This window comes from Achromobacter sp. HZ34 (genome assembly GCF_002209485.1).
Lineage (GTDB): Bacteria > Pseudomonadota > Gammaproteobacteria > Burkholderiales > Burkholderiaceae_B > Bordetella_C.
In genome coordinates this window covers 1-56,063 of sequence record NZ_NJIX01000007.1, presented here as the reverse complement: position 1 = coordinate 56,063, position 56,063 = coordinate 1, and the positions used below count along the sequence as shown (strand labels likewise).

Annotated in this window: 57 protein-coding genes, 1 pseudogene and 1 riboswitch (1 of these 59 running past the window's edge); of the genes and pseudogenes, 29 read left to right on the top strand and 29 right to left on the bottom strand. The window is 66.1% G+C overall.

Annotated elements, in window-relative coordinates; all coding sequences use genetic code 11:
- From CEY05_RS24630 to CEY05_RS24580, 11 genes and pseudogenes are all read right to left on the bottom strand, one after another.
- A protein-coding gene (locus CEY05_RS24630; protein WP_088599915.1) for a chloride channel protein crosses the window boundary here: on the bottom strand, positions 1-482 show its 5' end (the start). 1,300 nt of this gene lie to the left of the window's left edge; the window shows 482 of its 1,782 coding nt (coding positions 1-482); it begins with the start codon at positions 480-482; its stop codon lies beyond the left edge, outside the window.
- A gap of 35 nt (positions 483-517) precedes the next feature.
- Entirely contained in the window at positions 518-979 is a 462-nt protein-coding gene (locus CEY05_RS24625) for a MarR family winged helix-turn-helix transcriptional regulator (RefSeq protein WP_088599914.1), read from the bottom strand.
- Positions 980-1,155: 176 nt separating this feature from the next.
- On the bottom strand, positions 1,156-1,857 hold the full coding sequence (locus CEY05_RS24620; RefSeq protein WP_088599913.1) for an S-layer family protein: 702 nt from the start codon (positions 1,855-1,857) through the stop codon (positions 1,156-1,158).
- 72 nt (positions 1,858-1,929) lie between these two features.
- Positions 1,930-3,087, bottom strand: coding sequence for a thiolase (locus CEY05_RS24615; protein ID WP_088599912.1), 1,158 nt, complete (start codon positions 3,085-3,087; stop codon positions 1,930-1,932).
- Position 3,088: 1 nt separating this feature from the next.
- The gene (locus CEY05_RS24610; RefSeq protein ID WP_088599911.1) at positions 3,089-3,565 is read right to left on the bottom strand and encodes a Zn-ribbon domain-containing OB-fold protein; all 477 of its coding nucleotides are present in this window, start codon (positions 3,563-3,565) and stop codon (positions 3,089-3,091) included.
- The gene (locus tag CEY05_RS24605; protein ID WP_143220633.1) at positions 3,562-4,032 is read right to left on the bottom strand and encodes a MaoC family dehydratase; all 471 of its coding nucleotides are present in this window, start codon (positions 4,030-4,032) and stop codon (positions 3,562-3,564) included. The genes CEY05_RS24610 and CEY05_RS24605 overlap by 4 nt, the downstream gene beginning before the upstream one ends.
- 11 nt (positions 4,033-4,043) lie before the next feature.
- A complete protein-coding gene (locus CEY05_RS24600) occupies positions 4,044-5,015 on the bottom strand; it encodes a nitronate monooxygenase family protein (RefSeq protein ID WP_088599910.1) in 972 nt (323 codons plus the stop codon).
- 131 nt (positions 5,016-5,146) lie between these two features.
- A pseudogene (locus tag CEY05_RS24595) lies at positions 5,147-5,758 on the bottom strand (3-oxoacid CoA-transferase subunit B); the annotation flags it as partial.
- A gap of 110 nt (positions 5,759-5,868) precedes the next feature.
- Positions 5,869-6,537, bottom strand: a complete 669-nt coding sequence (locus tag CEY05_RS24590; RefSeq protein WP_088599909.1) for a 3-oxoacid CoA-transferase subunit A — start codon at positions 6,535-6,537, stop codon at positions 5,869-5,871.
- Between the two features lie 3 nt (positions 6,538-6,540).
- Positions 6,541-7,440, bottom strand: a complete 900-nt coding sequence (locus CEY05_RS24585; protein ID WP_088599908.1) for an SDR family oxidoreductase — start codon at positions 7,438-7,440, stop codon at positions 6,541-6,543.
- Positions 7,441-7,636: 196 nt separating this feature from the next.
- Positions 7,637-8,671, bottom strand: a complete 1,035-nt coding sequence (locus tag CEY05_RS24580) for an enoyl-CoA hydratase-related protein (RefSeq protein ID WP_088599907.1) — start codon at positions 8,669-8,671, stop codon at positions 7,637-7,639.
- A gap of 262 nt (positions 8,672-8,933) precedes the next feature.
- On the opposite strand from CEY05_RS24580, the gene CEY05_RS24575 reads away from it, so the two are divergent.
- Together CEY05_RS24575 and CEY05_RS24570 are read left to right on the top strand one after the other, a co-directional pair.
- The gene (locus CEY05_RS24575) at positions 8,934-9,782 is read left to right on the top strand and encodes an IclR family transcriptional regulator (protein WP_088599906.1); all 849 of its coding nucleotides are present in this window, start codon (positions 8,934-8,936) and stop codon (positions 9,780-9,782) included.
- A 301-nt stretch (positions 9,783-10,083) separates the two neighbouring features.
- Positions 10,084-11,067: a tripartite tricarboxylate transporter substrate binding protein gene (locus CEY05_RS24570; RefSeq protein WP_088599905.1), complete on the top strand. Its 984-nt coding sequence runs from the start codon at positions 10,084-10,086 to the stop codon at positions 11,065-11,067.
- Between the two features lie 217 nt (positions 11,068-11,284).
- Here the strand turns inward: CEY05_RS24570 and CEY05_RS24565 are convergent, their stop codons facing one another.
- On the bottom strand, positions 11,285-11,599 hold the full coding sequence (locus CEY05_RS24565; protein ID WP_198952897.1) for a hypothetical protein: 315 nt from the start codon (positions 11,597-11,599) through the stop codon (positions 11,285-11,287).
- Positions 11,600-11,676: 77 nt separating this feature from the next.
- Here CEY05_RS24565 and CEY05_RS24560 point away from each other — a divergent pair, with 77 nt between their 5' ends.
- The 7 genes from CEY05_RS24560 (at position 11,677) to CEY05_RS24530 (ending at position 17,757) form a co-directional block, all read left to right on the top strand.
- Entirely contained in the window at positions 11,677-12,759 is a 1,083-nt protein-coding gene (locus CEY05_RS24560) for an aldose 1-epimerase (protein WP_088599904.1), read from the top strand.
- A 27-nt stretch (positions 12,760-12,786) separates the two neighbouring features.
- On the top strand, positions 12,787-13,464 hold the full coding sequence (locus tag CEY05_RS24555; RefSeq protein WP_088599903.1) for a DUF2946 family protein: 678 nt from the start codon (positions 12,787-12,789) through the stop codon (positions 13,462-13,464).
- Positions 13,465-13,500: 36 nt separating this feature from the next.
- Complete coding sequence (locus tag CEY05_RS24550; RefSeq protein ID WP_088599902.1) at positions 13,501-14,409, top strand: LysR family transcriptional regulator; 909 nt, start codon at positions 13,501-13,503, stop codon at positions 14,407-14,409.
- A 37-nt stretch (positions 14,410-14,446) separates the two neighbouring features.
- Positions 14,447-15,025 (top strand): NUDIX hydrolase, encoded by a 579-nt coding sequence (locus CEY05_RS24545; RefSeq protein ID WP_088599901.1) that lies wholly within the window; start codon positions 14,447-14,449, stop codon positions 15,023-15,025.
- Positions 15,022-15,786 carry a leucyl/phenylalanyl-tRNA--protein transferase gene (aat, locus tag CEY05_RS24540; RefSeq protein WP_088599900.1) on the top strand — a complete coding sequence of 255 codons (765 nt, stop codon included), beginning with the start codon at positions 15,022-15,024 and terminating at the stop codon, positions 15,784-15,786. The genes CEY05_RS24545 and aat overlap by 4 nt, the downstream gene beginning before the upstream one ends.
- 66 nt (positions 15,787-15,852) lie before the next feature.
- Positions 15,853-16,599 carry an arginyltransferase gene (locus tag CEY05_RS24535; protein ID WP_088599899.1) on the top strand — a complete coding sequence of 249 codons (747 nt, stop codon included), beginning with the start codon at positions 15,853-15,855 and terminating at the stop codon, positions 16,597-16,599.
- Between the two features lie 108 nt (positions 16,600-16,707).
- Positions 16,708-17,757, top strand: a complete 1,050-nt coding sequence (locus tag CEY05_RS24530) for a quinone-dependent dihydroorotate dehydrogenase (protein WP_088599898.1) — start codon at positions 16,708-16,710, stop codon at positions 17,755-17,757.
- A 139-nt stretch (positions 17,758-17,896) separates the two neighbouring features.
- Here CEY05_RS24530 and phaP read toward each other — a convergent pair whose 3' ends face one another.
- On the bottom strand, positions 17,897-18,487 hold the full coding sequence (gene phaP, locus CEY05_RS24525) for a TIGR01841 family phasin (protein ID WP_088599897.1): 591 nt from the start codon (positions 18,485-18,487) through the stop codon (positions 17,897-17,899).
- A 476-nt stretch (positions 18,488-18,963) separates the two neighbouring features.
- Between phaP and CEY05_RS24520 the strand changes: the two genes are divergently transcribed.
- Complete coding sequence (locus tag CEY05_RS24520; RefSeq protein ID WP_088599896.1) at positions 18,964-19,944, top strand: tripartite tricarboxylate transporter substrate-binding protein; 981 nt, start codon at positions 18,964-18,966, stop codon at positions 19,942-19,944.
- Positions 19,945-20,037: 93 nt separating this feature from the next.
- Here the strand turns inward: CEY05_RS24520 and CEY05_RS24515 are convergent, their stop codons facing one another.
- The 3 genes from CEY05_RS24515 to CEY05_RS24505 form a co-directional block, all read right to left on the bottom strand.
- On the bottom strand, positions 20,038-20,895 hold the full coding sequence (locus tag CEY05_RS24515) for an IclR family transcriptional regulator (protein WP_088599895.1): 858 nt from the start codon (positions 20,893-20,895) through the stop codon (positions 20,038-20,040).
- A gap of 108 nt (positions 20,896-21,003) precedes the next feature.
- Entirely contained in the window at positions 21,004-21,810 is an 807-nt protein-coding gene (locus CEY05_RS24510) for a molybdopterin-binding protein (protein WP_088599894.1), read from the bottom strand.
- 62 nt (positions 21,811-21,872) lie between these two features.
- Complete coding sequence (locus tag CEY05_RS24505; RefSeq protein ID WP_088599893.1) at positions 21,873-22,682, bottom strand: EI24 domain-containing protein; 810 nt, start codon at positions 22,680-22,682, stop codon at positions 21,873-21,875.
- Positions 22,683-22,828: 146 nt separating this feature from the next.
- On the opposite strand from CEY05_RS24505, the gene CEY05_RS24500 reads away from it, so the two are divergent.
- Complete coding sequence (locus tag CEY05_RS24500; protein ID WP_088599892.1) at positions 22,829-23,248, top strand: thioredoxin family protein; 420 nt, start codon at positions 22,829-22,831, stop codon at positions 23,246-23,248.
- 22 nt (positions 23,249-23,270) lie between these two features.
- On the opposite strand, the gene CEY05_RS24495 is transcribed toward CEY05_RS24500, so the two are convergent.
- From CEY05_RS24495 to CEY05_RS24485, 3 genes are all read right to left on the bottom strand, one after another.
- The gene (locus CEY05_RS24495) at positions 23,271-24,779 is read right to left on the bottom strand and encodes a DEAD/DEAH box helicase (protein ID WP_088599891.1); all 1,509 of its coding nucleotides are present in this window, start codon (positions 24,777-24,779) and stop codon (positions 23,271-23,273) included.
- Positions 24,780-24,948: 169 nt separating this feature from the next.
- Positions 24,949-25,278: an AzlD domain-containing protein gene (locus tag CEY05_RS24490; RefSeq protein WP_088599930.1), complete on the bottom strand. Its 330-nt coding sequence runs from the start codon at positions 25,276-25,278 to the stop codon at positions 24,949-24,951.
- A 14-nt stretch (positions 25,279-25,292) separates the two neighbouring features.
- Positions 25,293-26,042, bottom strand: coding sequence for an AzlC family ABC transporter permease (locus CEY05_RS24485; RefSeq protein WP_369825989.1), 750 nt, complete (start codon positions 26,040-26,042; stop codon positions 25,293-25,295).
- 144 nt (positions 26,043-26,186) lie between these two features.
- Here CEY05_RS24485 and CEY05_RS24480 point away from each other — a divergent pair, with 144 nt between their 5' ends.
- From CEY05_RS24480 to CEY05_RS24465, 4 genes are all read left to right on the top strand, one after another.
- Positions 26,187-27,107 carry a branched-chain amino acid transaminase gene (locus CEY05_RS24480; protein WP_088599890.1) on the top strand — a complete coding sequence of 307 codons (921 nt, stop codon included), beginning with the start codon at positions 26,187-26,189 and terminating at the stop codon, positions 27,105-27,107.
- 87 nt (positions 27,108-27,194) lie between these two features.
- Positions 27,195-27,410: a zinc-finger domain-containing protein gene (locus tag CEY05_RS24475; protein ID WP_088599889.1), complete on the top strand. Its 216-nt coding sequence runs from the start codon at positions 27,195-27,197 to the stop codon at positions 27,408-27,410.
- Positions 27,411-27,469: 59 nt separating this feature from the next.
- A complete protein-coding gene (locus CEY05_RS24470; protein WP_088599888.1) occupies positions 27,470-27,892 on the top strand; it encodes a nuclear transport factor 2 family protein in 423 nt (140 codons plus the stop codon).
- Between the two features lie 15 nt (positions 27,893-27,907).
- Entirely contained in the window at positions 27,908-29,008 is a 1,101-nt protein-coding gene (locus CEY05_RS24465) for a YheT family hydrolase (protein WP_088599887.1), read from the top strand.
- A gap of 82 nt (positions 29,009-29,090) precedes the next feature.
- Here CEY05_RS24465 and CEY05_RS24460 read toward each other — a convergent pair whose 3' ends face one another.
- Positions 29,091-30,608, bottom strand: coding sequence for a M48 family metalloprotease (locus tag CEY05_RS24460; protein ID WP_369825988.1), 1,518 nt, complete (start codon positions 30,606-30,608; stop codon positions 29,091-29,093).
- Positions 30,609-30,680: 72 nt separating this feature from the next.
- Between CEY05_RS24460 and galU the strand changes: the two genes are divergently transcribed.
- Positions 30,681-31,526, top strand: coding sequence for a UTP--glucose-1-phosphate uridylyltransferase GalU (gene galU / locus CEY05_RS24455; RefSeq protein WP_088599885.1), 846 nt, complete (start codon positions 30,681-30,683; stop codon positions 31,524-31,526).
- Between the two features lie 132 nt (positions 31,527-31,658).
- Here galU and CEY05_RS24450 read toward each other — a convergent pair whose 3' ends face one another.
- The 4 genes from CEY05_RS24450 to CEY05_RS24435 form a co-directional block, all read right to left on the bottom strand.
- Positions 31,659-32,549 carry a cytochrome c oxidase assembly protein gene (locus tag CEY05_RS24450; protein WP_369825987.1) on the bottom strand — a complete coding sequence of 297 codons (891 nt, stop codon included), beginning with the start codon at positions 32,547-32,549 and terminating at the stop codon, positions 31,659-31,661.
- 137 nt (positions 32,550-32,686) lie between these two features.
- Positions 32,687-33,856, bottom strand: coding sequence for a porin (locus CEY05_RS24445; protein ID WP_233161698.1), 1,170 nt, complete (start codon positions 33,854-33,856; stop codon positions 32,687-32,689).
- A gap of 92 nt (positions 33,857-33,948) precedes the next feature.
- Positions 33,949-34,284, bottom strand: coding sequence for a hypothetical protein (locus tag CEY05_RS24440; RefSeq protein WP_088599884.1), 336 nt, complete (start codon positions 34,282-34,284; stop codon positions 33,949-33,951).
- A 640-nt stretch (positions 34,285-34,924) separates the two neighbouring features.
- Complete coding sequence (locus tag CEY05_RS24435; protein WP_088599883.1) at positions 34,925-35,935, bottom strand: sodium:calcium antiporter; 1,011 nt, start codon at positions 35,933-35,935, stop codon at positions 34,925-34,927.
- Positions 35,936-35,943: 8 nt separating this feature from the next.
- Positions 35,944-36,158: riboswitch (yybP-ykoY riboswitch) on the bottom strand.
- A gap of 93 nt (positions 36,159-36,251) precedes the next feature.
- Here CEY05_RS24435 and CEY05_RS24430 point away from each other — a divergent pair.
- Positions 36,252-37,601 (top strand): aminopeptidase P N-terminal domain-containing protein, encoded by a 1,350-nt coding sequence (locus CEY05_RS24430; RefSeq protein WP_088599882.1) that lies wholly within the window; start codon positions 36,252-36,254, stop codon positions 37,599-37,601.
- A gap of 165 nt (positions 37,602-37,766) precedes the next feature.
- Here the strand turns inward: CEY05_RS24430 and CEY05_RS24425 are convergent, their stop codons facing one another.
- Positions 37,767-38,216, bottom strand: coding sequence for a TM2 domain-containing protein (locus tag CEY05_RS24425; protein WP_088599881.1), 450 nt, complete (start codon positions 38,214-38,216; stop codon positions 37,767-37,769).
- Between the two features lie 36 nt (positions 38,217-38,252).
- On the opposite strand from CEY05_RS24425, the gene CEY05_RS24420 reads away from it, so the two are divergent.
- From CEY05_RS24420 to ruvA, 11 genes are all read left to right on the top strand, one after another.
- Positions 38,253-39,623: an FAD-dependent monooxygenase gene (locus CEY05_RS24420; RefSeq protein ID WP_233161697.1), complete on the top strand. Its 1,371-nt coding sequence runs from the start codon at positions 38,253-38,255 to the stop codon at positions 39,621-39,623.
- A 149-nt stretch (positions 39,624-39,772) separates the two neighbouring features.
- Positions 39,773-40,798, top strand: a complete 1,026-nt coding sequence (gene dusB, locus CEY05_RS24415) for a tRNA dihydrouridine synthase DusB (RefSeq protein WP_088599880.1) — start codon at positions 39,773-39,775, stop codon at positions 40,796-40,798.
- A gap of 47 nt (positions 40,799-40,845) precedes the next feature.
- Entirely contained in the window at positions 40,846-41,085 is a 240-nt protein-coding gene (locus CEY05_RS24410; protein ID WP_088599925.1) for a helix-turn-helix domain-containing protein, read from the top strand.
- 62 nt (positions 41,086-41,147) lie between these two features.
- The gene (purH, locus tag CEY05_RS24405; protein ID WP_088599879.1) at positions 41,148-42,737 is read left to right on the top strand and encodes a bifunctional phosphoribosylaminoimidazolecarboxamide formyltransferase/IMP cyclohydrolase; all 1,590 of its coding nucleotides are present in this window, start codon (positions 41,148-41,150) and stop codon (positions 42,735-42,737) included.
- Positions 42,737-43,282 carry a crossover junction endodeoxyribonuclease RuvC gene (ruvC, locus tag CEY05_RS24400; protein ID WP_088599878.1) on the top strand — a complete coding sequence of 182 codons (546 nt, stop codon included), beginning with the start codon at positions 42,737-42,739 and terminating at the stop codon, positions 43,280-43,282. Before purH ends, ruvC begins: the two co-directional genes overlap by 1 nt.
- A 265-nt stretch (positions 43,283-43,547) precedes the next feature.
- Entirely contained in the window at positions 43,548-44,411 is an 864-nt protein-coding gene (locus CEY05_RS24395) for an STAS domain-containing protein (protein ID WP_088599877.1), read from the top strand.
- A gap of 4 nt (positions 44,412-44,415) precedes the next feature.
- Positions 44,416-44,802 carry an STAS domain-containing protein gene (locus CEY05_RS24390; RefSeq protein WP_088599876.1) on the top strand — a complete coding sequence of 129 codons (387 nt, stop codon included), beginning with the start codon at positions 44,416-44,418 and terminating at the stop codon, positions 44,800-44,802.
- Positions 44,802-45,215 carry an anti-sigma regulatory factor gene (locus CEY05_RS24385; RefSeq protein WP_088599875.1) on the top strand — a complete coding sequence of 138 codons (414 nt, stop codon included), beginning with the start codon at positions 44,802-44,804 and terminating at the stop codon, positions 45,213-45,215. The genes CEY05_RS24390 and CEY05_RS24385 overlap by 1 nt, the downstream gene beginning before the upstream one ends.
- Positions 45,200-46,213: a SpoIIE family protein phosphatase gene (locus CEY05_RS24380; protein WP_088599874.1), complete on the top strand. Its 1,014-nt coding sequence runs from the start codon at positions 45,200-45,202 to the stop codon at positions 46,211-46,213. The genes CEY05_RS24385 and CEY05_RS24380 overlap by 16 nt, the downstream gene beginning before the upstream one ends.
- Entirely contained in the window at positions 46,210-47,907 is a 1,698-nt protein-coding gene (locus CEY05_RS24375; RefSeq protein ID WP_088599873.1) for an ATP-binding protein, read from the top strand. The genes CEY05_RS24380 and CEY05_RS24375 overlap by 4 nt, the downstream gene beginning before the upstream one ends.
- A 149-nt stretch (positions 47,908-48,056) precedes the next feature.
- Positions 48,057-48,629 carry a Holliday junction branch migration protein RuvA gene (gene ruvA, locus CEY05_RS24370; RefSeq protein ID WP_088599872.1) on the top strand — a complete coding sequence of 191 codons (573 nt, stop codon included), beginning with the start codon at positions 48,057-48,059 and terminating at the stop codon, positions 48,627-48,629.
- Positions 48,630-48,705: 76 nt separating this feature from the next.
- Here ruvA and CEY05_RS24365 read toward each other — a convergent pair whose 3' ends face one another.
- Complete coding sequence (locus CEY05_RS24365; RefSeq protein WP_088599871.1) at positions 48,706-49,635, bottom strand: complex I NDUFA9 subunit family protein; 930 nt, start codon at positions 49,633-49,635, stop codon at positions 48,706-48,708.
- Positions 49,636-49,745: 110 nt separating this feature from the next.
- Positions 49,746-50,711, bottom strand: coding sequence for a threo-3-hydroxy-L-aspartate ammonia-lyase (locus CEY05_RS24360; protein ID WP_088599870.1), 966 nt, complete (start codon positions 50,709-50,711; stop codon positions 49,746-49,748).
- Between the two features lie 194 nt (positions 50,712-50,905).
- Here CEY05_RS24360 and ruvB point away from each other — a divergent pair, with 194 nt between their 5' ends.
- Complete coding sequence (gene ruvB / locus CEY05_RS24355; RefSeq protein ID WP_088599869.1) at positions 50,906-51,973, top strand: Holliday junction branch migration DNA helicase RuvB; 1,068 nt, start codon at positions 50,906-50,908, stop codon at positions 51,971-51,973.
- A gap of 177 nt (positions 51,974-52,150) precedes the next feature.
- Here ruvB and recQ read toward each other — a convergent pair whose 3' ends face one another.
- On the bottom strand, positions 52,151-53,974 hold the full coding sequence (gene recQ / locus CEY05_RS24350) for a DNA helicase RecQ (RefSeq protein ID WP_088599868.1): 1,824 nt from the start codon (positions 53,972-53,974) through the stop codon (positions 52,151-52,153).
- A 146-nt stretch (positions 53,975-54,120) separates the two neighbouring features.
- The gene (locus tag CEY05_RS24345; protein ID WP_088599867.1) at positions 54,121-55,689 is read right to left on the bottom strand and encodes a fimbrial protein; all 1,569 of its coding nucleotides are present in this window, start codon (positions 55,687-55,689) and stop codon (positions 54,121-54,123) included.
- Positions 55,690-56,063 lie beyond the last annotated feature (374 nt).

The following is a 56,063-nucleotide window of genomic DNA, read 5'->3' as shown; positions in this document are numbered from 1 at the left end:
TTGCGTTCGGCCGCCGTCAACGACACGCACTGGCCGATCAAGGATCCCAATGCGCCACCCGTCATGATGATGGGCCCTTCCGCCCCGAACGGCCCGCCGCTGCCGATGGCCACGCCCGACGACAGGGGCTTGAGCAGCGCCACCTTCAGCGACATGCGGCTCTTGCCGAACAGGATCGCCTCGATTGCTTCGGGGATGCCATGCCCGCGGATCTTCTCGGAACCGAAGCGCGCCATCAGGCCGACGATAAGACCACCCACCACCGGCACGACAACCACCCAAGCGCCCAGGTGATTCAAGGCCGGCGAACGCTCGGCGAAGGAGAAGGTGCCGTAGAAGAAGAGATTGGTGCACAGATGTATCAGGCCCAGCAGGACGAACGCCGCGGCGGTAGCCAGCAGGCCGATCAGTACTGCCAGGCCCATCATCAGGGGAAGCCTGGCGTTGACGGCGAAATCACGCTTATGAGTGTGGTGTTTCATGATGGATCGGGGGTCGCGCATCGAAGATCGCGGGATCAAAGATCGAGTTGCGGTACCGCGAAGGTACCGGTGAGGGATTTGAGTTCGGCGCGATGCAGCGCCGCCAATTGCACGAGCAGGCGCTCGCCCGCTTCGAGCAGATGCACTTCGACCTGGCGCCGGTCATGCTCCGCCGGCCGGCGCTCCACCAGCTTGTGGCCTTCGCAACGGGTCACCAGCGCCACCACGCCGTGATGCTGCGCCTGCAGGCGCTCCGCCAGCTCACCCACCGTCGCCCATTCCCGGCCCGGGAATCCCTTGATGTGCAACAACAGGAGATATTGCAGCGGCGTGATGCCCGCATCCTGCGCCGCACGCTCGGAGAAACGTTCGAAGCGGCGCATCTGGTAGCGAAATTCGGAAAGCTGCTCGAAGTCGGTTTTCCGAAGTTTTGACGATGCTGTCGTTGCGGATGCCGCGGCCGCAGCCGTGGCGGCGGGCTTGGAGGCGCCGGGCATGGTTGGTCCAGTTTCAGGCAAACAATGAATATATCATAACGTGATATATATCCACAAACCGGCGCACTCGCCCCAGCGCCACCCGGCAGCTACACGATGCCGCGGGTGGCGCGAATACCGCCCGCCCTGCGTCAGCAGCCCCCAGCGCCAGCAGCCCCCAGCGCCAGCAGTCCCCTTCAACGCCACTCCTCCCGCCGCAGCACATAGACCTGCGGCACCAGCACCGCACGCACGCTGCCGTCCGGCATGCTGACCGGATACTCGACCAGCCACACCATGTCCCGCTTCATCTTCAGCATCTGTTCCGGCGTCAGGGCGGCGCCCAGCATCAGGCCGTGCGTGAGCGCGAAATCCGTGCCGGCGGTCAGGAGTGCCCGATACTGGGCCTGCAGGCTCAAATGCCCTGCCATCACCGGCTTACCGGTCAAGGCTTGTACCTGGGTCGCCACTACGCGTTGTTCGTAGGCACCATCGCCCAGGCGCCTCATGTTGCCATCGGCGGTGATGAAAGCGGCTTGAACTGGCGCCGCCCCGCCGTGCAACAGGGACAGCAGGTAGTCGCTGCCCAGTGAGTGGCGCACCGCACCCTCGCCCGGCGCGCTGGTGACGACGTAGACCGCTTCCAGCGAAAGATGCACCGCATAGCGCGGATGGGTAGGCGCGACGACGGACAAGGTCGATGTGTACACCGCGGTCCCATCCGGCTGCTCGACACGGTGAACCTTCGCCTGCCTGGGCAAGGGCGGCGGCCGGGCCGTGGCCCCTGCATGCGTGGTCCACGGCGTCCCGTCCAGTGGCAGCGGCTGCGCGGGCCAGATGGCCCAGGCCTGCGCGGTCATGATCGCCGCCCCCACGAATACCCAACACACGTACTTCATGCCCCCACTCCTCAACGCCTGCAGCAAGCGGAATGAGTGGAAATAAGGAACGGGGATGTTCCTTGGCGAGCGTCAGCGGGTCCCTGCCCCGCCCAGGATCACGGTGTACTGCGAAGACAATACCCCGCCGTTGCCATGCGCCAGCGCGATTTCCGCATCCTCCACCTGGCGCGCCCCGCACTCGCCACGCAACTGCCGCACGGCCTCTATGAGCAGGAACAACCCGTACATGCCGGGATGGCAATAGGACAGGCCGCCGCCATTGGTGTTGACGGGCAGTCCGCCACCCGGCGCGATATGGCCGCCGCTGACGAAGGCGCCGCCCTCCCCCTTCGCGCAGAATCCCAGGTCTTCCAGGAACAGTATCGTGTTGATCGTAAAGGCATCGTAAACGCCGACCACATCGACATCGCGCGGACCGATGCCGGCTTGTGCGTAGGCCAGCTCGCCCGCACGGCCTGCGCCGGTGTGCACCAGGTCCGGCATATTGGAAATGGACTGGTGCGTGGTCACATGACCCGCCCCCAGCAAATGCACGGCCGCCTTGCGCAGGTCACGCGCCCGCCGCGCCGAGGTGATCACCAGCGCGCCGCCGCCATCGCTCACCAGGCAGCAGTCGCGGATGGTCAGGGGATAGCTGACCATCCGGGCGTCCAATACCTCCTGCACCGTCAATGGCTGTTTTTCCCAAGCCACGGGGTTGAGCAGGGCCCACTGCCGCGCGGCCACTGCGACTTCCGCCAGTTGCTCGCGCGTGGTGCCGAATTCGTGCATATGGCGCGCGGCCGCCAGCGCATAGGCGGTGGGCGGCATGAAAGGCTTGAAAGGCGCCTCGTAGGGATTGCGCTCACCCGGGCTGGTGTTCTTGCGCCCCAGTGAACGCTGCGTGCTGCCGTAAGCGACCACGGCCACCTGGCACACGCCCGCCTCGACCGCCTGCACCGCGCGCGTCAGATGCCCCATGAAGGACGAGCCGCCCGTGGAGGTCGAATCGATATGGGCTTCGGGAAGATGAAGATATTCCGCCAGCGCCAGCCCGGCCATGCGGCTTTGCGTGGTGGCGCAGAACAAGCCATCGACGTCGCGCAAGGACAGGCCGCAATCGGCCAGCGCGCGCAGCACACCTTGGGCCATCAGGTCGATGGGAGAAAACCCCGGGCCGACTTCGCCCAGGTCCGATTCGGCCACGCCGACAATGGCGGCGCGCTTATCTTGCAGGGATGCCGTCATATCATTCCGCCGGGGTGAATGCAGATGGGGAGGAGGCTGCGGGGGTGGAGACAGCCGGCGTGAAGACAGGATACGGATCATCGTCTTCCGCGTCCGGCGCGTGCACCTGGAAGCGCACCCGCAGGCCGATGGCGACGTCGGCCGCCGGCAAGCCTTCGACGCGGCTCATCAGGCGAAAACCTTCGTCGCAGTCGATCAGCGCGACGTTATAGGGATCGCCTTTGCGTGGATGGACCACCGAGGTGCTGTACACCGTTCCCGCCCCACTGCTGACACGCCACTCCAGGCAGTCTTCGCCGGTATAAGGGCACAGGACACGGGGAAAGAACACGGCCTTGTCCGCCGCGGGGCTGTATTGATAGGCCAGGCGCCCTTCGCGCAAATGCCCGAGGTAAATTGAATAAGGCGATGGGGACCGCGCCGGCGCCTGCGCCAACGGAGTCCGGCTCTGGGACTGGCCCTGCCCTTGATCCGTCATGACTGCCCCTCCTTCCCATACATCACCGAAATCGTCTCGGCCACCATGGCCGGCCTGTCCACGCCCTCGATCTCGATGCGATTGGCGAAGGTCAGGCGCGCGCCGCCCTCGACCGGATCGTAGGCTTGCAAGGTGCGATGCAGGCGGATGCGCGCCCCGCACTGCACCGGCGCGGTGAAGCGCACCTTGTTGGACCCGTAGTTGACACCCTTCGAGCGCCGCCGCACGCGGCAGATCTTCGCGCCCAGGAAGGTGATCAAGGACAGCGTCAACAGGCCATGCGCGATGGTCCTGCCTTGCGGCAGTTCGCGCCTGGCCCGTTCCACGTCGACGTGTATCCAGTTGTCGTCGCCCGAGACCTGGGCGAAGGCGTCGATGCGGGCCTGGTCGATCTCCAGCCACTCACTGGTTCCCAGCAACTGGCCCACATAGCGTTGCAGGTCGTACGGCGTATCCACTTCCAGCATGACGTTCCTCCTTATTGGTCCATCAGGGTCAGCAGCCGCTCGCGCACCAGGCTGTCGGCCTGGGCCACGATGCGCGCCACCAGTTCCGCGCAGGTCGGTACGTCGTCGATCAGCCCCTGCACCATGCCCACCGTCCAGATGCCTTCCTCGACGTCGCCTTCTTCATAAACGCGACGGCCCTTGCCGCCGGCCACCTTGGGCCCGATCTCCGCGATACCCAGGCCGGCCTGCTCCATTTCGACCACGCCGCGCGCCAGCGCGGTACGTGCCACGCGGCTGCTGTTGCGCAGGCTGCGCAGGATCAGGATGGTGTCGGCCTCGGTATTGGCGACGATGGTCTGCTTGATGTTGTCGTGCACCGGCGACTCCCGCGTGCACATGAAGCGGGTGCCCATATTGATGCCCTCGGCGCCCAGCGCCAGCGCGGCCACCAGGCCACGCGCGTCGCCGAAGCCACCGGAGGCGATCACCGGAATGCTGACCTGGGCCACCGTGGCGGGGATCAGGATCAAGCCGGGAATGTCGTCTTCGCCGACGTGGCCCGCGCATTCAAAACCGTCGATGCTGACCGCGTCGACGCCGATCTGCTCGGCCTTGCGGGCGTGGCGCGGCGTGGTGCACTTGTGGATGACCTTGATGCCGGCCGCCTTGAACGCCGGCATGTGCGCTACCGGGTTGTTGCCGGCCGTCTCCACGATCTTGACGCCGCTGTCGATGATCACGTCACGGTAGGCGTCATAGGGCACGGGTTTGAGCGTGGGCAGTATCGTCAGATTGACCGCGAAAGGCCGGTCCGTCATTGACCGTACGCGTTCGATCTCCTTGGCCAGGTCCTCCGGCGTGGGCTGGGTCAGCGCGGTCAGCACGCCCAGCGCGCCGGCGTTGGACACCGCGGCCACCAGTTCCGCGCGCGCGACCCATTGCATGCCGCCTTGTACGATGGGGTGCTCGATGCCGAGCAATCGGGTAATCGCGGTTTTCAACGGCCGCCTCCTTGTTGATGTCGAAAGGCATCCGTGCGGACGGACGCCGAGGGGGAAGTACGCGGCGCCGCGGTCGCCGCGCCCGCTACATCGGCGGGCACGGCCGCCGGCACATAGGGACCGCAATCGGGCGCCAGCGTCAGCCGTGCGCCGGTCATGGCCTGCAAGGCGGCGAAGTCCATGCCTTGCAGCAGGCGGCTGACGACCAGGCCGGCTGGCGTCACGTCGATCACCGCCAGATCGGTATAGTTGCGATCGACGCAGCCGGCCGCCGTCAGGGGATAGGTGCAGCGATCCAGGATGCGCGGCTCGCCGGACTTTTGCACATGCTCCATCAGCACCCACACCTGGGCCGCGCCCGCGGCCAGGTCCATGGCGCCGCCCACGCCGGGAATCTGCCCCTCGGCGTCGGTCGTCCAGTTGGCCAGGTCGCCGTTGGCGCCCACCTGGAAAGCCCCCAGGCAGGCGATGTCGATGTGGCCGCCCCGCACCATCAGGAAGGAATCGCTGTGGCTGAAGACAGATGCGCCCGGCAGCAGGGTGACGAACTGCTTGCCCGCGTTGAGCACGTCCGGATCTTCGTCGCCCGCTTGCGGGGCGGGCCCCAGCCCCAATAAGCCCTGCTCGCTGTGCAACAGGAGTTCACGTCCGGCCGGCACGTAGTCGGCGATCAGCGTCGGCACGCCTATGCCCAGGTTGACGCAGCTGCCTTCGGGGATATCGTGCGCAGCGACACGCGCCATGTCCTGGCGGCTGAGGCCTCTGCGGGTGGCCGCGACGCTGGCGCTGCCGCTAACGTTGGCGCTGGCAATTGTCGTCGCCGCGACGGATGTATTTTTCACGGAATCGGTCTTCATGGTCTCACCTCCACCAGGCGATCGATGAAATTGGCGGGCGTCACGATATGCTCCGGATCGAGCGCGCCCAGTTCGACGACTTCGCTGACCTGGGCAACGGCCAGCCTGGCCGCGCCGGCCATGACGGGATTATTGATGCGGGCGCCGCGGTGATAGACCAGGTTGCCCCAGCGGTCGCCACGCAACGCCTTGATCAAGGCCGCGTCACCGCGCAAGGGCTTTTCGAAGACGTATTCCTGGCCGTCGATGATGCGCGTCTCCTTGCCCTGCGCCAGCCGGGTGCCGGCACCGGTGCGGGTGAAGAAGCCGCCGATGCCGGCCGCGCCGGCGCGGATGCGTTCGGCCAGCGTGCCTTGCGGCACCAGTTCCAGTTCTATCTTGCCGGCTGCGTAGAGCTCGTCGAAGATGGTCTTGCCCTGCAAGCCGCGCGGGAAGGAGCACACCATCTTGCGGATGCGGCCCGCGCGCATCAGGTCGCCGACAATGTCCTGGCCGATGGTGGCGTTGTTGGCGACGATGGTGAGATCGCGCACGCCCAGCGCCAGCACGCCCTCCATCAATTCGGCCGGTCGTCCCGACGTACCGAATCCGCCCACCAGCAGGACGTCGCCGTCCTTGATGCCGGCCACCGCGTCGGCGATGGACTTCATGCGTTTGTCTATCATCGCTCAGTCCAGGTCGTGGCCCTTCATGTCGGCATTGCGGCGCGCGCGCCGTGCCAGGTCCAGCAGCACGGGACCGATGCGTTCAGGGTCGTCCACGGGCTCGGCCTCCGGCCCGCGATGCCATCCCTCCATGGCGGACAGATGCCCGCCGCCCACCTCGAACACCCGTCCGGTCACTTCGGCGCTGGCGGCGCTGGCCAGCCAGACCACCACCGGGGCGATCCAGCGGGGGTGGCGCGCGGCGATTTCTTCCGGCGTGCGTTCGCGCAGGTTTTCCGTCATGCGGGTCTGGGCATGCGGGGAGATGGCATTCACGGTGACGCCATAGCGTTTCAGCTCACGCGCCGCGATGACGGTCAGGGCGGCGATGCCGGCCTTGGCCGCGCCGTAGTTCGTCTGGCCGATATTGCCGTACAGGCCGGACGAAGACGAGGTGTTGATGATGCGCGCGTTCACCCGCTCGCCGGAGAGCTTCTGCAGGCTGCGCCAATGGACGGCGGCATGATGCGCGGTCGCGAACGTGCCCTTCAGATGCACGTTGATGATGGCGTCCCATTCGCTTTCTTCCATGTTGACCAGCATGCGGTCACGCAGGATGCCGGCGTTGTTGACCAGGGCATGCAGGGCACCGTAATGGGCGACCGTGCTCTCTATCATCTGGCGGGCGCCATTCCAGTCGGCCACGTCGTCGCCGTTGGCGATGGCGTCGCCGCCGGCGGCGCGGATTTCGTCGACCACGGCTTGGGCGGCCGACAGATCCTGGCCGATGCCGTCACGCGACACGCCCAGGTCGTTGACCACCACCTTGGCGCCATGCGCCGCCAGCTGCATCGCGTATTCACGGCCGATGCCACGGCCGGCGCCCGTCACGATGACGACCCGGCCTTCACATAGTTTGCTCATTCCATCCTCCAGATAAGTGACTCGTTCGATTTCTTGGCTTTTTGTCCGAGGCCATTTGTGTGTGCCGCCGGTTCGTTGCGTTTTTCGTTGCGTTTTTCGTTGCGCTTTTTCGTTGCGCTTTTTCGTTGCGTTATCTCGTGCCGCCAGCGTCGCCTCGGCGGCCTGACCGCCCTGGGACCGGCCCCGCTCCCGCTTCCTACAGGAAGCGCGGCGGGCGCTTTTCCACGAAGGCGGCGGCGGCCTCGCGGTGATCCGGCATTTCCGTGCAGCGCGCGTGGCGCCAGCATTCGCGGTCCAGCATGTCGGGCAGCGACAGATGCGCGGCGTCGTTCAGATTGGCCTTGATGTGCCCGATGGCGGTACGCGGGCCGGTGGCCAGGCCCCGGGCGATGCCCATGACCTCGGCCTCCAGCGCTTCCGGCTGGAACACCGCGTTCAGCAATCCCAAGCCCAGCGCGGCCTGGGCATCCAGCATGGGCGAGACCAGGTAAAGCTCGCGCGCCTTGGCCATGCCGACCAGGCGCGGCAGGAAATAGTGGCCGCCAAAATCCCCCGACAGCCCGACATTGACGAAACCCGTACGCAAGCGCGCCGTATCGTCGCCATAGCGCAGGTCGCAAGCCAGGGCCAGGCTCAGGCCGGCACCCACCGCCGGCCCGCGCATCATCGCGATGGTCGGCTTCGGCATGGTGTGCAGCAGCTCGCAGATGCCCGTGCGGCGCCGCAGCCCGGCCATTTTCTGCTCGAAGGACAGGGGCGGTGGCTCAGCCGTCCCCGCAGTGCTCCCGACGCCCGGACCAAGACTGTTTTTCGCGGTGCCGCCGACGTTGGCGTTGGCGTTGGCGTTGGCGTTGGCGTTGGCGTTGGCGTTGGCGTTGGTGTTGGTGTTGGTGTTGGTGTTGGCGCTGGCGCTGGTGCTGGCATCGGCGCCAGGCGTGCTGCCGGCGTTCGCCCCTGCCGCCATCCGCGCAACATCTCCGCCCGCGCAAAAGGCCGTGCCGGCGCCGGTGAGGACCACCGCAGCGATGCCATCGTCATCGGCGGCCGCGCGCAACGCTGTCAGCAGCGCGGCATACAGAGCGGGGCTGAGCGCATTGCGGCGCTGCGGGCGATTCAAGGTCAGCACCAGCAGCCGACCCTCCTGCCTTTGCAGCAGATCCTGGCCGCCATCCGTACTATCGCTGTCGGTCGAAAGGGGCACGGCGGTGCTCCGCGTGTCGGTATGGTTCACATCGTCTCCTTGGCCTGACTTTTCTTCGTAACCTGGATAGTCGTTTCGTACCCGACTCGCCGGCCTTTTTTTATCCTAGGGGAAGACGCTGATTGCGTGCGCGGTGGCGCCGCATTTATACGTCCACATATCGAGATACCGGACCATCCAGTACGTCCACCTCCCTGTATTCCGGCTACAAATCACATCGGGGTCGGCCGCTGGCCAGGTCCAACATATAGAAGAAGCGCATCGCCACGCATGCGGCGCGGAGACACAAGACATGAGTCCCAGCATTCCCACTCCCTCGGCCAGCGCGGCCGCCGGCACCCAGACCCTGCATCGGGCGGTATCCCTGTTGCGCCTGATCACCGCCAACAATCGCAGCGGCAGCCGCCTGGTCGACCTCTATCGCCGCACCGGCCTGGAACGCCCCACCGCGCATCGCATACTGCAAGGCATGATCGCCGAGCAGCTGATACGCCAGGACAGCCACAGCAAGCGCTACTACCTGGGATCCCTGCTGTACGAGATGGGACTGGCCGCCGCGCCCAAGCTGGCCTTGCGCGACATCTGCCACCCCTACCTGGAGACCCTGGCGGAGCAGACCGGCGATACCGTTTTCATGACGGTGCGTTCCGGTTTCGACGGCGTCTGCGTGGCGCGTGCGGACGGCGCATTTCCCATCAAGATGTTCGTGCTGGACGTCGGCCGGCATCGGCCGCTGAACGTCGGCGCGGGCGGCCTGGCCGTGCTCAGCGCCCTGCCCGATGACGAGATCCAGCGCATCTGCCGGGTCAATGTCACACGTACCCAGCGCAAGAATCCGCGCTTCACCGACGCCCAGTTGCGCGCCAGCATTGCCGCCACGCGCCGGCGCGGCTATGCCACCAACAAGGTGATGGACAATCCGCCGGTGCATTCCGTCGGCCTGGTGGTCCGCTATCCGGACGGCACGCCGGCAGCGGGCATCAGCGTATCGACCCTGGCCTCGCGCCTGGGCAAGGATCGCCTGGAGATGGTGGTGCGCTGCCTGGGCGACGCGGTGGAATCCATCGAAGCCGATCTGCGCCGGCATATGGCCAACGACGCCACGGCGCCTGCCTGCGCAGTCCAGGCGCAAGCGGCATGAGACCGCACGCCGCCTGAAGTCCAATTTATGGACTTGAATCTGCGACCTTCGCGCGCCGCCGCCGTTCGCGCACGGCCTTAAGTCCTTAGACTTTTTTTCGAGTCCTGCGACCGTCACGCAATGGCCGTCGCGGTACCGAACCTTATATCCAGAAGAACATACCGCCCCAACGCGGTGGAGGACGACAATGACATCCCTGATTTCCCGACGCTGGGCCGACGTGACCCGTTTAGCCCGTTTGGCTCGTTCGGTCCGATTAGCTCCTTCGGTCCGTTTGGCTCCTTCGGTCCGTATTGCCGGCATGGGCCGCACGACCCATGTGGCAGCCCTCGCCACGGGCCTGGCCATGGCGCTCTGCACGGCTGCCGCGCAGGCCGAGTATCCCGACCATCCCATCCAGGCCGTCTCGCCTTACGCCGCCGGCGGCGCCAACGACTTTCTCACCCGGCTGATGGCGCAGCACATGGGCACGGCGCTCAAGACCACCATCGTGGTGGAGAACAAGGCTGGCGCGAACGGCATCGTCGGCGCCGGTTTCGTGGCCAAGGCGGCACCGGACGGCTACACCCTGCTGATGGGCAATAGCGCCACCCACGGCACCAATCCGACGCTGTACAAGCAGATGCCCTACGACCCCGACCGCGATTTCGCACCGGTGGGCATGGTGGCTTCCGTACCCATCGTGCTGGCCGTCAACGCCAAGCTGGGCGTCAACAACATTCCCGAACTGCTGGCCTACGCCAAGGCCCACCCTGGCAAGCTGGCTTTCGGCAGCAGCGGCGTGGGCGGCACCGGCCACCTGTGCGGCGAGGCCTTCAAGGCGGAAACCGGGCTGGACATGGTGCATGTGCCCTATAAAGGCGACGCGCCGGCCGTGGCCGATGCCATGGGCGGACAAGTGCCGATGGCGTTCGTCGGCGTTGCGTCGGCGGCGCCGCTGCTGGCGTCGGGCAAGATCAAGATCCTGGCCGTGGCCAGCGCCCATCGATCGGGCTCGCTGCCCACGGTGCCCACCATGGCCGAGGCCGGCTACAAGGACATCCTGTTCGCCCAGTGGTACGCCCTGGTCACGCGGGCCGGCACGCCGGCACCGGTCATCGCCAAGCTGAACGCGGCAACCAAGACGGTGCTGGCGCAAGAGGACGTGAAGAAAAGCCTGGCCACGCAAGGCGCCGATCCCGAATACATGACGCCGGACCAGTTGCGCGGCTTCTACCAGTCGGAGATCAAACGCTTCGCGGAAATCATCACACGCCTGGGTATCAAGGCGGAACAGGCGGAATAAGCGGGATTGGCCGGATTGGCCGGATTGGCCGGGTTGGCTAGGTTGGCTAGGTCGGCTAGGTCGGCTAGGTCGGCTAGGTCGGCTAGGTTGGCTAGGTCGGCTAGCTTGGCTGGGTTGGCTAGGTTGGCCAATAGGGCCGAGGCTCGGGATCGGCCTGGATGCGGGGCCGGATGCGATTTCTACGTCGCGGGCGCGATGCCGCGCCATCGATGCCTCATCAGGCCCTATTGGCGATGCGCGCGGCGCTTTCCAGGCGGCCAAGCAGCGCGCCCGGTGGCCGCGCGGCAAGGCGCGCGAAACGGTGCCTCAGGCGCAGCATCCGCACCGGCCGCGGATTCGTCGGCGGATCTACCGCAGGCGGCACGCCGGGAGGAGGATCGCCTTCGGGCGCAGGGGTGTCGTCCGGATCGGGGGGCGGGCTTTGCGGGCCGCCCGGGGGCGGCATGCCGGGATCCGTGCCCGGCGGTTCGGGCGTGATCTGGGCGTAATGAAATACAGGTTGAAGATTGGCGGGCAACAGCAGGCTCATCATGATGGCGGAGATCCGGTCGGCGACGTCGAAGCCTCCGGCTGAGCAAGCGCCATGCCGCCTATCTCTATAATCCAGCGATGACCGATACCGCCGCTCCCCTGCGCCTGACGACAGGCCCCGCCACGCTCGAACTGCTGCCCGCACTGGGCGGCACGATTCTTCGTTATGACTGGCACGGCGTGCCGGTCTTGCGTCCCACCGAGGGGATTCCCACGCAGTCGCGGGTGACGGCCTGCTATCCCCTGGCGCCCTATTCCAACCGCATCGCCGATGCGCGGCTGGCCTTCGACGGCAAGTCCTGGCCCATCCCGCGCACCGCGGACAACCACCCGCTGCCTATCCACGGCATCACCTGGCAACGCCCCTGGACCGTGACCCACCAGGACGCCACCCATGTGACCATGGAACAGCACTATGAGGTCACGGACGACAACGCAGAGGCAGGCAAGGCACCGGCCGCCGATGCCGCAGGCGCACCGGCAGACGCATCAGCAGGCGCACCGGCAGACGCATCAGCAGACGCACCGGCAGACGCACCGGCAGACGCACCGGCAGGCAATGCGGCGGACATCGCCCCCATCGCCCCCTGGCCCTTCCCTTTCCACGCGACGCAGTCCTTCGAACTCAGCGAGGATGCCTTGCGCATCACGCTGACCTTGCGCAACACGGGCACCACGGATCAACCGGCCGGACTGGGCTGGCATCCCTATTTCCCCCGCACACCGCAAACGCGCGTGCGTGCCGATGTCAGCCATATGTGGGTCAACGACGACCGGAGCCTGCCCCAGGACCTGCTCGATACCGGTGGCGCCGTGGGTGACGGCCTGCCGGTGACGCAAGTCGACCTGGACAACGTTTTCAACGGCTTTACCGGCTCGGCCAGCGTCGCCTGGCCGGAACGGGGCATGGCGGTGGACCTGGAAGCCCATGCCCCACTGATCCATCTGGTCATCTTCACGCCGCCTGGCATGCCGCACATCGCGGTGGAGCCGGTCAGCAATATGACCGACGCCTTCAATCGCTACGCCCAGGACGCGGCGCCGGAGCTGACCGAGCTTGCGCCGGGCGTGCGCCAGGACCGTGCCACCGGCACGCTGATCCTGGCTCCCGGCGCCCAGGCCAGCGCTACGCTGACCCTGCGGCCCCGTCGGCTGCGCTGACCGCCTCGGCCGCGGAGAACCCCACGCATGGACGACGCAGTCCTCGCCGCGATCCAGCGCTGGCCCGACGTGCCGGCGGTGTCCGGCTGGTTGTCGCTGGACCAGCGGGGGCGCTGGCGCCTGCATCCCAATGGCGATGCCGACCAGGGGGGGCCGGGCGAAAGCATCACCAGTCCCGCCATCCTGGCCTTCATCGACCGCAACTACGCGCGCGCTGACGACGGCCGCTGGTTTTTCCAGAACGGTCCCCAGCGGGTCTACGTGCGCCTGGACGCCGCGCCCTACATCCTGCGGGTGAACGGCGATGGCAGCGGCCTGCAGACCCACACCGGGCTGGCCACGGGCCGGATATCCGGGTGGTGGCTGGACGAGGATGGCCGGCTCTATGCCGACACCGACGCCGGCCCGGGCATGCTCGACGGCCGCGACATGCCGCGCGTCCTGGACGCCCTGTTCCTGGCCGACGGCAAACCGGCCCTGGAGAGCCTGGCGGCCCTGCCGTTGAACGGTACGCTGGCAGTGTCTTACCGGCCGGACTTGGCCGCGTCGACGCCAGCCACCGCCGCCGCTGAGACTGCTGAGACCGCTGATATCGCCGCTGCCACCGAGACCGCCAACGCCAACAAGGCCGCCGACGTCGCTGACGTCACCCACGCCACCCGCAGCCATATCGCCCAGGCGCTGGGCTACGCCACGGGCTGCTGACCCGCGGCCGCCCACGCTCCCCGCCACAAGGACATCATGGACACGCATAGCGCGATGCGCACTTTCGCCAAGGTGGTCGAACTGGGCTCGTTCGCCGCGGCGGCCGCCAAGCTGGACCAGGCCCGTTCGGCGGTCACGCGCCAGGTCGCTTTCCTTGAGCAGCGCTACGGCGTGCGCCTGCTCAACCGCACCACGCGCAAGCTGGGCCTGACCGATGCCGGCCAGGCCTTCTACGACCGCATCCGCCCCATCCTGACCGACCTGGACGATCTGGAGCAGGCCTTGCAGGCTGAAGACCGTCGCCCCAGCGGCCGCCTGCGCGTGGCCGCGCCGGTTTCCTTCGGCGTGCGCCACCTGGGCCCGGCCATCGCCGACTATATCGCCACCTACCCGGACGTCTTCATCGACCTGGACTTGAATGACCGGGTGGTGGACCTGGTGGAAGAAGGCTACGACGTGGCCGTGCGCATCGGCAGCCTGCCGGATTCCACGCTGGTCGCGCGGCCGCTGGCGACGCAAGCCCTGAAGGTCTGCGCCGCGCCGGCCTATCTGGCAGCCAATGGCGAGCCGCGCCAGCCGGACGACCTGAAGCGCCACCGCTGCCTGCAATATGCCTATTCACGCACCGGCAACGAATGGCGCTTCGAAAAGGACGGCCAGTCGTTTGCCGTGCGGGTGCCCACGTCCCTGCGCGCCAACAATGGCGACATCCTGCGCACGGCCGCCGTGGCGGGCCACGGCATCGTCCTGCAACCGGGCTTCCTGGTCGACACCGACATCGCCGCCGGGCGCCTGGTGCCGCTGCTGCGCGACTACAGCACCTCGCCCATCACCATGTATGCCGTCTACCCCCACCGGCGCTACCTGACCGCCAAAGTGCGCACCTTCGTCGCCTTCCTGGAAGCGCGCTTCAGCGCGGGCGCCGTAACCGCTGTCGGCGAATGACGCACCGCGACGCACGCCAACCGTTAGAATCGGCACCATGAGTGCAAAGCCCATCACCTATTTCCCCGCCCCGCGCCTCGCGCACTACTGTAGCCAGTGCGGCACGCCCGTGGTCCGGCGCGTCCCCGAAGGCGACAATCGCGAGCGCGATGTCTGCGACAACTGCGGCGCCATCCATTACCAGAATCCCCGGGTGGTGGTGGGCACCGTCCCCGTATGGGAAGGCCGCATCCTGCTGTGCCGCCGCGCCATCGAGCCGCGCTACGACACCTGGACATTGCCGGCGGGTTTCATGGAGCTGGGCGAAACCACGGCGCAGGGCGCCATGCGCGAAACGCTGGAGGAATCCGGGGCGCGCGTGAAACTGGGCGGCCTCTTCACCGTCGTCGATGTGCCGCAGGTGGACCAGGTGCACATCTATCATCTGGCCCAGGCCCTGGGCCCGGAACTCGATCCCGGCCCCGAAAGCCTGGAAGCCCGCTACTTCGACGAGGCCGACATCCCCTGGGATGACCTGTCCTTCCGTACCGTGGTGACGACGCTGCGGCATTATCTGGACGATCGGCGGCGCGGCGTGTTCGAGCCGCATTACTACTCTCTCGATACACCGCATTGAAGCTGCCCTGGCTGGAACCCCATACGCCGCTGCCGCCCGCCGCGTCGGCGCTGCGCGACCCGGATGGCTTGCTGGCGGCAGGCGCCGACCTGTCGGTGGAGCGCCTGCGGGAAGCGTATGGCAAGGGCATTTTCCCCTGGTATTCGGAAGGCGAGCCGGTGCTGTGGTGGAGCCCCGACCCGCGCATGGTGCTGGCCTGCGCCGACTTCGTCGAGTCCCATACGCTGGCCAAGCGCCTGCGGCGCATGGCACGCGAAGAAGGCACGCCCGCGGCGACCATCGAAGTGCGTGTCGATACCGCCTTCGAACAGGTGCTGCGGGCCTGCGCCGCGCCGCGCGGGCAGCAGAACGGCACCTGGATCACCCCGGAAATGCAGGACACATACCTGGCCTGGCATCGCGTGGGCGGCGCCCACAGCATTGAAACCTGGATCGATGGGCGCCTGAGCGCCGGCCTGTATGGCATCAGCCTGGGCGGCATGTTCTTCGGCGAGTCGATGTTCACGCACGTCACCGACGGCTCGAAAATCGCCCTCGCCCATCTGGTGCGCTTCCTGGTCCGCCACGGCGTGCCCTGGATCGACTGCCAGCAGCAGACGCGCCACCTGGCCAGCCTGGGCGCGCAAGCCATCCCGCGCGCTCGCTTTGTCGACGAAGTGCAACAGTTGGTCAGGCGGGCCCAGCCCCCATGGTGCCCAGGGCGGCTCGACACCTCGGGCCACCTGCATCCACATCCAGCGCCCTCTGCCAATCCGGTTTAGGCGTTATCATGTCCGCACGCAGCCGGCCACGGATACAAACACAGGCCGGCGACAGCCGCAGCGCACATGAGCCAGCTCAAGGAACTTCCGTTTTCCACTCTGCAGTTCTATGCGACGGCGCCTTACCCGTGCAGTTACCTGCCCGGACGCCAGGCCCGCTCGCAGGTGGCTGCGCCTGGGCATCTGATCAACGCTGGCACCTATTCCCAACTGGTCGAGCAAGGTTTCCGGCGTAGCGGCCTGTTTACCTACCGGCCGCATTGCGACGGCTGCCACGCCTGCATCCCGGTCCGGGTCGATACCACCCATTTCGCGCCCAATCGCAGCCAGCGGCGCGCCTGGCGTGACCACGGCAACCTGCAGTCCTTCGTCGCCGAGCTGGCCTGGTCGCCGGAACATTATTCCCTGTACACCCGCTATCAGCAGGGCCGGCATCCGGGCGGCGGCATGGACGAGGACAGCCGCACCCAGTACGCGCAATTCCTGCTGACCAGCCGCGTCAATACCCGGCTGGTGGAATTCCGCACGCCCGACGGCCAACTGGCGATGGTGTCCATCATCGACGTGCTGGACGAAGGGCTCTCGTCGGTCTACACCTTCTACGATCCCGACCTGCCGGGCAGCCTGGGGACCTACAGCATCCTGTGGCAGATCGAACAATGCCGCACCCTGGACCTGCCCTGGCTCTACCTGGGCTACTGGATCGAGGCCAGCCGCAAGATGGCCTACAAGGCCAATTTCCAGCCGGCCGAACTGCTGGTCAACGGTCTCTGGCAGCCGCCACGGGAAGACGGCACGGCGCCGCAACCGTAGCGCAGGAATCGACTGCGGAAACAGCGGCGACGCTGGCCGCCCGCCGGTGTCGCGCACGGGTTCTCACTGGCTCGCCTGATCCCCGCTCTGCCTCTACAATTCGCCCCCATGTCTATCCTCTTTCAAGCCTACCCCCTGGCCCGCGCGGCGCTGTTCGCCATGGATGCGGAAACCGCGCATGAAGTGACCTTGAAGTCGCTGCAACGCGCCTACGATTGCGGCGCCACGCGTTCGCTGCTGCATGCGGCGCCCATGGCGCCAGCCGACCTGATGGGGCTGCGCCTGCGCAACCCCGTCGGCCTGGCCGCGGGCCTGGACAAGAACGGCGCCTACGTCGACGCGCTGGGTAATCTGGGCTTCGGTTTCATCGAAGTCGGCACCGTGACGCCGCGCGCCCAGCCGGGCAATCCCAAGCCCCGCATGTTCCGCCTGCCGCGCGCCGAAGCGCTGATCAACCGCTTGGGCTTCAACAACCAGGGGTTGGAGGCGTTCATTGCCAACGTGACGCGCAGTAAATGGCGCGCGAATGGCGGCATCCTGGGCCTGAACATCGGCAAGAACGCCGACACGCCCATCGAGCGTGCCGCCGAGGACTACCTGATCGGCCTGGCCGGCGTGTATCCCCATGCCGACTACGTGACGGTGAATATCTCGTCGCCCAATACCAAGAACCTGCGCGCCCTGCAGAGCAGCGATGAGTTGGGCGTCCTGCTGGCGCAATTGCAGGAGCGCCGCAAGCAGTTGGCCGACACGCATGGCCGCCAGGTGCCGCTGGCGGTCAAGATTGCACCGGACCTGACTACCGAACAAATTGATGCCATCGCGGACACCTTGCCACGCTACGGCGTGGATGGCGTCATCGCCACCAACACCACGCTGTCGCGCGAAGCGGTGGCCACGCTGCCGCATGCCCAGGAAGCAGGCGGGCTGTCCGGGCCGCCAGTGCACGAGTTGTCCCTGGCGGTCATCGCCCGGCTGCGCGAGCGCATGGGTAAGGACTTCGCCATCATCGGCGTAGGCGGCATCGCCTCTGGCCGCCAGGCGCGCGAAAAGATGGCCGCGGGGGCCAACGCCGTACAGCTGTACACGGGCTTGATCTACAAGGGCCCGGCCCTGGTGCGCGAATGCGTCCAGGCCGTCGCCACCGGCGGCAAATAACCAGAGCAAAAAAATAGAGCAAAAAAAGGGGCCGCCCTAGGGCGGCCCAATTTCCAGCTCTGCTCAAACTCTACAAAGCATACCCCTGCTTAAGCGTCCGGCCAAGCGCGCCAACGGCGCACCCGGTCCCGGCATTGCCTTAAGCTGCGGCGGCAGCGCGACGGCTGCGGGGCGAGGCGACTTTATTGGCGGCATCGGCGGCATCCGAAGCAGCCTTGAAAGTCGCGTTGGCGGCGGCATTCAGGTTCGACTCGGCAACTTCAGCGGCCTGCTTGGCGGCCTTGGTCATCGAATCATAGGCGCTGGTAGCGGTAGCCAGCGAGGACTTGATCAGGGCGACAGCACCTTCCGAACCGGTGGGCGCATTCTTCGACCACTGGTCGATGGCGTCCGAGATCTGCACCTGGCCTTCGGCGATCTGCTCTTCACCCAGCTTGACCAGCTCAGTCTGCACACCGGTAACGATGTCGTACACATGCTTGCCGTAGGCCAGAGCCTTTTCAGCGCCCGGCTGCACCAGGTTCGTCGAGAAAGCGACGGCTTCCTGGGCATCCTTGACGCCGCTGGCTTGCTGCGAACGCAAAGCCACCTCATCCAAGCTGGCCTTGACGACCTTCAGATTCAGGTCGACCAGCTTCTCAAAACCCGAGAACAGCGCGGTTTGCGCGGCGATGAAGGTGTTGATTTGAGCTTTCTGGCGGTCCAGGACTTGTTGCGGAATGGCGGTCATTTAAGAATCTCCTGTGTGGGACTCAGGGGTCCCTAATGGTGTAGTAGCCCTATCTGGTTCACTGTGCAGAGCACAAAATTTCCAGACAAAACAACTACTTGGGTACTCTCTAGCCATCAAGGGGTGGCATCCCGTTACCCTCGCCCTGCTGCCGGCGGAGCCGTTTGGTGCACTGCACAATTGCCATTCTATGCCGCTTCGAAACGATGTCAAGCACATTTTGTGCGTCGCAACAAATGAAACATTATGCCCTTGCTGGCCATGCCGCACGCGTGTCCTCAGACTACCCCGGCTTTGTTACGGTTCTGATGCAACATGGGGAAACACCTGGGATGACGCCGTTGCCTTTCTTACTTAGACTGCGTTCGAGTACTCAATAATAAACAGCGATCTAGGCAGGCATGTGCACCGGACGTACTAGTCCGATGACGGACCCGCCAGCAGCGAATAACGAAATACACCCTGAGGAGACGTCAATGGTTTTTCGTGCCCGTCCGGTTTCCGCGCTGCTTGCGGCGGCTGCTTTCTGTTGCATGGCTGGTGCGGCGCATGCCGCCTATCCGGATCACGTCGTGAACATGGTTGTGCCATTCGCCGCCGGTGGCCCCACGGATAACGTGGCGCGCTCCCTGGCCGAAGCCATGCGCCCCACGCTCGGCCAGACGGTGATCGTGGAAAACAAGGGTGGCGCCGGCGGTACCATCGGCACGACCTATGTGGCGCGCGCCGAGGCGGACGGTTATACCGTGCTGCTCATGCACGTCGGTTTTTCCACCGCGCCGTCGCTGTACAAGAATCCCGGCTATGACGCGCTGAAGAGCTTCGAGCCCATCGGGCTGGTGGTGGACGTGCCGATGACAGTCATCGCGCGCGACAATTTCCCGCCCAACACCATCCAGGAACTGGCCAAGTACATCAAGGACAACAAGGACAGCGTCACGCTGGCCAACGCCGGCATCGGCGCCGCCAGCCACCTGTGCGGCACCATGCTCAGCGAAGCCTTCGGTGTGCAGTTGCTGACCGTGCCCTACAAAGGCACCGCGCCGGCGATGAACGACCTGCTGGGCAAGCAGGTCGACATGATGTGCGACCAGACCACCAACACCACGCAGCAGATCGCCGGCAAGCGGGTCAAGGCCTATGCCGTGACCAGCCTGCAGCGCGTGCCCACCCTGCCCAACATCCCCACCATGAACGAGTCCGGCTTCAAGGGCTTCGAGGTGGGTATCTGGCACGGCATGTGGGTACCGAAGGGTACGCCGAAGCCGGTCGTCGACAAGCTGGTGCAAAGCCTGCAAGCCGCGGTGGCCGATCCCAAGTTCCAGGAACGCATGAGCGGCCTGGGCGCGGTGGTCCTGACCAAGGATGCGAATCCGCAGGCGCTGCAAGACAAGGTCAAGCAACAGGTTCCGCAATGGGCGGAACTGTTCAAGAAAGCGGGTGTAGAAAAACAATAAGCCCGATCGATCGGCCCCTTACCGGGCCGAAGTGGAAAGCCCGGCTTGCCGGGCTTTTTTTTATCCTGGGCGACCTGCACCCCACGGGCGCTGCTAGGCGACCTGCACCCCATTGGCCGCCAGCGTCACCTCCGCTGCATCCCCCGTCGGGGCTTCGAAACCCAGGGACTCGGAAATCTGCACGGCGGTGTCCCGCAACCGTTGTATCCACTCGTCCTGCAGGCGCTCGGCCGGCGCGGAAATCGACAGGCCGGCGACCAGCTTGCCCGTATCGTCGTAGATCCCGGCGGCAATGCACCGCACGCCCAATTCCAGTTCCTCGTTGTCGCGCGCATAGCCGTGGCGCCGCACCAGCGCCAGTTCGCGTTCCAGTTGGTCCAGTTCGGTCAGGCTGTTGCGGGTATGGCCGGCCAGCCCCGTGCGCAGGGCATAGGCACGCACCTGGCGCGTGTCTATGGTGGACAGGAACAGCTTGCCGGTGGAAGTCAGGTGCAGCGGCGCGCGGCCACCGATGGCGCGCACCACCTGCATGCCGGAGCGCTCGCTCCAGGCGCGATCGATATAGACGATTTCATCGCCCTGCTGCACGGACAGATTGACGGTCTGCCCCGTCAGCCGATGCAGGGCACGCATGGGCGACAGCGCGGCCTCGCGCACATTCAGCCGTCCCTTGACCAGGGAACCCAGTTCAAGCAGCCGCATGCCCAGTTGGTAGACACCGTTGTCCACGCGCTCGACATAGCGCCCGACGACCAGGTCGTTGAGGATGCGATGCGCGGTGGACGCGTGCAGTCCGGTGGTCGCCGCCAGTTCCTTCAGGCTTACCGGTTCCGGCTGGGCCGCCAGGGCGTCGAGCAGGCACATGGCCCGCTCCAGTACCTGAATGGCAATGGTGGTATGGACGCCCACCACGGGCGCCGTCCCGGTGCTATCAGTCAAAGAACGCCTCATGGACTCCACACTCTTCTCGCGCCGGGATCACCGCAAAGGAATTTTGCGGCGTTGCAGCATTTTTATGGTTCCCGTATTGTGAAATACGAATGGGGTTTTGACAACCGCTCAATCTGGCGCCGTCATCTGTCCCCCAAGGCGCTGCGCCTCGGTCCGCAGGAAAGCCAGCGCCTCGGCGGCCGCGGCCGGCTCGCCTTTCACGCCCAGTTCGATATGGGGGCGTTTGCCGCCCTCGCCCACGCTGGGCAGGCTGAAGGCGCGCACCTGGGGCCAGCGCGCCTGCACGGCCTCCATCGCGGGGGTGATGCGCGATTCGGGCAGGCCGTAGACCAGGAAGGAATGTTCCGCGTGGCTGACCTGGTGGTGCAGGTCGCGGTAGCGCTGGTCCAGGGTCCATTCGAGCATGGGCCAGGCCATGACGGGGAAGCCGGGAACGAAGGTATGGTCGCGGATGAAGAAACCGGGGATGCGGTTATAGGGGTTGGGCACGATCTCGCTGCCCACGGGGAAGACCCCCATCTGCAGGCGTTGCTGGTTTTCCGGGGTGCTCATATCGGCACTGCCGCGGCCTTCCGCCGCCATATCGGCGCAGCGCAGGGCGATCTGCTCGGCGGCGTCGGGATGCAGTTCCAGCGGCAAGTCCAGCGCCGCCGCGGCGGCCTGGCGGGTGTGGTCGTCCGGCGTGCCGCCGATACCGCCGCAGGACAGGACGATGTCGCCTGTCGCGAAACTGTGCCGGTAGGCGGCCACCAGGTCGTCACGTTCGTCGGACAGGATCTGCGCCCAGGCCAGCTTCAGGCCACGCGCCCCCAGCAGCTCGACCACTTTGGAGAAATGCTTGTCCTGCCGGCGTCCCGAAAGGATTTCATCGCCGACGATGATCAGGCCGATACGCCGCGCGTTTGCTGTCGTCATTTATATTCTTCCTGGAGTAAAAGCCGTTTTGCGGGCGTTTTTCAAAGCGCCTTTTCAACCCTTCATGACGCTACGTCGATGACGGTTTCCTGCCGCAGCCGCTGCAGCGCATCCAGCCCGTAGTGGGCGAACACCAGCGCGGAGAACACCGGCAGGAACACCCAGGCCGGCGGCAGCAGGTTGATCAGCGCGCAGATGAAGCCCACCGACCAGAAGCCCAGATTGTGCCGGCGCAACAGCAGGCGGCGTTCCGTCGGTGTGGCGTGTTCAACGATGGCGTCGATACGCATCATCCGCGAAAAGGCGAAGGCCCACCAGAACACGTGTAGCAGCAGCGCCATCGGCGGCACCAGCCACAGGGGCAAGGTCAGCACCCAGCCGACGCCGAACGCCAAGCTGACCCACAGCGCGTTCCACACGCTCACGGCGGTGGCATTGCGGCCCTGCCGTCCCACCGTCTTGTATTCCCGCGCGCCGACATGGCGCAGCACCAGCGGCATGACGAATACGGCGGCGATCGCCAGCCCCAGGATGCCGGACACCGGCAACAGGATGGCCGCGGCCAGCACGGGCACCAGGTAGAGCTTGAGCGAGAACAGGCCGACGCTGATCATCCAGTTGTCGACGCTGTTGACCACATTCCATTGCGATGCCTCGTCGCGCAGCCATTCCGTCAGCGGCGCCCAGCCGAACCACAGCAGCAGGATCCCGCCGGCCAGCGCGATCAGGAAAGGCAGCAGGATCGCGAACAGCATGCTGGGATGGCACTGCGACACGGCGGCGCGCTTGAAGGCGCGCGCGACCCCGGCCATGCCGGCACTGGGCACGGGTGCGCCGGGGCGGACAGGCACGGGAGGTAGGGGTGGGGTCATAGGGCCTTTGGCGTAGGAAAGGACACGAAAACACGGGGACCGCGAAAACGCGCGGACCGGGAACACGGACAAGGCCGCGGCCCCCCGGCGGGCGGACCCGTGGGAGATCGCGGGTATGATAGGCCAAGCTTCGAACCCTTGCCGACATGTCCGTGCCCTCGACCTCCACCGCCCCCCTGCCCGTCCCGGCCAGCCTGGCCTTCGAACCGGACGATCCGACACTGAGCGAACGCCTGCGGCAGGCCGACATCGGCCTGGTGGCCTGCTTCTGTGCCGCCTGGTGCGACACCTGCCGGGAATACCGGCCCAAGCTGGACGAGCTGGCGGCGCAATGGCCGCAATTCGCCTTTGCCTGGATCGATATCGAGGATCACGCCGACTTGCTCGGCGACGAGGACGTGGAGAACTTCCCCACGATACTGGTCCAGATTGGCGGGCGTAGTGTTTTCTACGGCCCCATGCTGCCGCATATCGGCCATCTGGAACGGCTGCTGGGCACATTGGACGCCAGCAGCCCTGCGGTGGCGACCCAGCTGCCCGACGTACGCGCAATGCTGGATCGATAATCCGGATGGTCAGGCGCCGTCGCTAGGACGGCTTGCGGCTGCCACCCAACAACACGGCCACTTTGCGCTTCGGCGCGCCGGCGCGTTCGTCGCTGCCGGCTTCGGGCCGGGCTGCGTCAGCCTGCACGGCGGCAGGGCTGGGTTCGTAGGGACGCAGGAAGAAATCGTCGATCGGCGGGCGCGACGGAGCGTCGTTATAGCGGCGCCGGCTGCCGGAACCACGATTGTCACGGTCTTCGGAACGGTCGCGGCCATCACGGCCATCGCGGCCGCCACGGCGTTCGCGGCCACCGGTCTCGGGTTCACCGCCCCGGCCATGGCTGCGCGCCAGCAAATCGGCGGGCAGTTCCAGTTGGCCGCGCGGCACCGCGCGCTTGATCAGCTTCTCGATGTCCAGCAGCAACCTTTCCTCGCTGGGCGTGAACAGGGCGATGGCCTCGCCCGACGCGCCCGCGCGGCCCGTGCGGCCGATGCGGTGCACGTAGTCTTCGGCGTTATAGGGCAGGTCGTAATTGATCACGCAAGGTACGCCGGCCACGTCCAGGCCGCGCGCGGCCACGTCGGTGGCCACCAGCACTTCCAGCTCACCGGCCTTGAACGCTTCCAGCGCCTTCATGCGGTCGGCCTGGCTCTTGTCGCCGTGGATCGATTCGGCGCGGACGCCGTCTTTTTCCAGCTGGCGGGCCAGGCGCGCGGTGCCGATCTTGGTGTTGGAGAACACGATGACCTGGCTCAGGTTGCGCGATTTCACCAAGTGCACCACGGCCGCGCGCTTGCCTTCCGAGGTCATCGGATAGGCGATCTGCGTCACGGTGTCGGCGGTGGCATTGCGCCCGGCCACCTCGATTTCCACCGGATTGTTCTGGAAGGAACGCGCCAGCTTGCGGATTTCGTTGCTGAAGGTGGCCGAGAACAGCAGGTTCTGACGCTGCTGCGGCAGCAGACGGATGATGCGGTCGAGATCCGGCAGGAAACCCATGTCCAGCATGCGGTCCGCTTCGTCGAGCACCAGCACGCTGACCTGGCCCAGGTTGACGTTCTTCTGCTCCACGTGATCGAGCAGGCGGCCAGGCGTGGCCACCAGCACTTCGCAGCCGTTGCGCAAGGCTTCCTTCTGCGGGCCGATGTCGACGCCGCCGAACACCACGGCCGCGCGCAGCGGCGTACGCGCGCTGTAGCGCTTGACGTTCTCGAAGACCTGGTCGGCCAACTCGCGCGTGGGCGTCAGCATCAGGGCCCGTACGGGATGGCGCGCGGGCGAGGCGCTGGAATTGGACAACGGCATCAGGCGATGCAGGATGGGCAGCGTGAACGCTGCCGTCTTGCCCGTGCCGGTCTGGGCGGCGCCCATGACGTCCCTGCCACCAACGACCACCGGAATCGCCTCGGCCTGGATGGGCGTGGGCGTGGTGTAGCCGGTGTCGGCAATGGATTGGAGCAACGACGGATGCAGGCCGAAGTCCGCAAACGTGGGCGCGGGCGTAGCAATGTCAGCCGGCGTAGGCGCGGCGGTGGAGGAGGTTTCTGTCATTAGGGATAGGCGATACCGGGCCACGTGCAAGGCACGAAACTGGCAAAAAGTCAGGCCCGGATTGCTGTGGAATGCGTAATTTTAACGCAGGTAGGCATTTTCGCCCCTATCGGGGCTGCGGGCCGCGCCATAAGGGGCGCTGCGCGCCACGGCTCGGGCACCGGATCGGCTATCCCAGCATCCAGCGCAGGCCCCACAGGGCCAGCATGCCGCTGACGATCACCAGCACCGCGCTGCGCGTGCGCAGGAAGACCAGCAGCGCCACCACTGCCGCCAGCAGGCGGATGTCGAAGCGGGGCCCCTCGCCGGGCGCCCAGGGCAGGACTTCCGGCACGATGATGGCCGTCAGGGCCGCCACCGGCGCGAACCGCAACGCTCGGCGCAGGGCATCAGGCAGCGGCAGGTAGTCCCCGAACACGGCGAAACCGGCCCGAGTCAGCAGGCTGCAGACGGTCAGCAGCCCGATCGCGGCATAGACATACAGTTCTTCGGCCGACAGCTCCAACCAGCCCATTACCGAACGCTCCTGCGCCAATGGCGCTCGGCCAGCATGCCCGCCGCCACGCCCACCAGTACCGCCAGGGCCAGACCCAGGCGCAGCGGCAACACCTGGCCGCACCAGGCCACCACGCCGGCGGCCAGCATGGCCACCAGCATCGGCCGGGCGCCGGCCAGCGGAATGGTCACCGCCAGCAGCGCCAGCACGGCGGCGAAATCCAGCGACCAGCTGGCGGGCACCACGGTGCCCAGGTAGATCCCCACGATCGACGCGGTCTGCCAGGAAAACCAGCCCGGGGCGATGCAACCGATGAAGAACCACAGCTGCTCGCGCGTGCCCCGCTCGGACGCGTCCCCATAACGGGGCATGAACAGGACGAAACCCATGTCGGTTGTGAAATAGCCCAGCGCCAGGCGGCGCGGCCAGGGCAGATGGCGGATATAGGGGTGCATGGCGGCGCCGAAGATGATGAAGCGCAGGTTCACCACGAAGCCGGCGGCGAAGATCAGCCATAGCGGCGCGCCGGTGGCGATCAGGGGCAGCGAGGTCAGTTGGGCCGAACCGGCGTACAGCAGCAGGGTCATGGCCAGCGCCATGGACTCGGTCAGTCCCGCCTTGACCATGGCCACGCCGGTCACCAGGCCCCAGGTCGCCGTGGCGATCAGCGACGGCAGCACCGCGCGCAGGCCCTCCTGCATGGCAGCCATACGCTCCTGGCGGATCAGCGCGATGTCAGGATCGGAAAACGCCGGTTCTGAGGACAACGGGTTACCTGCGGCAGGAGCAATCCGGGTCTGTGCCGAATTGGATCGAGGTGGTGCAAGAACGCGGGATGCGTGCACCGGAACAGGGCATATTGTAGCCGCGTCGCTTGATACAATACGACCCATTCTTTGTGGAGAGCTCCCATGTCGATGGCGGACCGAGACGGTTTCATCTGGTATGACGGCAAGCTGGTGCCCTGGCGCGACGCCACCACCCACGTACTGACGCACTCCCTCCATTACGGCCTGTCGGTCTTCGAGGGCGTGCGCGCTTACAAGACGGACGAAGGCACCGCCATCTTCCGCCTCAAGGAACACACGCGCCGCCTGTTCAACTCGGCGCACATCTATCAGATCCCCATGCCCTTCGACCAGGCTACGGTGGAGGCCGCGCAATGCGAAGTGGTGCGCGCCAACGAGCTGGAGTCCTGCTATCTGCGGCCGCTGGTCTTCTACGGTGCGGAAAAGATGGGCGTATCGCCCAAGGGCGCCAAGGTGCACGTGGCCATCGCGGCCTGGCCCTGGGGCGCTTACCTTGGCGAAGAAGCCCTGGCCCAGGGCATCCGCGTCAAGATTTCGTCCTTCGCCCGCCAGCATGTGAACGTGACCATGCCGCGCGCCAAGGTCGCCACCACCTACGCCAACTCCATCATCGCCAATGCCGAGGCCTTGCAGGATGGCTATGACGAAGCCCTGCTGCTGGACACCGAAGGCTTCGTCGCCGAAGGCGCCGGCGAGAACGTGTTCATCGTGCGCGACGGCGTGCTGTGTGAACCGGAAATCGCTTCGGCGCTGACGGGCATCACCCGCTCGACCATCCACGCGCTGGCCGCCGACCTGGGCATTCCGATCCGCACCAGCCGGCTGACGCGCGATGACATCTATATCGCGGATGAGGCTTTCTTCACCGGTACCGCCGCCGAAGTCACGCCCATCCGCGAGGTCGACAACCGCCAGATCGGCAATGGCCGCCGCGGCCCCATCACCGAACGTTTGCAGAAGGCCTTTTTCGATGTCGTCCAGGGGCGCGATCCCAAGCACAAGGACTGGCTCACCAAGGTCTGACCGGCGCGGCCGCTCGCCGGCCGCAATTTTTCAACGGGCGCGACTCGCGTCCCTCAATCGCTTGCTTCAATACATTCAGGAATCAACATGACTGCCGCCGCCGCAACCGCCCGCCAGCACGAAACCATCGAGGTCGGTGCGGAAGACCTGCCCGTCTTCTGTCCCGGTCCCAAGGCACCGCTGTGGAGCATGCACCCGCGCGTCTTCCTCGACGTCGCCCATACCGGCAGTGCCCGCTGTCCTTATTGCGGTGCTGAATACCGGGTCAAGCCCGGTACGGTGCTCACTGGCCACGGCCACTGATCGCGCAGCGCCGGACGACGCGCGCCGCGCGCCCCGCGGCCCATTGTTTTGGATAGCTCATGTTCGCCACGCCCGACGAAGCTGAACACGCCTTCTACGAAGCCCTGGAGCAGGCCGATCCCGTGCGCATGATGCAGGTGTGGTCGGACGATGAAGATATCGTCTGCATCCATCCTGGCGGCCTGCGCGTGGTCGGCCATAGCGCCGTACAGGAATCCTGGCACCAGATCCTGTCCAACGGGCCCGCGCGGGTGCGGCCCATGCGGCCGCTCGTCTTGCTGAGCATGATGAGCGCCGTCCACGTACTGATCGAGCAGGTCGCCACATCGGAGCATCCCAATGCGCCGTTCGCCAACTGCTACGTGACGAACATTTATCACAAGGGTCCCACCGGCTGGCGCATGGTCATGCACCACGCTTCGCCGGCACCCGCGGAGGCCGGCGTGCTCGACTTGCACGACGTCCCCGACATGCTGCACTAGAAGAACGGACGCGCATTGGCAAACGCTCGCCTGGATACTACGCCCTGCCCTGTGCCCGCCTGGCTGCCCGACGGCCACAGCCAGACCATCTATGCCGCCACGCTGGCGCAGTACCACCGCATCGCCTTCGTGCGCGAGCGGGTGGAGACGCCAGACGGCGACTTTGTCGATTTCGACTGGACAGGTCCGGGGCTGTTCCCCCATAAAGCTCCCGAGAACCAGGGCGGCATCGCCACGCCCGCGGTGGCCAGTACACCGACGGCCGCGGCCCGCTGGATCAACGACGCCGATTGGGCATCGCTGCCGCAGACGGCGGGCACACCGGCCCTGGTGCTGTTCCACGGCCTGGAAGGCGGCAGCATGAGCCGCTACGCGCAATCGGTCTCGCATCATTTCCGTGCGCGGGGATGGATCGTCGCCATCGCGCATTTCCGTGGTTGCTCGGGGGTGCCCAATCGCCTGGCACGCGCTTACTACTCGGGCGATTCGGACGAGGTCGGCTTCATGCTCAACAGCGTGCGCGCCCGCGTGCCGCATGCCCGCTGGCATGCCGTGGGGGTATCGCTGGGCGGCAATGCCCTGCTCAAGTACATCGGCGAGCAGCAGGAACAGGTGGCCTGGCTGGGCGCCTGCGCCGGCATTTCGGTGCCGCTCGACCTGGTGGCCGGCGGCAACAGCCTGTCCAAGGGTTTCATCAATCGCCGCATCTACAGCGCTTATTTCCTGCGCACCATGAAGCACAAGGTGCTGGAGAAGGCGCGGCGCTTTCCGGGGTCAATCGACGTCATGCGTATCGCTCATGCGCGTGATCTGCGTGACTTCGACGATGCCTATACCGCGCCCATGCATGGCTTTCGCAATGCCCTGGATTATTGGACGCGGGCGTCGAGCAAGCCCTGGCTGGCCAGTGTCACCGTGCCGACGCTGGTGCTGAATGCGCGCAACGATCCCTTCTTTCCCGAACCGGCCTTGCCGGGCCCGGCGGACTGCTCGGCCGCGGTACTGCTGCACCAGCCGGCCACCGGCGGCCATGCCGGTTTCCCGACGGGAGCCTTCCCGGCCCACCTGGGATGGCTGCCGCAACGGCTGGGCCGTTTCTTCGAAACAGGGCTATAGGGCTCCCCCCTGCCGCGCGTGGCGCGGCCCCCCAGGGGGCGACACTGGCGGACCGGGAGACCCGGCCTTTCCCAAAGGGCGCTTAACTCTTGAAGCGTTGCAGCAGGCGGCGCTGCTCTTCCAGGCTGTCGCGGACTTCCTTGATCTGTACATCGATCTGCGACTGCTCGTAGAAATCCCGCGAGATGTCGCGGGCCTGGCGTAGTTGCGCTTCAGCCGCGGGCAAGGCGCCGACAGCGATGTAGTAGCGCGCCATTTCGCGCCGCGCCCCAACCCGGTCACCCGTGCTTTCTTCACTCTGCGCCAGCATTTGATAGAAGGCCGGCTCATCCGCGCCCCACTGCTTGATGCGATCGCGCAGGAACACCTGGGCCGCCTCGTGGCGTCCGGCATTCTGCATCGCCTGCACATAGGCCATGCCGATGGCATAGCGGTCCGGGTATTTCTTCCAGGCGGCTTCAGCCAGCGCCAGCGCACGCGGCACATCCTTCTGCGCGAAGGCCAGGTCGATGCCCAGCTTGGCCAGCTCCGGCGACGTCCGGCCATCGGCACTGGCCAGATCCAGGTTCTTGCTGGCGGCGGCCAGGTTGCCCCGCTGTAGTTCACTGTAGGCCAGGCCATAGTAGGCGGCCGACTGGCGCAGGCCCGTCGCCGTGCGCGATTCGTCCTGCAACTGCTGCGACGAACTGCGCAGGCTTAGCGCATCCCGACCCTGCATGACCCGCATCTTGGCGCGCAAATACCAATAATCGTCGCTGTCCACATGCCGCACGGCCGGCATATTGCGCACCCGGTTCTGGATGTCCGACATACGCTCGATGGACAGGGGGTGGGTCGACGCCCATGCGCCTCCGCCCGTGCCTTCGTTCAAGCGCGACGCGTTCATCAAACGGGCGAACATGCGCGACATGCCGGCGGGATCGAAGCCTGCGCCCGTCAGCATCTGGAAGCCGGCGCGGTCCGCCTCACGTTCCGCGTCGCGCGAAAAACCCAGTTGGCGATCGATGGCGGCCGCCTGGCCGAATGCGGCCACGCCCATCGCCAGATTGCCTCCCGCACCGGCAAGCGCCGCCAGCAGCGCGGCGGCGACCGATGCCAATGCGATGGCGCCGGTCTGGCTCTGCTGGGTCATGCCGCGCGCGATGTGACGCTGGACGACGTGGCCGATTTCGTGCGCCAGCACCGAAGCCAATTCGGATTCGCTGTCAGTGGCAACGATGAGGCCGGTGTTCACGCCGATGAAACCGCCAGGCATGGCGAATGCATTGATCTCCGGATCACGCACACCGAAGAGTTCAATGTCCGGCACGGTGCCCGGTGAATATTGCGCTAATTTGCGGCCTAATGCAGTTAGATACTGGTTCAGCTCGGCGTCATTGATATACGTGGGATCACGCCGCCCTTCCGCCATGATGGCCTGGCCCAGGCTTCTTTCTACGTAAGGAGAAAGGTCGGCGGCGGACGCCGCACCCATCGATGGCAGGCCAACAGGTTGAGCAAAAACGGCCGTGGTCGCACTAACCGCCACTGATGCACTAAGCAACAGGATTAACGGCTTGCATACCCAACCAAGTGGCAATGTCTTATCCCAGCGTTTCATGCGATTATCATAGTCGAGCCAAACAATATACTGCTTTCCTTTAACAGATCGGATTATCACTTCGAGGTTCCAATGCGCCCTATTAGAAAAGCCGTGTTTCCCGTTGCAGGGATGGGCACCCGTTTCCTGCCGGCAACCAAGGCCATGCCAAAAGAAATGCTGCCGGTTGTGGACAAGCCCCTCATCCAATATGCCGTCGAGGAAGCTGTCGCCGCGGGCATCACTGACCTGATTTTTGTGACGGGGCGAAACAAGCGCGCCATCGAAGATCATTTCGATTCCGCCCCTGAACTGGAATCCGATCTGGAAAAGAAGGGCAAGGTCGAGCTGTTGAACATGGTGCGCGGCATCCTGCCCGCCGGCGTCAATTGCATCTACATCCGCCAGTCGGCCCCGCTGGGCCTGGGCCACGCCGTGCTGACCGCCGCCCCCGCCGTGGGCAACGAGCCCTTCGTCGTGGTGCTGGCCGATGACTTGATCGATGCCGATACCCCCGTGCTCAAGCAGCTGGTCAATACCGCCATCAAGTACGACGGCAGCGTGCTGGGCGTGCAGGACGTGCCGCGCGAAGAAACCAAGAAGTACGGGATCGTGGCCGCCTCGCACGTGGACGACCGCACTGAACGCGTCACCCACATCGTCGAGAAGCCCGAGCCGGCCGACGCGCCTTCGACCCTGGCCGTGGTGGGCCGCTACGTGCTGGAAGCCGAAATCTTCGACCACCTGCGCTCGACCAAGATGGGCGCCGGCAACGAGATCCAGCTGACCGACGGCATCGCTTCGCTGATGCGCGAACGCGCGGTTTTCGCGCATCGCTACGAAGGCACCCGCTACGATTGCGGCAACAAGTCCGGCATGTTCCAGGCCACCGTGGCACTGGGCCGCAAATACCACGGCCTGACGCCCGACGACGAATAAGCAGGGGCAAGGCGAGTTCGCCTGCCGGGTCCGCGGACCCGGTCTGCTTTACCGGTCTGCTTTACCAGTCTGCTTAACGGGCCTGCTCGATGGGTCTGCTTACCTCTGCAGGCCCGCCCCTGGATCCAAAGATCACGCGCCCGCCGGGCGCGTTGTCTTTTTCCCCGCCGGCGTAGTCGCGGGGCGGCGTTTGCGCTGTGGCAGGCGATGCTTGCCGGACAGGCGCATGAGGGTGCCCAGCGCGACCAGCAAGCCGACCACCTCGACCAGCGCGGCGGGGATCCACATGGTCAGGCCGCCTATGCTCTGGTCCATCAGGGCCGGCATGGCGATGGCGCGGCCGCACAGTTCGAACAAGGGATAGAGGTCGCGTTCGGTCAAGGCGATATAGGCACCCGCCACCATCTGCGGCGCCATCGTGAATATGGGCGACAGCACGCGCCCGCCCGGCGACATGGCGGCCGGCGGACTGGGCCGGCGGTCCAGCACCAGGTTCCAGTAGAGGAATCCGCTCACCACCACGGACCAGTTCATCAGGCGGTAGAGCCGCCAGTCCAGCATGGAATAGAACTGCACCGTCGGCAGCAGCCACACCAGCACCAGGAGCACGAACAGCACGGGAACCAGGTATTTGTTGGTGAGGATGCCGATGAGCAGGCGCCCCGCCGCGCCGGCGTTGAAGCGGCGCAAGGCGCTGCGCCAGGCCAGCGGCAGGCCGGCGCGCATGGCCGATCCGGGAAACGCGCCCATCAGCAGCAGGGGACCCAGGTGATGCAGCACGAGGTGTTGGGCGCGATGGATGAAGAACATCCGCTCGGCGTAGTAGTCCAGGCGGGTGTGCAGGGACAGGTAGAGCAGGATCCAGCCGGTCCAGAACAGGGCCTTGCGTGCGCCGGTGACGTTGTGGGTACGCCCGCCGCGCACGAACAGGTACGCGGAGGCCAGGAACAGGACCACCAATGTGGGGGAAAACTCCCAGGGCACCAGCCAAAGGAGCCAGTCGGGCCAGTCCAACGATTCCATGACGATCCTTGCCGATCGGGCCACGAACGGCCGCCCAGGTTCGACGGCCCGTCGCCGGGCCGCGACACGCGCCCCGTTGGGGGGTGATTGTAGACCGGGCGCCGTTGCGCTGGGCGCCGTTGCGGCGGCCGCCCGGCTCAGAACCGGTGCTGCATGCCCACCATCACTCGGGAGGTGTGCGCACCGTCCTGATCGAACTGCTGATTCAGCGTGTAGTTCGAGGCATAGCCCACGAAGCCGTACAGCGTGGTGCGTGGCGACAGCGGATGGATATAACCCAGCGTACCCAACTGGGCGCTTTGGGCCCGCTGCCCGTCTCCCCAGGTCCACGACGGCCGCGTCGGCGACCACTGCAGCACGATGCTGTCCTGGCCCACCGGCACGGTCACGCCCAGGAACCAGGCGTCCGCATGGCCGCCGTCGACGAAGGCCCGCGGTCCCACCGCCACGCCCAGGTCGTCCGGGTCACTGCCGTCCAGGCCGACATAGCCATGGCTTTGCCGCGTCCACCCCACCGCCACCTTGACGACCTCGAAGTCGTAGGCCACGCCCAACTGCACCGCACGCGGCTGCGCCTGCGTACCGATGGTATTGCCCAGCCGCATCTGATCCCACGTGGCCACCGCCAGCCATGGCCCCTGCTCGTACTTGAGACCGGCACTGAAGGCCCGGTTGTTGGCGCTGGCCGTATAGCCGTCCGGCTTCGCCGCGTCGAACGAATAGCCCAGGCCCAGCGTCCAGCCGGCGACCGCTGGCGACACGTAGTTCACCATGTTGTCGAACTGGAAATTGTCGGACGCCTTGAACGTGGCACCCAGTCCCATGTCTTTCCAGCCGCCCTGCTCCAGCTGATTGCCGAAGGCCTGGCCGATGGTGTATTGCCTACCGAAGGTCAGGCGCCCGTAGTCGTCATGGGCGAAACCCACCCAGGACTGATAGTTGAACAGCCGGCCGTCCTGGTCGTCGATCTGGCCGTTGCTGGGATTGAAGCCGGTCTCCAGCTGGAACAGCGCGCGCCAGCCCGAGCCCAGGTCGTCCTGTCCCCGCAGGCCCCAGACGGAATCGGCCAACCCGCCATTGATCAGGCCATTGCGCGTGCCGGTGCCCGACACATGGGTGCTGCCTACCCCAAGGTCGATGAGGCCGTACATGGTGACGACGGCGCTATCGGCGGCGGCGTTTTCACCGCTTCTTTCGCCGCTGTTTTCGGCGCAATGGGCGGGTGCCGCCATGACGCCGGTGAGCAGCGTACAGCTGGCAGCCGAGGCAAAAAAAACCGCTCCGTGCATAAACGGAGCGATGGTCATTGCGGACTTCCGCGCTGCTGGTTTGAACGGCATCGAACGTCTGAAGATGAACAACTCGGCGGCTTCGGAGGTCGCCGCCGATGTGCCTGGCATCATGCAACGGCGGCGCGCTGGTCTCCGAAACGTACGGAACGGATTGCCGGATTGTCGCTCAGTTGCCTGGCCTGTGTCATGAGAACATTCCGCATATTTGGCGGGCAATTCACCGTAATGCAAGCCGACGCCATGGCCTTGTCGCGGCCTTGGTCCACCTGCATCTGGGCCACGCTCAGGCCGGCCGCCTTGAAGTCCAGGCAAATCTGCTTGCGCACGGCACTGAGTGCCTCGCGGGCACAGACCACGGTCAACCTTGAACTCGCGCGCCTGTCAGCCAACGCCGCCGGTCGATCGACACCGGCACGCCGAAGAAACAAGTCGAATACACGCATAATGACCTCCTCGCACGAGCGGGATGGCATACGTCAATAACCAGCCTGACCAGCCTGACCAGCCTGGTGAGTGTCACGCACGCGCAAGATGGAACATGCGAGCGAGAGCACAGGCGGGCAAAGCGGGAACTCAGGCGGAATGGCGCGGGAAGAATATCGTCGCGAGATGAAGATTGGCGGCACGCAACAAACTGCGTACGACCTCGCGAAGAACTTTAGACACCGCACCCTGCAAGAACAGGGCGCGGCAGAGGTGAATCTGCGTAAACCCTGTCAGGCAGCGACGCCGACACTAGGTCGACTACTACTGTCGCCGGAATCGGTATTCACGTAGCAACCCCTGGATATGAAGAAGTCACCAGTCTACTCGGGTTTGCCCTGAGGAACAAGGACAAAGCGCCGCAAAAGCGTGAGAAAACAAGGTTCTACAACAGGTGACACGATGCACGGCAACGGGGACGTCTTCCGTTGGGGCGATGAATCGTTTTAGTTGGGGGCTCCACCCCCAAACGCCCCTGCGCCGGATTCGCACGGGGCGCCGCGGGCGCGCCGTGCCTACGCTCGTCACGCGCAGGGGGGATTTGGGGATCCCCCAAAAAAATGAAACCTTCGCCTTCCGTCAGGAAGGCGAAACAATGCATCAAACATGCAGGTGCCAGCCGACATAGCCGGCGAACAGGGCGTACAGGCCGCCCACCGCCGACAATGCCCGCAGGTTCATGCTCTCGCGGCGGAAGCGCAGCCATAGCAGGCCGATCGACAGCATGGTGCACAGGCCGGCGACCAAAAGCGTGTCGTCCAGCAGCCAGGGCGTCATCATGATCCCCATGGCGCTGGGGATCGTCGCCTGGATCATCATGGCGCCGGAAATATTGGCCAGGGCCAGCCTTTCCTTGCCCTGCCGCACCCAGATCAAGGCATTCATGATCTCCGGCAGCTCGGTGGCCACGGGCGCCAGCAGCAATGCCGCCACATGGGGCGTCAGGCCCAGGATCTGGCCGATGTCCTCGATCTGCGCCACGAAAACGCGCGACGCGCCGGCGATCACCGCCAGGGCCAGCAAAGTCTGCAGAAAGGCCCAACCCAGGCTGGGCCGCTCGTCACGCGGACGCAGCTTGAGCGGCTCAAGATCCTCGGCGGCGGCCGCTTCGTCATCGGCCAGCAATTCACGCCGCACATACAGGCCATAGGCCGCCAGGAAGGCAAAGCCCAACCACGGCTTCCAGGCAAATGCCACCAGGCCGATACCCAGCTTGAAGACGAAGATGCCCATGAACCAGCCCTGGTCGCGAGCCAGCTTGCGCTGGTCCGCGTTCATACAGGTCACGCACTCTGCCGCGGGCTGGCGCCGGCGCTGCCGCATCAGGCCAAGGCCGACCACCGCGTACGCCACCGTGGCCAGCACCAGCGGACCTCCCATGGCGGCACCCACGCCGATGTCCTTGTGTTCCGGAGTACCGCCGAAGGCCACGGCCATGAAGGTGACGGCGCTTTCAGGCAAGGCCGTGCCGAAGGCCGCCAGCACGGTGCCGACGGCGGTTGCGCCGAGGTCCAGGCGCTGCCCGACCCACTCGACACCATTGACGAAATACTCGCAGGCCACATAGATGATGGCAGCGGCGGCAAAAAACAGCAGTAGCGTGGAAAACATGGAAATACAACAGCCGGACGAGCGGATTACCTGAGGCGCGACGACGCGGCTCGCCCGGCTGGGTAGCGCGTCGTGGCCAAAGGTCTCGCCTGGCTGGGCCGGCCGGTGCAGGAGAAAAACCCGCGACGGATGGCTGCCGTTTACGCCATGGGGTCCTGGACCACCAAGTATGTTGACGCAAACTCCTTGGGGATAAGGATGGCTACTCCCCAATGAACACGGCGCGGATTGTATCAGCGCGATGTGACACATCCGTGGAAAAAAGCAGATAAAGTTAACTCCACTCCTTTTTCGAGCGTCTTCGGACGCCCACGACATGAGCCTACCTCCCGTCGATCTCACGCCCCACATCGAACGGCGCCAGCGCCTGCAGGCCTATATGCGGTCGCTCGGCGGCGGCATCGCCGTGCTGTCGACCGCACCTGAAGCCGTGCGTAGCCGCGACTCGGAATTTCCCTATCGCTTCGACAGCGACTTCTTCTACCTCACCGGCTTCACCGAGCCGGAAGCCTGGCTGGTGGTGCTGGCGGGCGAGCGTGACGCCAGCATCCTGTTCTGCCGCGAACGCCACGAGGAACAGGAAACCTGGACCGGCCACCGCTTCGGTCCGGAAGCCGCCGCGGCGCGCTTCGGCTTCGACGACGCCTATGCCGTGGAGCGCCTGGACGAACTGTTGCCGGCGCTGCTGGCGAATCAACCCACGCTATTCGCGCCCTTGCAGGCAACCGGGCCCCAGGGTGAACGGCTGGCACGGGCGCTGGACGCGGCGCGCCAGCAGGGGCGTGGACAGCATCGGACGCCCACGCGGCAGATAGACCCGCGGCCGCGCCTGGCCGACATGCGCCTGGTCAAGGATCCCACGGAGATTGCCCTGATGCGGCGCGCGGCCCGCATCTCGGCGGGTGCCCATGCGCGCGCCATGCGCCACGTGCGCGCCGGCATGCATGAATATGAGATCGAGGCGGAGCTGCTGTATGAATTCCGCCGCCATGGCGCGCAGTCGGTGGCGTACAACAGCATCGTCGCCGCTGGTGCCAATGCCTGCACGCTGCACTATCCCGCTGGCGACGCCGTGCTGCGCGACGGCCAGTTGCTGCTGATCGACGCCGGCTGCGAATACGACGGCTACGCGGCGGACATCACCCGCACGTTTCCCGTCAATGGCCGCTACAGCGGGCCGCAGCGGGCGCTGTACGACCTGACGGTGGCGGCGCAGGACGCGGCCAGCGCCGCCATCCGGCCGGGCGCCAGCTTCAACGACGGCCATGAAGCCGCCGTGCGCGTGCTGGCGCAGGGCATGCTTGACGAAGGCTTGCTGGAGGGCTCGCTGGACGGGGCGCTGGAGTCCAAGAGCTACAACCGCTTCTATATGCATCGCACCGGGCATTGGCTGGGGCTGGATGTGCATGACGTCGGCGACTACCGGCAGGATGGTGGCGGTGATGACGTCGGCGCGGAGCGTCCCTGGCGCACGCTGGAGCCCGGCATGATCCTTACCGTCGAACCGGGCATCTATGTCCGCGCGGCGCCCGACGTGCCGGAGAAATTCTGGGATATCGGCATCCGCACCGAAGACGATGCGCTGGTGACGGCCGAGGGCTGCGAACTGATCACGCGCGGCGTGCCCGTGCATGCGGGAGAGATCGAGGCCTTGATGCGGGAATGAGGCGCGGCTCGGCGTAACGCTGGCGTACGTTGGCCTCGGGTAGGAATGTTTCATATCTCCCCTTGGGGGAGATATATATGGCCCATGTCGGATCAAAGCCAATGCTGCGCAGGGTTCGGGCACCTGATGGGACAAGGCCCGCATGCTGGTAGCTGCGGCCTCCGGCTACAGCACGTATCCGTCCAGCCATCCCAGCGCGGACCACACGTACACCACCACCATGGCGATGCCGAACATGGAGCAGATGGCGCCGACCAGGGTGGCGGCGATGGCCAGCAGCACTTCACGCCAACCGGTGCGGGACACGCGGCCCAGTCCCGGGTTGTAGGCCTGGTCGAATTTCTCGTCGCTGCGCAAACAGAACACGACGCTTTCGATGAAGCCGTCGATCATGGGAATGAACAGCAGGAAGAAGGCCGGATTGTCGTACCACACCGGGAACATGCGGGTGGCTGCCAGGCAGATCACCGCATACCCCGTCACCAAGGCTGCCCCGCGCCGCCCCAGATACCACCAGTGCGCGCCCAGGAATCCCAGCACCAGCGCCAGGGAGGCGGCCGCCACCTTGGTACGCGGACGGGGGCCAGGCACGGGAAGTGCAATCTCGTCGGTCATGCCTGGAGTGTAGAGCCGCAGCGCTAGAATCGCCACATGAGCAAACCCGATTTCTCCGGCGCCATCCTCGGTGCAGGCCCCGTGGGCTGTGCGCTGGCCTTGATGCTGGCGCGCCATGCCGCCGATCCATCGTCCATCCTGCTGGTGCGCGGCGCGCCCCCCGCCGCCGCTGCCCAGGGCGCCACGCCGGGAATCACGCCTGCCGCGGGCGCGACGTCCGCCCCAGGGTCGACGCCGGCATCCGCGCCCGGCAGCGTAACGCCCACAGGGCTTACGCCCTCTCCCAGCTCGGTGATCGCGCCGATTTCGTCGACCACCGCCAGCGCGCCCCTGGCCGCGCCCGCGGTGCCCGCCACGCCAGCTGGCACCGCGACGGCTGCCGCGCCGCCGGAGACCGACGCGCGCGTCCTGGCCATGAATCACGGCAGCCGCGTTCTGCTGGAATCACTGGGCGCCTGGCCCCGCAACGCCGCCGAGATCCGTACCATCCATGTCTCCCAGCGCGGCCGGCTGGGCCGCACGCTGATCCGCAACAGCGACTTCGACGTACCGCAACTGGGCGCCGTCGCGGCCTACCCCGCGCTGCATGCCGCGCTGATGCGCCAGGTGGAGCAGGCGGGCATCACCATCCGCACCCTGCCCGATGCCCGCATGACCAGCCAGGACGCCGATGGCGCAACCCTGACCGCCGGCGACGGCACCGTCCTGCGTTGCGGGGTGGCCGTGCGCTCGGACGGCGCCGGCGCCGACGACATCCGCCGGGACTACGGCCAGCACGCGGTGCTGGCCACGGTGCGCGCATCCTTGCCCCGCGACGGCTGGGCGTTCGAGCGCTTCACCCGGGAAGGTCCGCTGGCCCTCCTGCCGCATCCCGCCGCACCCGATACCTATGCCGTGGTCTGGTGCTGCGCGCCGGAACAGGCCCAGGGCCTGGCCGCGCTGGACCAGGTGGCGTTCTCCACGGCATTGACGCAAGCTTTCGGCGACCGCCTGGGAACACTGGCGTGCTGCGCCCCGCGCCATGTCTTTCCGCTGTTCCTCAGTGCCCGCCGGTCCCTGGTGGACGGCCGCGCCGTGGCGGTGGGCAATGCCGCGCAGACCTTGCACCCCGTTGCGGGCCAGGGTTTGAACCTTGGCCTGCGCGATGCCGCCCGCCTGGCCCAGTCGCTGGCGCCGTGGCTGGCCCGTCCCGCTTCCACGCCCACCGAGGCCCTGGCCGGCTTCGCCCGCGCCCGGCGCGACGATCGCTGGCTGACGGCCGGGTTGACCGATCTGATGCCGCGCGCGTTTTCCACCGGCGTGGCGGCACTGGAACATGCCGGCGGGCTGGCGCTGCTAAGCCTGGACTTGTTGCAGCCCCTGCGCGCGCCCTTGGCCCGGCACCTGTTGCAAGGCCTGCGCGCCTGATACGGCAGAGCAAGCTAACGCAACAGTCTGCGCGGCAAGCCGCGCAACGTCGCGCCTGCACAACTGGCGGGACCCGCCACACCTGCGGTTTCACCTGCTTTGACGCCATTCAATATGGGGCCGGATCGGGGCGGGTAAAATCCCCGCCCATGCGTATCGGCCCCTGGACTCTTCCCAATAATGTGCTGGTCGCGCCCATGGCGGGCGTGACGGACCGGCCATTCCGCCAGCTTTGCAAAAAGCTGGGCGCGGGCTATGCCGTTTCGGAAATGGCCGCCAGCAATCCCCGCCTGTGGGACAGCGTCAAGACCTCGCGCCGCCTGAACCACGAGGGTGAGATCGCCCCCGTGTCGGTGCAGATCGCCGGCGCGGACCCCGCCATGATGGCCGAGGCCGCCGTTTTCAACGCCTCCAAGGGCGCGCGCATCATCGACATCAATATGGGCTGTCCGGTCAAGAAGGTCTGCAATGTGGCGTCCGGCTCGGCGCTGCTGCGCCATGAAGACCTGATCGCCCGCATTCTCGACGCCGTGGTGCAGGCCTGTCGTCCGCTGGACGTGCCGGTGACGCTGAAGACCCGCACCGGCTGGGACCGCGAGCACCGCAACGCCTTGCGCATCGCCCGCCTGGCGCAGGACAGCGGCATCGCCGCCCTGACGCTGCATGGCCGTACCCGCGCCGACATGTACACCGGCCAGGCTGAATACGACACCATCCGCGAAGTCAAGGCCGCCGTGGCCATCCCGGTGATCGCCAATGGCGATATCGACAGTCCCGAGAAAGCCAGGCGCGTTCTCGACTACACTGGCGCCGACGCCGTCATGGTCGGCCGCGCGGCGCAGGGCCGTCCGTGGATTTTCCGCGAGATTGACTACTACCTTCGTACGGGGGCTAAACTGCCGCCCCCGACCTACGGCGAAATGCGCGACCTGCTGCTGGAACACCTGGACGACCATTACCGGTTCTACGGGGAGCATACCGGCGTTCGCACGGCGCGCAAGCACATCGGATGGTATATCGACGGCCTGCCTGGCGCCGATGACTTCCGCGCTCACATGAACCAGATCGACGGCACCGGCGCGCAGGCAAGCGCCGTGGCCAACTGGTTCGATCATTTCGCCCGCGACGACCGGCCCATCGAAGCCGCCGTCGAGCAAGCCTTGCTGGCGGCCTGATCGAACCCTATTCCGCCGTTTCACATAAACAAAAAAAGTTGTGCATGATGAGTAAAAAAGATGTCCTGGAAGAATGCGTGCGCGCCAGCCTGGAGCGCTACTTCGAAGACCTGGGCGATTCCGAGCCCCACGACATGTGGGAAATGGTGATGCGCTGCGTCGAACGTCCGGTCCTCGAAGTGGCGCTGGAACGCGCCGGCGGCAATCAGTCGCGCGCCTCCGAAATGCTGGGCATCACGCGCAATACGCTGCGCAAGAAGCTGCTTGCGCATAACATCCAGGTCTGAAAAGCTTTCCCCACTATCCCTGAAACGGATCCGCCGCGGCCCGCCGCGCGTCCCGCCCGCCCATGAAAATCGAAACCGCCCTGCTTTCGGTCTCCGACAAGACCGGTATTGTTGAATTCGCCCGTGCCCTCGCCACGCGTGGCGTGCGCCTGCTGTCCACCGGCGGCACCGCGAAGTTGCTGGCCGAGGCCGGCCTGACCGTGACCGAAGTGGCGGCACACACCGGTTCGCCGGAAATCCTCGACGGCCGCGTCAAGACGCTGCATCCGAAGATCCACGGCGGCCTGCTGGCGCGCCGCGACAGCGCGGAGCACCTGGATACCATCGCCAAGCACGGCATCGACCGCATCGACATGCTGGTGGTCAATCTGTATCCCTTCCGCGAAACGGTGGCCAAGCCCGACTGTACCTTTGCCGACGCGGTGGAAAACATCGACATTGGCGGTCCGGCGATGCTGCGCGCGGCCGCCAAGAACCACGGCACTGAAGCCGGCGGCGTGACGGTGGTGATTGATCCCGCCGACTACCCGCGCGTGCTGGCCGAGCTGGACGCCCAGGGCAGTACGTCCTATGCGCTGCGCCTGAACCTGGCCACCAAGGTCTACGCCCACACGGCCTCCTATGACGGCGCCATCGCCGCCTACCTGAGCAGCCTGACCGAAGCCGCCCCGGAACAGGACGCCACCCCCGCCCGCAAGGAGTGGCCCGACACGCTGACCATCCAGGTCAAGCAGGAACAGGCCCTGCGCTACGGCGAGAACCCGCACCAGACCGCGGCCTTCTACGTCGACGCGCAACGCCAGGCCGGCCTGCTGGGCAACTACCGCCAGTTGCAGGGCAAGGAACTGTCCTACAACAACATCGCCGACGCCGATGCGGCGTGGGAATGCGTGCGCAGCTTCGACAGCGCCGCGTGCGTCATCGTCAAGCATGCCAATCCCTGCGGCGTGGCCGTGGCGGCGCATGCGCTGGACGCCTATCGCCAGGCGTTCAAGACCGACCCGACTTCGGCCTTTGGCGGCATCATCGCTTTCAACCGCCCGGTCGACCTGGCCACCGCGGAAGCCGTCAGCGAACAATTCATGGAAGTGCTGCTGGCCCCCGCCTATGACGGCGCCGCGCTGGCGCACCTGGCCAAGAAGAAGAACGTGCGCGTACTGGAAGTGCCCACCGGCGTCGGCCAGAATGCCTTCGACGTCAAGCGCGTGGGCGGCGGCTGGCTGGTGCAGTCGCCCGATACCGGCAGCCTGACCCAGGCGGACCTGAAGGTCGTCACCAAGAAGCAGCCCACCGAACAGCAATTGAAGGATTTGCTGTTCGCCTGGAAGGTGGCCAAGTACGTCAAGTCCAACGCCATCGTCTTCTGCGCCGATGGCATGACCCTGGGCGTCGGCGCCGGCCAGATGAGCCGTATCGACTCCGCCCGCATTGCCTCGATCAAGGCCGAAAACGCCGGCCTGTCGCTGCAAGGTTCCGCCGTGGCGTCCGATGCCTTCTTCCCCTTCCGCGATGGCCTGGATGTGGTCGTGGCGGCGGGCGCCGGCTGCGTCATCCAACCCGGTGGCAGCGTGCGTGACGACGAAGTCATCGCCGCCGCGGACGAGCATGGCATCGCCATGGTCCTGACCGGCATGCGCCACTTCCGCCACTGATGCGCATCCTCGGCGTCGATCCCGGCCTGCGCCGCACTGGCTTCGGCGTTATCGACTCCGATGGCGCGCGCCTGCGCTATGTCGCCAGCGGCACCATCGTCGTGCCGCCGGCCGACGCGCTGGCGCAGCGCCTGAAGGTGATCCTGGACAACCTGCGCGAAGTGGTGCGGGACACGCAGCCCGACGTGGCCGCGCTGGAAATCGTCTTCCTCAATACCAACCCTTCCTCCACCCTGCTGCTGGGACAGGCGCGCGGCGCCGCGCTGTGCGCGCTGGCCGACTGCGGGCTGGACGTGCACGAGTACACGGCACTGCAGATCAAGAAGTCGGTGGTGGGCACCGGCCGCGCCGCCAAGGAGCAGGTGCAGGCGATGGTGCAGCATCTGCTGGCACTCGATGGCCTGCCGGCGCCGGACTCCGCCGACGCCCTGGCCTGCGCCATTTCCCACGCCCACGTCGGGCCGCTGGCGGATCGGCTCTTAGTGATGAGCAAGAAACCCAAAGGTGGGCGCATGCGGTTGCGCGGCGGTCGGCTGGCCGTCTGACAGGACATCGCCAGACCGCCGATGGAGAGAATGGCGGTTGCCCATCAACCTCCTGCCGGGTTGCACCTCCTTCGGATCACAAATAGAGACGGATTACCAAGACGTGCAACAACATTCGCGGTATCCTCTTGCTCACTTTTGCGAGCCACGGGCGGGCGTGCGATCTGATCCTTGCTCAACTCACTTGCCTTTTAATTCGCTGACGGTGCGCGTGTATTCCCGCACGCCGCCGGCTAATCAGTCTTAGACCATCTTGGAGCCAGTTGTGAGCGAATCCGGCACTATCTCCGCCGTCATCAAAGAAAACCAGCAAGACATTCTCAAGGAGTGGCTGGATCTGCAGGTCTCCGCCTCGAACAGCAAGGGTCTGATCAAGGAATCGGAGCTGCGTGCGCAGTCCGCCAACTTCCTCGCGTCGTTCACCGCCGCTACCGGCGATGGCATGGACGCCAAGCTCGCCGGCACCAACTGGGATGAGGTGCGCGCCTTCCTGGCCACCCTGTCGCGCAATCGTGCTCTGCAGGGCTTCTCGCCTACGGAAACGGCGACGTTCGTGTTCTCGCTCAAGAAACCTATCATCAATATCTTGCGCAAGACGCATGGCAAGGACTCCGGTCGGCTGGTCGACGAGATCTGGAATTTGACGCTGGCCCTGGACGCACTGGGCCTGTACACCATTGAGCAATACCAGAAGGGCCGTGAGCAGGTGATTCAGCGCCAGCAGCAAGAACTGCTGGACCTGTCCACGCCGGTGGTGCAGCTTTGGCAGGGCATCCTGGCGCTGCCGCTGATCGGCACGCTGGACAGCGAGCGCACCCAGACCGTGATGGAAAGCCTGCTGGAAGGCATCGTCGAGCAGGAAGCCACCATCGCGATCATCGACATTACCGGTGTGCCGACCGTAGATACCCTGGTTGCGCAGCACTTGCTGAAGACCGTGGCCGCCGCCCGCCTGATGGGCGCGGAGTGCATCATCAGCGGTATTCGTCCGCAAATCGCTCAGACGATCGTGCACCTGGGCGTGGAACTGGGCGACGTCGTCACCAAGTCCACCTTGGCCGAAGCGCTGCGGGTGGCCCTGCGCAAGCGCAACCTCATGATCACCTCGGCGGCGGGGGCCAAGGGCTAAGCGCATGGATCGTATCCCCATCCTTCGTCTGCAGAACTATCTGCTGGTGACCATCCAGGTCGAGTTGCACGACGAATTAGCCGTGACACTGCAGGATGACCTGACGGCGACGCTGTCGCGCACCCATGCCCGCGGCGTGCTGATCGACATCTCTGCCCTTGAGATCGTCGATTCTTTCATTGGCCGCACGCTGGCGCACATCGCATCGATGGCGCGCGTGATGGACGCCAACACGGTCGTGGTCGGCATGCGGCCAGCCGTCGCCATCACCCTGGTTGAACTCGGCATGACGCTCACCGGCATCAATACCGCGCTGAACGTCGACAAGGGCATGGAACTGTTGCGTACCCTCCAATTGGACGGCGAAGGCTCCCAGACGGATGATGCTTGATGACCGGCCCCCGGCAAGCCATCCTGGAGTTGAGCACCCAGGACCAACTGGCGATCGCTCGACGCACGGTACAGGAATGGGCTACGACCGTAGGGTTCGGCACACTGGATCGCACCAAGATCGTCACCGCGGCCAGTGAGATAGGCCGCAACACGCTGGTACACGGCGGCGGCGGGCGCATGACCATCACTGAAGTCACCAACGAAAATTTTCAACAAGGCCTGCGCCTGGTCTTCGAGGATCAGGGACCCGGCATCCCGGACATCGACCGCGCCTTGACCGATGGCTACACCACGGCCAAGAGTATGGGCCTGGGTTTTGGCGGCGCCAAACGCCTGGTCAATGAATTCGATGTCCACTCGGAGCCGGGACAAGGCACTACCGTCACGCTGACCCAATGGAAACGCCGCTAGCCGTCGACGACCCCAGCCAGGTGGCGGAGGCGCGGCGTCATGCCGTGCTTGTCGCGCAGACGCATGGCTTTTCGGAAGAGTTGAGCGCCAAGGCGGCGCTCATCGTGACCGAAGCCGCCACCAACCTCGTCAAGTACGGCGGCGGCGGCACCATCCTGACCCGGCCCTATGCCGAGATCGACCACACCGGTCTTGAAATCCTGGCGTTGGACCGAGGTCCCGGCATGAGCCAACTGGAAGCCAGCGAGCAAGACGGCCACTCCACCGGCGGCAGCCTGGGCCTGGGCCTGGGCGGGATCGCGCGCACGTCCTCATTCCATGAAATTTATACGGGTGAAAGGTTGGGCACCGCCGTCCTTGCCCGCCTGCGCAGCGACCATGCCGTGGAACCCGCCGGACGGCCGCGGCAGTGGCTCACCGTAGGTGGCATTTCCACCCCCAAGATCGGCCAGGAAGCCTGTGGTGACGCTTACGCCACGCGTTGGGTGAGCGGCGCGCTTTGGGTGACGGTGGTGGACGGGCTGGGCCACGGCCCCCAGGCGGCCCGTGCCGCGCATGAAGCCTTGCGTGTATTCGAGGCGGCCGATGCCGATGCCACGCCTTACGACGTCATCCGCGCGGCGCATACCGCGCTGAAAGCCACGCGCGGCGCCGTGATGGCGGTAGCGGTGATCCGGCCTGTCCTGGGCAACTTCGAATTCGCCGGTGTCGGCAATATTTCCACGGTACTGATCACGCCGGATGACCTGCGCCGCCTGCCGTCCACCGACGGCACGGTGGGCTATAGCGTCCGCACCATTCGGGAACAATCCTATCCCTGGCAGCCGGGATCAATCCTTGCTTTGAGCACGGACGGTCTGTCCACTCGCTGGAATCTGGCCGGGCATACCGGCTTGCAGCGGCGTCATCCGGCGCTCATCGCCGGTGTGCTGCATCGAGACTTTTCCCGCGGCAACGACGACGCCACCATTGTGGTCGTGAAGGACGAACAGGCATGATCCATAGATTGCTGACGGCGCGCATAGAGAACGACCAGGCCCTAGTCCGGGTGCGCGACCGTACGCGCCAGGTCGGCGACGTATTCGGCATGGATAATCTGCAACGTACCCGCCTGATCACCGCGGTATCCGAAATCGCCCGTAACGCGGTGCAGCATGCGGGTGGCGGCCAGATCGAATTCTTCTTCCGCGAGGAAAGCGAGAACGCCCCGCAAGCCCTCATCGTCCGTATCAGCGACGGAGGCCCCGGCATGAACGTCGCCGCCCTGCCGGCCGACGGGCAACGCCCCAACGGCAAGACGATGCTCGGCATCGCCGGCAGCCGGCGGCTGGTGGACCATTTCGATATCGAGTCCACCCCGGGTAAGGGAACCCGGGTCGCCCTGGAAATGCAGCGCAGCCACACGCAGCCCATCATCGGTCGTGCGGAACTGGCGCCGCTGATGGAGCAGATGGCGCGCCGCAAGGCGCAGACGCCGGTCGAGGAACTGGAACAGCAGAACCGCGAAATGCTGCTCACGCTGGAAGAATTGCGCCTGCGCCAGACCGAGCTGGAAAAAGCCGATGAACGCAAGGATGAGTTCCTGGCCATGCTGGCGCATGAGCTACGCAATCCCCTGTCGGCGATAGGCACGGCACTGGAATTGCTCAAGCGCAAACGCAACGCCAGCGAGACCGACTTCCAGCGCCTCGGCGACCTGATGACCCGCCAGACCGCGCAATTGACGCGGCTGGTCAACGACCTGCTGGACGTGTCGCGGGTGACGCGTGGCAAGATCGACTTGACGCTGACTCCCGTGCTGCTGACGGACCTGATCGATCATGCTCTGGAAAGCACCCACGGCATCATCACCGCCAGGCATCACACGCTGGCGTACACGCCGCCCGTCGACGCAATGTGGATCTGCGCCGACAATCTGCGCTTTCGCCAGATCCTCGGCAATCTGCTGCACAACGCCGCGCGCTACACGCCGGAACACGGACGCATCACCATCCGCGTGTCGCGTGAAGGCCAACGAGTCGCCATCGCTGTGGAGGACAACGGCATCGGCATCGGCGCCGACATGCTGCCGCGTGTTTTCGACCTTTTCGCCCAAGCCGACACCAACCTCAGCCGCCAGGATACCGGACTGGGCATAGGGCTGACGCTGGTACAGCGCCTGCTGAAATTGCACCGTGGCAGCGTCGAAGTCCACAGCGAGGGCTTAGGCAAGGGCAGTCGTTTCACCGTGTATATGCCGCTGCTCGAAGCCGACGCCGTGGCCGACACGCCGCAGGCCGAGCTGGCGCACGACGCGACGCGGCCGGTGCCGCGCCAGCCTGCGCAGCACAGATCCGGCTCGCGCATTCTGCTTATCGACGACAACGTCGATGCCGTGCATACCCTGCGCCAGTTGCTGGAAGACGGGGGCCATGTCGTGGCCGAGGCACATACCGGTGAGCGTGGACTGGCGGTGGCGGAATTGTTCACGCCCAGTGTGGTGGTGATCGACATTGGTCTGCCAGGTATCGACGGCTTCCAGGTGGCACAGGAGATCCGCGCGCAACCATCCACTTCGGCCAGCCTGCTGGTGGCCCTGTCCGGCTATACCTCGGACGCCATGCGGCAACGCGGCCGCGAGGCCGGCTTCGACCGTTACCTGACCAAGCCGGCGGATATCGATGCGCTGGAAGAAATGATCAGGGATCGTTGAGATGCCGGTCGCGGGATCCTCATGCCCGCTGCCCGGCGCCCGGCTGCTCGCCGCCCGGATGCTCGGCATCCGCCAACGGTAGAATGCTTCCCTGATTCCGGCTCGCGTCCGCGGACCGTTCCCCTTCTCTCTTCGCGTGTACCCGCATCATGATCGGAAGACTTACCGGCACCCTGGTCGAAAAAACGCCGCCGACGATATGCATCGACGTCAACGGCGTCGGCTACGAAGTCGACGTGCCCATGAGCACGCTTTACGCCCTGCCTGAACTGGGCGCGCGCGTCAGCCTGCACATTCACCTGACCGTGCGCGAGGACGCGCACCTGCTGTATGGCTTCGCCACGCCGGCCGAACGCGTCACGTTCCGCCAATTGATCAAGGTCAGCGGCATCGGTGCGCGCATTGCGCTGGCGGTGCTGTCGGGCATGTCGGTGGCGGACCTGGCGCAAGCCGTCACGCTGCAGGAATCGGGCCGCTTGACCCGGGTGCCGGGCATAGGCAAGAAGACCGCCGAAAGGTTGCTGCTGGAATTGCGCGGCAAGCTGGGCGCCGACCTGGGCGCCGGCGTGCAAGCCGTGCCGGACAGCCAGTCCGATATCCTCAACGCCTTGCTGGCGCTGGGCTATTCGGAAAAGGAATCCCTGTCCGCGCTGAAGGCCCTGCCGGCCGGCGTCGATGTGTCGGAAGGGATACGCCAGGCCCTGAAAGCGCTGGCAAGATAGGAGCGCGTGCGAAGGCCGCGCGCCCGGATCCAGGTCGCGATCCTGATCCGGACCCGCCCCCGAAGGGCCGCCTGCCCTAGAAATACACGCCCAGACCGCGTCCCAGATACCCCGGCACCACGGCGTCCATCGATGCAGGTACCACACCAAGCTCGGGCGCCATCGGTTCGGACGCGACATTGTCCACGCGCAGGCTGTCCAGGTTGTCGGGCGACATCAGCGGCGTGCCCGGCAGCATGGACAACATGCCTGCCTGCAGGCGCCCCAGGCCGTCCGGCATGGCGCACACCAGGCGCGGATGGCCGCTCCAGCGCGCGCACAAACCGGCGACTTCCTCCAGCGTATAGACCTGCGGCCCCGCCAGTTCGTAGACCTTGCCCGCGGCGTGCGAAGTACCGAGCATGGCGACGATGGCAGCCGCCACGTCCTGCACATGCACCGGTTGCAGGCGCGACCGTGCGCCGGCCAGCGGCAGCACCGGGAAGCGCCGCGCCAGCCGCGCGAACAGATTGGTGAAATTGTCGTCGGCGCCGAAAATCACGGACGGCCGTACCAGTGTCCAGGCCGGATCGGTGTCGGCCCAGACCTGGCGCACCGCTGCCTCGCCATCGCCCTTGGAGCGCAGATACATGCTGGGGCCGGCGCTATCGGCGCCCAGCGCACTCATCTGCACGAAGCGCCGCACACCATGGCGCCGGCAACTGGCGGCGACGCGCTGCGGCAAGGTGACGTGGGCGCGGGCGAATGCCGCGCCATAAGGCTTGCCGCGATCGCCATGCAGGATGCCGATCAGATTGACCACGGCGTCGCAACCCTGCACCAGGCGATCCAGCGAGGCGTCGTCGTGGATGTCGGCCTGGAACAGCGTAACCGTGGGCAGCACCAGCAGATCGCGGCCATGCGAGTAGCCCCGCGTCGGCACCCGCAGCGCATGGCCGGCCTTGGCCAGCGCCGCCGCCAGGTGTCGGCCCACAAATCCGGTACCGCCCAGAATCAGGATACGCATCGTCGCTCCGTCAGTACGTGTAGAAGGGTTCGGCCAAATTCAAAAGCCAACGCGGCATCCTGCATTCGTATCTCGGCCGGGACGAGCAAGGCAGATGCCCGGCGCGGCAATCAGCTTTCCAGGAATGCCCCGTACGCCTTCAAGTCCACATTTCCGCCGCTGATGATGACGCCGACACGTGCACCGGCGACGGGATGCACTTTTTGCAAAACGGCGGCGGCGGCCAGGCAGCCGGTCGGCTCCACCACCATCTTCATGCGTTCGGCGAAAAACTTCATGGTCGCCACCAGCTGGGCATCGCTGACCGTGAGGATATCCTTGACCTTGTCCTGGATGATGGGAAACGTCAACTCGCCCAGATGGGTGGTCAAGGCGCCATCGGCAATGGATTTGGGCGTGGGAATCGGGATGATCCTGCCCGCGCGCAGGGACTGCTGGCCGTCGTTGCCGGCCTCGGGTTCGACGCCGTAGACCTGGCACGACGGGCTCAGCGCCGCGGCCGACAGTGCGGAACCGCCCAGCAGCCCGCCGCCGCCCAGGCACACGAACAGGTAATCCAGGTCGCCCACTTCCTCGAACAGTTCCTTGGCGGCGGTGCCCTGGCCGGCGATGACGTCGGCATGGTCGTAGGGCGGAATCAGGGTAGCACCGGTCTCGGCCTGCAGGCGCTTGGCGACGGTCTCCCGATCTTCCGTGTAGCGGTCATACGTCACGACGGTGCCGCCGTAGCCTTCGGTGGCGGCGCGCTTGGCGGCGGGCGCGTCCAGCGGCATGATGATGGTGGCTTTCACGCCCTGCAGCCTGGACGCCAGGGCGATCGCCTGGGCGTGGTTGCCGGAGGAAAACGTCACCACGCCGCGGGCGCGCTGTTCGGGCGTCAGCCTGGCGATGGCGTTGTAGCCGCCGCGGAACTTGAAAGCGCCCATGCGCTGGTAGTTTTCGGCCTTGAAGAACACTTGGGCCCCGGCAATGGCGTCGGCGGTGGTGGACGTCAGCACCGGCGTGCGGTGGGCGACTCCCTGCAACCGCTCGCTGGCGGCAACGACGTCATCGAAAGTGGGCAAAGCGGTCGACATGGCGATTTCCTGGATAAGGCAAGCGGTGGCAAGCGCGTCGGGCGGGCGGCGCGAGAAAGAATGTCCCGGCACGCGGCGGCATCACCGGGGGGCGGCGCGCGGACACGGCATGATAGTCCACCCTGGACGCCGCCGGAACCTCTCCCATCTCTTCCCGGGTGGTACGATTGGACGGCCTTCCACCTGCACGAACCATGGCCATCCAGTCCGATTCCCTCAGCTCCCGTCCCGACGCCGCCCGCCTGGTTGCGCCGCAACCCGTTTCGCCCAATGAAGAGTCGGTCGAACGCGCCTTGCGGCCGAAGATCCTGCAGGACTACGTCGGCCAGGCGCGTGCGCGCGAACAGCTGGAAATCTTCATCGCCGCCGCCCGCCAGCGCAATGAGTCGCTGGACCATGTGCTGCTGTTCGGCCCGCCCGGGCTGGGCAAGACCACGCTGGCGCACATCATCGCGCATGAGATGGGCGTGCAGTTGCGCCAGACCTCGGGGCCGGTGCTGGAGCGTCCGGGCGACCTGGCGGCGCTGCTGACCAATCTGGAAAAGAACGACGTCCTGTTCATCGATGAGATCCATCGCCTGTCGCCGGTGGTGGAGGAAATCCTCTATCCCGCGCTGGAAGACTTCCAGATAGACATCCTGATCGGCGAAGGCCCGGCCGCGCGTAGCGTCAAGCTGGACCTGCAGCCCTTCACGCTGGTGGGCGCCACCACGCGCGCCGGCATGCTGACCAATCCGCTGCGCGATCGCTTCGGCATCGTGTCGCGGCTGGAGTTCTATAGCGCGGAAGATCTGGCGCGCATCGTCACGCGCAGCGCGTCGCTGCTGCAGGCCACCATCACGCCGGATGGCGCCAACGAAGTGGCGCGCCGGGCCCGTGGTACGCCGCGTATCGCCAATCGGCTGTTGCGCCGGGTGCGGGATTATGCGGAGGTGAAGGCCAAGGGGCTCATCGACGGCAAGGTGGCGGGTAGCGCGCTGGCCATGCTGGAGGTGGATCCGCAGGGGCTGGACCTGATGGACCGCAAGCTGCTCGAAGCCATCGTGCACAAGTTCGACGGCGGCCCGGTGGGCGTCGACAGCCTGGCCGCCGCGATCGGCGAGGAACGCGACACCATCGAGGATGTGATCGAGCCCTATCTGATCCAGCACGGTTACCTGCAGCGCACATCGCGCGGGCGCATGGCCACGCAGACCACATGGCGGCACCTGGGATTGGCCCCACCCGCCGGCACGTCCGCGTCGACAGGCGATCTGTTCTGATGGTGCCGAGCGCCAACGCTTGAAGAATTAAATGGGCCCCCAAACGGGGGCCCATTTTTTGGGACTGGTTTTTTGGCCCGAATTTGGCGTCCTGGCCACCTCAACGACGGTGTGTCCGCCAAGGCTTGACGCCACACTTTGGAGTGCGGCGCCACTAGTAAAAACAATTCCCCAGCATCAACCGGAATGCGCCGCGACCCTTTCCAGGATATCTTCCCCGTACGCTTCCAGCTTACGCGCCCCCACGCCGCTGATATGGCCCAGCGCCTCCAGCGAGTCAGGTTCCGACAGCGCGATCTCGCGCAAGGTGGCGTCGTGGAAGATCACATACGCAGGCACGCCGTGCTCGCGTGCCACTTCGCCGCGCCAGGTCCGCAGATCCTCGAACAAGCCCTGCGCGGACGCCGGCAGATCGACGGCCTGGGGCTTGGCCCGCGTGCCGCGCGACGCCTTCGCCGCCTTGGGCGACTCGCGCCGCAGCATCAGCTGGTACTCACCCTTGAGCACGGCCCGGCTGCCCTCCGTCAGGGCCAGCGTACCGAAGCCGTCATGGTCGACCTGCAGCAGGCCCTTGGCCAATAGCTGCCGCAACACCCCGCGCCACGCCGACTCCGACACGTCCGCGCCGATGCCGAACACGGACAGGCTTTCATGCCCGTACTGCGCCACGCGATCGGTGGACTTGCCGCGCAGGATGTCGATGATGTGGCCGGCGCCGTAGCGCTGGCCCCGTTCCTTGGCCAGGCGATACACCGCGGACAGCACCTTCTGCGCCGCCACCGTCCCGTCCCAGGCTTCGGGCGGTTCCAGGCAGACATCGCAATTACCGCAAGCGGTGATGGTCTGGCCGAAATAATTCAGCAGGCGCACGCGCCGGCATTCAACGGTTTCGCACAAGCCCAGCATGGCATCCAGATGCTGGCCCAGCCGTCGCTTGAAGGTTTCATCCCCCTGCGACTCGTCGATCATGCGGCGCTGCTGCACCACGTCCTGCAAACCATAGGCCAGCCACGCCGAAGCCGGCAGGCCGTCACGGCCGCCGCGGCCGGTTTCCTGGTAATAGCCTTCCACCGACTTCGGCAGATCGATGTGGGCGACGAAGCGCACGTCCGGCTTGTCGATGCCCATGCCGAAGGCGATGGTGGCAACCATGACGATGCCGTCCTCGCGCAGGAAACGCGCCTGGTTCTCCGCGCGCACTTGCGGGCTGAGGCCGGCGTGATACGGCAAGGCGTTGATGCCCTGGTTGCTGAGGAATTCCGCCGTTTCCTCCACGCGGGCGCGCGACAGCGCGTACACCACGCCGGCATCGCCCATGTGTTCGGCTCGGATGAACGCCAGCAGTTGCTTGCGCACCTCGTTTTTTTCGACGATGCGGTAGCGGATGTTGGGACGATCGAAACTGGCGACGAAATGCTCGGCCTCGTCCAGGTTCAGGCGCTCGGCGATCTCGGTGCGCGTATGGTCGGTGGCGGTGGCCGTCAGTGCGATACGCGGCACGTCGGGCCAGCGTTCGTGCAGCACCGACAGCTTGATGTATTCCGGGCGGAAATCGTGGCCCCATTGGGAGACGCAGTGCGCCTCGTCGATGGCGAACAGGGCGATGCGGCCGCGATCGAGCAGTTCCTGGCAACGCTCGGTGAGCAAGCGCTCGGGCGCTACGTAGAGCAAGTCCAGTTCACCGTTGACGAAAGCCTGTTCGACCTCGCGCGCCTCGCGCCAGTCCTGCGTGGAATTCAGGAAGGCCGCGCGCACGCCCAGTTCGGTCAGCGCATCGACCTGGTCCTGCATCAACGCGATCAGCGGCGACACCACCACGCCGGTGCCCGCGCGCACCAGCGAGGGCACCTGATAACAGAGCGACTTGCCGCCGCCGGTAGGCATAAGCACCAGCGCGTCGCCGCCGCCGATCACGTGATCGACGATGGCCTGCTGGTCGCCGCGAAACGATTCATAGCCGAACACGCGCCGCAGCACTTCCAGAGCGCGCGGGTCAGACATGGGAAAAAGCCGGGAGCATCATGGGGGGCATTCTAATGGATGCGGGGAGGACGCGGCTTTGCCGGCGCGCAAAACGGTCCCTTGGGCCAGGCGGGCGGCAGCCAGGAGCCGCCAATGAGAATTCGCCGGCCCGTGGCCGTTGCGGCTTAGCGCCCAAGCGGCAAGGACAGGTTCATGTTGACGGCGTAGTCCCCGCTGATGACGTCGCGGTCGGCGCCGACGGCCAGGCGGACATTGGGAGCCAGCAGCATGCTTTGCGACAGGCCGAAGTGGCGTTCGGCCAGGACGCCGCCCGCTTCGTGAACACCGTAATAGGTGCCGGTGAACGTGCCCCAGCTGCCCATGGGCAGGCCGGCCGACAAGGTATTGCGTGACTGCCGGGTGTCGATGGGGCCGGTCGAGTACGTGGACAGGTCGTTGTAGCCGGCCTGGGTCTGCTCGTTGGCATAGCCCAGCGTGACACCGGACCAGACGTCGACCTTGTAACCCAGCCGATAGCGCCAGCTGTCCGATTCGACATAGCGGCTTTGCGTGGCGCCGGCGTTCAGCGTGCCCCATTGGCCGATCGAATAGGTCGATCCCAGGCCGGTCGCGCTGAGGGCGCGCGCGCTTTGTGCCTGGCCTTCGACCGTCCAGTCCTTGGTCACGCCGTAACGCAGCGCGCTGGAGCCCGCCGCCGCGCCGTAGTTGATGCCACCCTGGGTGGCGGTGGTATCGGTGTAGTCCAGGTGGCCGAACATGGACGAATAGCCGAACTTGCCCTCCGCCACGGGGGCGTCGGCGGCGGACGTCAGGTTGGAGAAGCCGAAACCGCCTATGGTGGCGGCGCTGCCCCAGCCGGGGGTATAGGTCGATTGCGTCCCCAGCGACAGGGACGGGCCATCGACGGTGCGGTAGGTGAGGCTGCGTTCGCCCTCTTCCATGCCGCCCACCGTGGAGATGCCGGAGAACCAGCGCTTGGGAGCGCCCAGGGGGCGTGCGTATTTCACCTTGCTGGGGGTGCCCGGGGGAGGCGGCACGTAGTTCAAGGCGTAGTCGGGGTCGTTCATGACCATCAGGTCGTCGGGCAGCTTGCCGGCATCGGCCACGGCGTCCGTGCGGCATTGCACCGCGCTGGCGATCGGGGCGGCTGCCAGGTCGGCAGGCTTGGCGGCCAGGCCCGGGTCGGGCCGGCCCAGCACTGCGGCCAATGGATCGTCAACGGCGCCGGCGGCGTCAGCGGTCGGCTGCGTCGAGGCGGCGTTGGGCGTGGTGGATGATCCTGCCGCGCTGGATGTTCCTGCCGCGGTGGACGTTCCTGCCGCGCTGGACGTTCCTGCCGCGCTGGACGTTCCCGCTGCACCGGCCGCTCCGGATGCGCCCAGCCCGGGCGTTCCGGCGGCGCCGGAGGTGCCGGGGGTGCCGGGCGCGCCCGCTGAGCCAGGTGCCACGGTGATCCGGCCGCTGCCGTCCCCCGCGCCATTGACTGCGGCGTTCACCGATTCCGTTGTGGCATCGGCGCCGGGCGCGCAGGGTGGCAGCTCGGCCGTGAGCATCACCGAGGTGCCGATCTGGACGGGCAGAGGCTGAGCGGGGGCCAGGTTGCCGATACTGGCGGCGGCAGCGCGCGGCTGCGCCGCTCCGGCAAGGGCGGGCACGGCCAGGGCCAAGCCGCCGGCCAGGCAAGCCAGCCGCGTGCGCAGGAAACGGCCAGGTGCGTACGCAGGGAGGGACATAGTGGAAGTTACAAGCAAGAACGGCATGACAGCTTGCACAGCAAACGGATGCGCGGCAACGCTGGGCAAACCGGGATTTTAGGCTGCCTATTGCACTGCGGAAATGTCTGTACCCGGAATGTCAGAAACAAACCATGACGATGTCGCCCTCACGCCACCACGATGCTCCGGCCCCCCCGCCCGCACCCACCGAACACCGGCCTCGGTTGCCCAGGCCCGGGCCCGGGCTAGGCTAGGCTGGGCTGGGCTGGACTGGGCTGGGCTGGGCCGGGGCCGGGGGCCGGGGGCCGGGGCCGGGGGCCGGGGCCGGGGCCGGGGGCTGAGCCGGGCCGGGGGCTGAGCCGGGCCGGGGCTGAGCCGGGCCGGGGCCGAGG

Coding starts and splice junctions, on each gene's coding strand:
- CEY05_RS24625 (WP_088599914.1), bottom strand. CDS start 979: ATGCCCGGCGCCTCCAAGCCCGCCGCCACGGCTGCGGCCGCGGCATCC.
- CEY05_RS24620 (WP_088599913.1), bottom strand. CDS start 1,857: ATGAAGTACGTGTGTTGGGTATTCGTGGGGGCGGCGATCATGACCGCG.
- CEY05_RS24615 (WP_088599912.1), bottom strand. CDS start 3,087: ATGACGGCATCCCTGCAAGATAAGCGCGCCGCCATTGTCGGCGTGGCC.
- CEY05_RS24610 (WP_088599911.1), bottom strand. CDS start 3,565: ATGACGGATCAAGGGCAGGGCCAGTCCCAGAGCCGGACTCCGTTGGCG.
- CEY05_RS24605 (WP_143220633.1), bottom strand. CDS start 4,032: ATGCTGGAAGTGGATACGCCGTACGACCTGCAACGCTATGTGGGCCAG.
- CEY05_RS24590 (WP_088599909.1), bottom strand. CDS start 6,537: ATGATAGACAAACGCATGAAGTCCATCGCCGACGCGGTGGCCGGCATC.
- CEY05_RS24585 (WP_088599908.1), bottom strand. CDS start 7,440: ATGAGCAAACTATGTGAAGGCCGGGTCGTCATCGTGACGGGCGCCGGC.
- CEY05_RS24575 (WP_088599906.1), top strand. CDS start 8,934: ATGAGTCCCAGCATTCCCACTCCCTCGGCCAGCGCGGCCGCCGGCACC.
- CEY05_RS24570 (WP_088599905.1), top strand. CDS start 10,084: ATGGGCCGCACGACCCATGTGGCAGCCCTCGCCACGGGCCTGGCCATG.
- CEY05_RS24565 (WP_198952897.1), bottom strand. CDS start 11,599: ATGATGAGCCTGCTGTTGCCCGCCAATCTTCAACCTGTATTTCATTAC.
- CEY05_RS24560 (WP_088599904.1), top strand. CDS start 11,677: ATGACCGATACCGCCGCTCCCCTGCGCCTGACGACAGGCCCCGCCACG.
- CEY05_RS24555 (WP_088599903.1), top strand. CDS start 12,787: ATGGACGACGCAGTCCTCGCCGCGATCCAGCGCTGGCCCGACGTGCCG.
- CEY05_RS24550 (WP_088599902.1), top strand. CDS start 13,501: ATGGACACGCATAGCGCGATGCGCACTTTCGCCAAGGTGGTCGAACTG.
- CEY05_RS24545 (WP_088599901.1), top strand. CDS start 14,447: ATGAGTGCAAAGCCCATCACCTATTTCCCCGCCCCGCGCCTCGCGCAC.
- CEY05_RS24535 (WP_088599899.1), top strand. CDS start 15,853: ATGAGCCAGCTCAAGGAACTTCCGTTTTCCACTCTGCAGTTCTATGCG.
- CEY05_RS24530 (WP_088599898.1), top strand. CDS start 16,708: ATGTCTATCCTCTTTCAAGCCTACCCCCTGGCCCGCGCGGCGCTGTTC.
- phaP (WP_088599897.1), bottom strand. CDS start 18,487: ATGACCGCCATTCCGCAACAAGTCCTGGACCGCCAGAAAGCTCAAATC.
- CEY05_RS24520 (WP_088599896.1), top strand. CDS start 18,964: ATGGTTTTTCGTGCCCGTCCGGTTTCCGCGCTGCTTGCGGCGGCTGCT.
- CEY05_RS24515 (WP_088599895.1), bottom strand. CDS start 20,895: ATGAGGCGTTCTTTGACTGATAGCACCGGGACGGCGCCCGTGGTGGGC.
- CEY05_RS24510 (WP_088599894.1), bottom strand. CDS start 21,810: ATGACGACAGCAAACGCGCGGCGTATCGGCCTGATCATCGTCGGCGAT.
- CEY05_RS24505 (WP_088599893.1), bottom strand. CDS start 22,682: ATGACCCCACCCCTACCTCCCGTGCCTGTCCGCCCCGGCGCACCCGTG.
- CEY05_RS24500 (WP_088599892.1), top strand. CDS start 22,829: ATGTCCGTGCCCTCGACCTCCACCGCCCCCCTGCCCGTCCCGGCCAGC.
- CEY05_RS24495 (WP_088599891.1), bottom strand. CDS start 24,779: ATGACAGAAACCTCCTCCACCGCCGCGCCTACGCCGGCTGACATTGCT.
- CEY05_RS24480 (WP_088599890.1), top strand. CDS start 26,187: ATGTCGATGGCGGACCGAGACGGTTTCATCTGGTATGACGGCAAGCTG.
- CEY05_RS24475 (WP_088599889.1), top strand. CDS start 27,195: ATGACTGCCGCCGCCGCAACCGCCCGCCAGCACGAAACCATCGAGGTC.
- CEY05_RS24470 (WP_088599888.1), top strand. CDS start 27,470: ATGTTCGCCACGCCCGACGAAGCTGAACACGCCTTCTACGAAGCCCTG.
- CEY05_RS24460 (WP_369825988.1), bottom strand. CDS start 30,608: ATGAAACGCTGGGATAAGACATTGCCACTTGGTTGGGTATGCAAGCCG.
- galU (WP_088599885.1), top strand. CDS start 30,681: ATGCGCCCTATTAGAAAAGCCGTGTTTCCCGTTGCAGGGATGGGCACC.
- CEY05_RS24450 (WP_369825987.1), bottom strand. CDS start 32,549: ATGGAATCGTTGGACTGGCCCGACTGGCTCCTTTGGCTGGTGCCCTGG.
- CEY05_RS24445 (WP_233161698.1), bottom strand. CDS start 33,856: ATGACCATCGCTCCGTTTATGCACGGAGCGGTTTTTTTTGCCTCGGCT.
- CEY05_RS24440 (WP_088599884.1), bottom strand. CDS start 34,284: ATGCGTGTATTCGACTTGTTTCTTCGGCGTGCCGGTGTCGATCGACCG.
- CEY05_RS24435 (WP_088599883.1), bottom strand. CDS start 35,935: ATGTTTTCCACGCTACTGCTGTTTTTTGCCGCCGCTGCCATCATCTAT.
- CEY05_RS24430 (WP_088599882.1), top strand. CDS start 36,252: ATGAGCCTACCTCCCGTCGATCTCACGCCCCACATCGAACGGCGCCAG.
- CEY05_RS24425 (WP_088599881.1), bottom strand. CDS start 38,216: ATGACCGACGAGATTGCACTTCCCGTGCCTGGCCCCCGTCCGCGTACC.
- CEY05_RS24420 (WP_233161697.1), top strand. CDS start 38,253: ATGAGCAAACCCGATTTCTCCGGCGCCATCCTCGGTGCAGGCCCCGTG.
- dusB (WP_088599880.1), top strand. CDS start 39,773: ATGCGTATCGGCCCCTGGACTCTTCCCAATAATGTGCTGGTCGCGCCC.
- CEY05_RS24410 (WP_088599925.1), top strand. CDS start 40,846: ATGAGTAAAAAAGATGTCCTGGAAGAATGCGTGCGCGCCAGCCTGGAG.
- purH (WP_088599879.1), top strand. CDS start 41,148: ATGAAAATCGAAACCGCCCTGCTTTCGGTCTCCGACAAGACCGGTATT.
- ruvC (WP_088599878.1), top strand. CDS start 42,737: ATGCGCATCCTCGGCGTCGATCCCGGCCTGCGCCGCACTGGCTTCGGC.
- CEY05_RS24390 (WP_088599876.1), top strand. CDS start 44,416: ATGGATCGTATCCCCATCCTTCGTCTGCAGAACTATCTGCTGGTGACC.
- CEY05_RS24385 (WP_088599875.1), top strand. CDS start 44,802: ATGACCGGCCCCCGGCAAGCCATCCTGGAGTTGAGCACCCAGGACCAA.
- CEY05_RS24380 (WP_088599874.1), top strand. CDS start 45,200: ATGGAAACGCCGCTAGCCGTCGACGACCCCAGCCAGGTGGCGGAGGCG.
- CEY05_RS24375 (WP_088599873.1), top strand. CDS start 46,210: ATGATCCATAGATTGCTGACGGCGCGCATAGAGAACGACCAGGCCCTA.
- ruvA (WP_088599872.1), top strand. CDS start 48,057: ATGATCGGAAGACTTACCGGCACCCTGGTCGAAAAAACGCCGCCGACG.
- CEY05_RS24365 (WP_088599871.1), bottom strand. CDS start 49,635: ATGCGTATCCTGATTCTGGGCGGTACCGGATTTGTGGGCCGACACCTG.
- CEY05_RS24360 (WP_088599870.1), bottom strand. CDS start 50,711: ATGTCGACCGCTTTGCCCACTTTCGATGACGTCGTTGCCGCCAGCGAG.
- ruvB (WP_088599869.1), top strand. CDS start 50,906: ATGGCCATCCAGTCCGATTCCCTCAGCTCCCGTCCCGACGCCGCCCGC.
- recQ (WP_088599868.1), bottom strand. CDS start 53,974: ATGTCTGACCCGCGCGCTCTGGAAGTGCTGCGGCGCGTGTTCGGCTAT.
- CEY05_RS24345 (WP_088599867.1), bottom strand. CDS start 55,689: ATGTCCCTCCCTGCGTACGCACCTGGCCGTTTCCTGCGCACGCGGCTG.